The organism is Listeria aquatica FSL S10-1188, assembly GCF_000525795.1.
Classification (GTDB): Bacteria; Bacillota; Bacilli; order Lactobacillales; family Listeriaceae; genus Listeria; species Listeria aquatica.
Genome location: NZ_AOCG01000002.1, coordinates 1 through 57,671 on the forward strand (window position 1 = coordinate 1; position 57,671 = coordinate 57,671).

At 39.7% G+C, this 57,671-nt stretch carries 52 protein-coding genes, 1 rRNA gene, 10 pseudogenes and 1 other annotated feature (1 of these 64 running past the window's edge); of the genes and pseudogenes, 8 read left to right on the forward strand and 55 right to left on the reverse strand.

Annotated elements, in window-relative coordinates; genetic code table 11:
* The 3 genes from MAQA_RS00755 to pepT form a co-directional block, all read right to left on the reverse strand.
* A 16S ribosomal RNA gene (locus MAQA_RS00755) occupies nt 1–474 on the reverse strand; the annotation flags it as partial.
* A 321-nt stretch (nt 475–795) separates the two neighbouring features.
* Entirely contained in the window at nt 796–1,404 is a 609-nt protein-coding gene (locus MAQA_RS00760; RefSeq protein ID WP_036070402.1) for an HD domain-containing protein, read from the reverse strand.
* Nucleotides 1,405–1,475: 71 nt separating this feature from the next.
* Entirely contained in the window at nt 1,476–2,708 is a 1,233-nt protein-coding gene (gene pepT / locus MAQA_RS00765; protein ID WP_036070404.1) for a peptidase T, read from the reverse strand.
* A 153-nt stretch (nt 2,709–2,861) separates the two neighbouring features.
* On the opposite strand from pepT, the pseudogene MAQA_RS00770 reads away from it, so the two are divergent.
* Nucleotides 2,862–3,618: pseudogene (locus tag MAQA_RS00770) on the forward strand (exodeoxyribonuclease III).
* Nucleotides 3,619–4,246: 628 nt separating this feature from the next.
* Here the strand turns inward: MAQA_RS00770 and MAQA_RS00775 are convergent.
* The 6 genes and pseudogenes from MAQA_RS00775 to MAQA_RS00800 all read right to left on the reverse strand — a co-directional run bounded on the left by MAQA_RS00775 (nt 4,247) and on the right by MAQA_RS00800 (nt 8,703).
* Entirely contained in the window at nt 4,247–5,626 is a 1,380-nt protein-coding gene (locus MAQA_RS00775) for an MATE family efflux transporter (protein ID WP_036070405.1), read from the reverse strand.
* Nucleotides 5,627–5,706: 80 nt separating this feature from the next.
* Nucleotides 5,707–6,117 (reverse strand): MarR family winged helix-turn-helix transcriptional regulator, encoded by a 411-nt coding sequence (locus tag MAQA_RS00780; RefSeq protein WP_036070954.1) that lies wholly within the window; start codon nt 6,115–6,117, stop codon nt 5,707–5,709.
* Nucleotides 6,118–6,789: 672 nt separating this feature from the next.
* Nucleotides 6,790–7,149: a 50S ribosomal protein L20 gene (gene rplT, locus MAQA_RS00785; RefSeq protein ID WP_036070406.1), complete on the reverse strand. Its 360-nt coding sequence runs from the start codon at nt 7,147–7,149 to the stop codon at nt 6,790–6,792.
* Nucleotides 7,150–7,193: 44 nt separating this feature from the next.
* A pseudogene (gene rpmI / locus MAQA_RS00790) lies at nt 7,194–7,396 on the reverse strand (50S ribosomal protein L35).
* Nucleotides 7,397–7,418: 22 nt separating this feature from the next.
* Entirely contained in the window at nt 7,419–7,934 is a 516-nt protein-coding gene (gene infC, locus MAQA_RS00795; protein ID WP_077913533.1) for a translation initiation factor IF-3, read from the reverse strand.
* A gap of 71 nt (nt 7,935–8,005) precedes the next feature.
* Nucleotides 8,006–8,150, reverse strand: a sequence feature (ribosomal protein L20 leader region).
* A 265-nt stretch (nt 8,151–8,415) separates the two neighbouring features.
* A complete protein-coding gene (locus MAQA_RS00800; RefSeq protein WP_052008381.1) occupies nt 8,416–8,703 on the reverse strand; it encodes a DUF5960 family protein in 288 nt (95 codons plus the stop codon).
* Between the two features lie 419 nt (nt 8,704–9,122).
* Between MAQA_RS00800 and MAQA_RS00805 the strand changes: the two genes are divergently transcribed.
* The 3 genes from MAQA_RS00805 (at nt 9,123) to MAQA_RS00815 (ending at nt 14,069) form a co-directional block, all read left to right on the forward strand.
* The gene (locus MAQA_RS00805; protein ID WP_036070407.1) at nt 9,123–9,434 is read left to right on the forward strand and encodes a hypothetical protein; all 312 of its coding nucleotides are present in this window, start codon (nt 9,123–9,125) and stop codon (nt 9,432–9,434) included.
* A gap of 473 nt (nt 9,435–9,907) precedes the next feature.
* Nucleotides 9,908–11,515: a bacterial Ig-like domain-containing protein gene (locus MAQA_RS00810; RefSeq protein WP_036070409.1), complete on the forward strand. Its 1,608-nt coding sequence runs from the start codon at nt 9,908–9,910 to the stop codon at nt 11,513–11,515.
* 331 nt (nt 11,516–11,846) lie between these two features.
* Entirely contained in the window at nt 11,847–14,069 is a 2,223-nt protein-coding gene (locus MAQA_RS00815; protein ID WP_159099942.1) for a bacterial Ig-like domain-containing protein, read from the forward strand.
* A gap of 328 nt (nt 14,070–14,397) precedes the next feature.
* Here MAQA_RS00815 and MAQA_RS00820 read toward each other — a convergent pair whose 3' ends face one another.
* From MAQA_RS00820 to MAQA_RS00895, 19 genes and pseudogenes are all read right to left on the reverse strand, one after another.
* Nucleotides 14,398–15,369 carry a transketolase family protein gene (locus MAQA_RS00820; protein WP_036070412.1) on the reverse strand — a complete coding sequence of 324 codons (972 nt, stop codon included), beginning with the start codon at nt 15,367–15,369 and terminating at the stop codon, nt 14,398–14,400.
* Between the two features lie 18 nt (nt 15,370–15,387).
* A complete protein-coding gene (locus MAQA_RS15020; RefSeq protein ID WP_241463002.1) occupies nt 15,388–15,570 on the reverse strand; it encodes a hypothetical protein in 183 nt (60 codons plus the stop codon).
* A complete protein-coding gene (locus MAQA_RS00825; protein WP_241463003.1) occupies nt 15,521–16,246 on the reverse strand; it encodes a transketolase in 726 nt (241 codons plus the stop codon). Before MAQA_RS00825 ends, MAQA_RS15020 begins: the two co-directional genes overlap by 50 nt.
* 14 nt (nt 16,247–16,260) lie before the next feature.
* Nucleotides 16,261–17,628: a PTS ascorbate transporter subunit IIC gene (locus MAQA_RS00830; RefSeq protein WP_036070415.1), complete on the reverse strand. Its 1,368-nt coding sequence runs from the start codon at nt 17,626–17,628 to the stop codon at nt 16,261–16,263.
* A 12-nt stretch (nt 17,629–17,640) separates the two neighbouring features.
* On the reverse strand, nt 17,641–17,922 hold the full coding sequence (locus tag MAQA_RS00835; RefSeq protein ID WP_036070418.1) for a PTS sugar transporter subunit IIB: 282 nt from the start codon (nt 17,920–17,922) through the stop codon (nt 17,641–17,643).
* Nucleotides 17,919–18,155: a PTS sugar transporter subunit IIA gene (locus tag MAQA_RS14785; protein ID WP_206537500.1), complete on the reverse strand. Its 237-nt coding sequence runs from the start codon at nt 18,153–18,155 to the stop codon at nt 17,919–17,921. The genes MAQA_RS00835 and MAQA_RS14785 overlap by 4 nt, the downstream gene beginning before the upstream one ends.
* Entirely contained in the window at nt 18,136–19,944 is a 1,809-nt protein-coding gene (locus MAQA_RS14790; protein ID WP_206537501.1) for a BglG family transcription antiterminator, read from the reverse strand. The genes MAQA_RS14785 and MAQA_RS14790 overlap by 20 nt, the downstream gene beginning before the upstream one ends.
* Before the next feature lie 1,170 nt (nt 19,945–21,114).
* Nucleotides 21,115–21,486, reverse strand: a complete 372-nt coding sequence (gene cdiI / locus MAQA_RS00845; RefSeq protein WP_036070421.1) for a ribonuclease toxin immunity protein CdiI — start codon at nt 21,484–21,486, stop codon at nt 21,115–21,117.
* Nucleotides 21,487–21,679: 193 nt separating this feature from the next.
* On the reverse strand, nt 21,680–23,011 hold the full coding sequence (locus MAQA_RS13380) for a T7SS effector LXG polymorphic toxin (RefSeq protein WP_052008384.1): 1,332 nt from the start codon (nt 23,009–23,011) through the stop codon (nt 21,680–21,682).
* Nucleotides 22,995–23,180 carry a hypothetical protein gene (locus tag MAQA_RS14320; RefSeq protein WP_149023265.1) on the reverse strand — a complete coding sequence of 62 codons (186 nt, stop codon included), beginning with the start codon at nt 23,178–23,180 and terminating at the stop codon, nt 22,995–22,997. The genes MAQA_RS13380 and MAQA_RS14320 overlap by 17 nt, the downstream gene beginning before the upstream one ends.
* A gap of 261 nt (nt 23,181–23,441) precedes the next feature.
* Nucleotides 23,442–23,639 (reverse strand): hypothetical protein, encoded by a 198-nt coding sequence (locus MAQA_RS00855; RefSeq protein WP_036070424.1) that lies wholly within the window; start codon nt 23,637–23,639, stop codon nt 23,442–23,444.
* Nucleotides 23,640–23,698: 59 nt separating this feature from the next.
* Complete coding sequence (locus MAQA_RS00860; RefSeq protein WP_036070427.1) at nt 23,699–23,992, reverse strand: WXG100 family type VII secretion target; 294 nt, start codon at nt 23,990–23,992, stop codon at nt 23,699–23,701.
* A gap of 1,120 nt (nt 23,993–25,112) precedes the next feature.
* On the reverse strand, nt 25,113–25,454 hold the full coding sequence (locus MAQA_RS00865; protein ID WP_036070429.1) for a hypothetical protein: 342 nt from the start codon (nt 25,452–25,454) through the stop codon (nt 25,113–25,115).
* A gap of 721 nt (nt 25,455–26,175) precedes the next feature.
* Nucleotides 26,176–26,520, reverse strand: a complete 345-nt coding sequence (gene rplS / locus MAQA_RS00870; protein ID WP_036070431.1) for a 50S ribosomal protein L19 — start codon at nt 26,518–26,520, stop codon at nt 26,176–26,178.
* Nucleotides 26,521–26,693: 173 nt separating this feature from the next.
* A pseudogene (trmD, locus tag MAQA_RS00875) lies at nt 26,694–27,407 on the reverse strand (tRNA (guanosine(37)-N1)-methyltransferase TrmD); the annotation flags it as partial.
* Complete coding sequence (gene rimM, locus MAQA_RS00880; RefSeq protein WP_036070433.1) at nt 27,407–27,925, reverse strand: ribosome maturation factor RimM; 519 nt, start codon at nt 27,923–27,925, stop codon at nt 27,407–27,409. The gene rimM and the pseudogene trmD, both read right to left, overlap by 1 nt.
* A gap of 9 nt (nt 27,926–27,934) precedes the next feature.
* Nucleotides 27,935–28,322, reverse strand: a pseudogene (locus tag MAQA_RS00885) (YlqD family protein).
* 72 nt (nt 28,323–28,394) lie between these two features.
* Nucleotides 28,395–28,922, reverse strand: coding sequence for a YdcF family protein (locus MAQA_RS00890; RefSeq protein ID WP_052008385.1), 528 nt, complete (start codon nt 28,920–28,922; stop codon nt 28,395–28,397).
* 83 nt (nt 28,923–29,005) lie between these two features.
* Nucleotides 29,006–29,747 (reverse strand): annotated as a pseudogene (locus MAQA_RS00895) (gamma-glutamyl-gamma-aminobutyrate hydrolase family protein).
* A gap of 219 nt (nt 29,748–29,966) precedes the next feature.
* On the opposite strand from MAQA_RS00895, the gene MAQA_RS00900 reads away from it, so the two are divergent.
* The 3 genes from MAQA_RS00900 to MAQA_RS00910 all read left to right on the forward strand — a co-directional run bounded on the left by MAQA_RS00900 (nt 29,967) and on the right by MAQA_RS00910 (nt 32,789).
* A complete protein-coding gene (locus MAQA_RS00900) occupies nt 29,967–30,332 on the forward strand; it encodes a hypothetical protein (RefSeq protein ID WP_036070435.1) in 366 nt (121 codons plus the stop codon).
* Nucleotides 30,333–30,445: 113 nt separating this feature from the next.
* On the forward strand, nt 30,446–30,853 hold the full coding sequence (locus MAQA_RS00905; protein WP_036070437.1) for a hypothetical protein: 408 nt from the start codon (nt 30,446–30,448) through the stop codon (nt 30,851–30,853).
* Nucleotides 30,798–32,789: a bacterial Ig-like domain-containing protein gene (locus MAQA_RS00910; RefSeq protein WP_036070440.1), complete on the forward strand. Its 1,992-nt coding sequence runs from the start codon at nt 30,798–30,800 to the stop codon at nt 32,787–32,789. Before MAQA_RS00905 ends, MAQA_RS00910 begins: the two co-directional genes overlap by 56 nt.
* A gap of 56 nt (nt 32,790–32,845) precedes the next feature.
* On the opposite strand, the pseudogene MAQA_RS00915 reads toward MAQA_RS00910, so the two are convergent.
* From MAQA_RS00915 to MAQA_RS00995, 19 genes and pseudogenes are all read right to left on the reverse strand, one after another.
* Nucleotides 32,846–33,077, reverse strand: a pseudogene (locus MAQA_RS00915) (KH domain-containing protein).
* Between the two features lie 16 nt (nt 33,078–33,093).
* Nucleotides 33,094–33,366: a 30S ribosomal protein S16 gene (rpsP, locus tag MAQA_RS00920; protein WP_036070445.1), complete on the reverse strand. Its 273-nt coding sequence runs from the start codon at nt 33,364–33,366 to the stop codon at nt 33,094–33,096.
* A 142-nt stretch (nt 33,367–33,508) separates the two neighbouring features.
* The gene (ffh, locus tag MAQA_RS00925) at nt 33,509–34,864 is read right to left on the reverse strand and encodes a signal recognition particle protein (protein ID WP_036070448.1); all 1,356 of its coding nucleotides are present in this window, start codon (nt 34,862–34,864) and stop codon (nt 33,509–33,511) included.
* A 12-nt stretch (nt 34,865–34,876) separates the two neighbouring features.
* Complete coding sequence (locus MAQA_RS00930) at nt 34,877–35,188, reverse strand: putative DNA-binding protein (protein ID WP_420911917.1); 312 nt, start codon at nt 35,186–35,188, stop codon at nt 34,877–34,879.
* Nucleotides 35,189–35,320: 132 nt separating this feature from the next.
* The gene (ftsY, locus tag MAQA_RS00935; protein ID WP_036070452.1) at nt 35,321–36,316 is read right to left on the reverse strand and encodes a signal recognition particle-docking protein FtsY; all 996 of its coding nucleotides are present in this window, start codon (nt 36,314–36,316) and stop codon (nt 35,321–35,323) included.
* Nucleotides 36,317–36,331: 15 nt separating this feature from the next.
* On the reverse strand, nt 36,332–37,639 hold the full coding sequence (locus MAQA_RS16500; protein ID WP_149023266.1) for a coiled-coil domain-containing protein: 1,308 nt from the start codon (nt 37,637–37,639) through the stop codon (nt 36,332–36,334).
* Nucleotides 37,530–37,910 carry a hypothetical protein gene (locus MAQA_RS16505; protein WP_149023267.1) on the reverse strand — a complete coding sequence of 127 codons (381 nt, stop codon included), beginning with the start codon at nt 37,908–37,910 and terminating at the stop codon, nt 37,530–37,532. The genes MAQA_RS16500 and MAQA_RS16505 overlap by 110 nt, the downstream gene beginning before the upstream one ends.
* Nucleotides 37,852–39,896 (reverse strand): annotated as a pseudogene (gene smc / locus MAQA_RS16735) (chromosome segregation protein SMC). The gene MAQA_RS16505 and the pseudogene smc overlap by 59 nt, the downstream one beginning before the upstream one ends.
* A 21-nt stretch (nt 39,897–39,917) precedes the next feature.
* Nucleotides 39,918–40,607 carry a ribonuclease III gene (gene rnc, locus MAQA_RS00945; RefSeq protein ID WP_036070966.1) on the reverse strand — a complete coding sequence of 230 codons (690 nt, stop codon included), beginning with the start codon at nt 40,605–40,607 and terminating at the stop codon, nt 39,918–39,920.
* Nucleotides 40,608–40,779: 172 nt separating this feature from the next.
* On the reverse strand, nt 40,780–41,019 hold the full coding sequence (locus tag MAQA_RS00950) for an acyl carrier protein (RefSeq protein WP_036070454.1): 240 nt from the start codon (nt 41,017–41,019) through the stop codon (nt 40,780–40,782).
* Nucleotides 41,020–41,080: 61 nt separating this feature from the next.
* Nucleotides 41,081–41,827: a 3-oxoacyl-[acyl-carrier-protein] reductase gene (gene fabG / locus MAQA_RS00955; RefSeq protein WP_036070455.1), complete on the reverse strand. Its 747-nt coding sequence runs from the start codon at nt 41,825–41,827 to the stop codon at nt 41,081–41,083.
* Nucleotides 41,828–42,764 (reverse strand): annotated as a pseudogene (gene fabD, locus MAQA_RS00960) (ACP S-malonyltransferase).
* Nucleotides 42,761–43,770: pseudogene (gene plsX / locus MAQA_RS00965) on the reverse strand (phosphate acyltransferase PlsX). Before plsX ends, fabD begins: the two co-directional pseudogenes overlap by 4 nt.
* Entirely contained in the window at nt 43,754–44,356 is a 603-nt protein-coding gene (gene fapR / locus MAQA_RS00970; protein WP_036070456.1) for a transcription factor FapR, read from the reverse strand. Before fapR ends, plsX begins: the two are co-directional and overlap by 17 nt.
* A 169-nt stretch (nt 44,357–44,525) precedes the next feature.
* Nucleotides 44,526–46,577, reverse strand: a complete 2,052-nt coding sequence (gene recG, locus MAQA_RS00975; RefSeq protein WP_036070458.1) for an ATP-dependent DNA helicase RecG — start codon at nt 46,575–46,577, stop codon at nt 44,526–44,528.
* Nucleotides 46,567–47,457, reverse strand: coding sequence for an L-serine ammonia-lyase, iron-sulfur-dependent, subunit alpha (gene sdaAA, locus MAQA_RS00980; protein WP_036070460.1), 891 nt, complete (start codon nt 47,455–47,457; stop codon nt 46,567–46,569). The genes recG and sdaAA overlap by 11 nt, the downstream gene beginning before the upstream one ends.
* An 18-nt stretch (nt 47,458–47,475) precedes the next feature.
* Nucleotides 47,476–48,138: an L-serine ammonia-lyase, iron-sulfur-dependent subunit beta gene (sdaAB, locus tag MAQA_RS00985; RefSeq protein ID WP_036070462.1), complete on the reverse strand. Its 663-nt coding sequence runs from the start codon at nt 48,136–48,138 to the stop codon at nt 47,476–47,478.
* 36 nt (nt 48,139–48,174) lie between these two features.
* Nucleotides 48,175–49,791 carry a DAK2 domain-containing protein gene (locus MAQA_RS00990; protein WP_052008415.1) on the reverse strand — a complete coding sequence of 539 codons (1,617 nt, stop codon included), beginning with the start codon at nt 49,789–49,791 and terminating at the stop codon, nt 48,175–48,177.
* A gap of 58 nt (nt 49,792–49,849) precedes the next feature.
* Nucleotides 49,850–50,215, reverse strand: coding sequence for an Asp23/Gls24 family envelope stress response protein (locus MAQA_RS00995; protein WP_036070467.1), 366 nt, complete (start codon nt 50,213–50,215; stop codon nt 49,850–49,852).
* A gap of 297 nt (nt 50,216–50,512) precedes the next feature.
* Between MAQA_RS00995 and rpmB the strand changes: the two genes are divergently transcribed.
* Nucleotides 50,513–50,701 (forward strand): 50S ribosomal protein L28, encoded by a 189-nt coding sequence (gene rpmB, locus MAQA_RS01000; RefSeq protein ID WP_036070470.1) that lies wholly within the window; start codon nt 50,513–50,515, stop codon nt 50,699–50,701.
* Between the two features lie 132 nt (nt 50,702–50,833).
* Here rpmB and MAQA_RS01005 read toward each other — a convergent pair whose 3' ends face one another.
* The 8 genes and pseudogenes from MAQA_RS01005 to fmt all read right to left on the reverse strand — a co-directional run.
* A complete protein-coding gene (locus MAQA_RS01005) occupies nt 50,834–51,169 on the reverse strand; it encodes a hypothetical protein (protein WP_036070472.1) in 336 nt (111 codons plus the stop codon).
* A gap of 21 nt (nt 51,170–51,190) precedes the next feature.
* Nucleotides 51,191–51,832, reverse strand: coding sequence for a thiamine diphosphokinase (locus MAQA_RS01010; protein WP_052008416.1), 642 nt, complete (start codon nt 51,830–51,832; stop codon nt 51,191–51,193).
* Between the two features lie 53 nt (nt 51,833–51,885).
* Complete coding sequence (gene rpe / locus MAQA_RS01015; protein ID WP_036070972.1) at nt 51,886–52,542, reverse strand: ribulose-phosphate 3-epimerase; 657 nt, start codon at nt 52,540–52,542, stop codon at nt 51,886–51,888.
* Between the two features lie 2 nt (nt 52,543–52,544).
* Nucleotides 52,545–53,417 (reverse strand): ribosome small subunit-dependent GTPase A, encoded by an 873-nt coding sequence (gene rsgA / locus MAQA_RS01020; RefSeq protein ID WP_036070475.1) that lies wholly within the window; start codon nt 53,415–53,417, stop codon nt 52,545–52,547.
* 26 nt (nt 53,418–53,443) lie between these two features.
* Nucleotides 53,444–55,467 (reverse strand): annotated as a pseudogene (pknB, locus tag MAQA_RS13390) (Stk1 family PASTA domain-containing Ser/Thr kinase).
* Nucleotides 55,464–56,222 carry a Stp1/IreP family PP2C-type Ser/Thr phosphatase gene (locus MAQA_RS01040; protein ID WP_036070485.1) on the reverse strand — a complete coding sequence of 253 codons (759 nt, stop codon included), beginning with the start codon at nt 56,220–56,222 and terminating at the stop codon, nt 55,464–55,466. Before MAQA_RS01040 ends, pknB begins: the two are co-directional and overlap by 4 nt.
* Nucleotides 56,223–56,243: 21 nt before the next feature.
* Nucleotides 56,244–57,569 carry a 16S rRNA (cytosine(967)-C(5))-methyltransferase RsmB gene (rsmB, locus tag MAQA_RS01045; RefSeq protein WP_036070488.1) on the reverse strand — a complete coding sequence of 442 codons (1,326 nt, stop codon included), beginning with the start codon at nt 57,567–57,569 and terminating at the stop codon, nt 56,244–56,246.
* Nucleotides 57,570–57,671, reverse strand: partial view of a methionyl-tRNA formyltransferase gene (fmt, locus tag MAQA_RS01050; protein WP_036070490.1) — the 3' end only. The gene runs 840 nt beyond the window's last position; 102 of the gene's 942 nt are visible here — the last part of the coding sequence; its start codon lies beyond the right edge, outside the window; it ends in the stop codon at nt 57,570–57,572.

The following is a 57,671-nucleotide window of genomic DNA, read 5'->3' on the forward strand; positions in this document are numbered from 1 at the left end:
TAACTCATCCTTGTTCTTCTCTAACAACAGTGCTTTACGATCCGAAAACCTTCTTCACACACGCGGCGTTGCTCCGTCAGACTTTCGTCCATTGCGGAAGATTCCCTACTGCTGCCTCCCGTAGGAGTCTGGGCCGTGTCTCAGTCCCAGTGTGGCCGATCACCCTCTCAGGTCGGCTATGCATCGTGGCCTTGGTAGGCCTTTACCCCACCAACTAGCTAATGCACCGCGGGCCCATCTATCAGTGACAGCCGAAACCGTCTTTCAAAAAAGGTTCATGCGAACCTCTCTGTTATGCGGTATTAGCACCTGTTTCCAAGTGTTATCCCCCGCTGATAGGCAGGTTGCCCACGTGTTACTCACCCGTCCGCCACTCACCGACAGAGAAGCAAGCTTCTCTTTGGTTCGTTCGACTTGCATGTATTAGGCACGCCGCCAGCGTTCGTCCTGAGCCAGGATCAAACTCTCTTTAAAATAAATGGAATTTGAATACTTATCCAACACCGTGAATAAGTCTCCTTAGCGTCAAAATTGACTTTGCTAGCTTTCTTGCTTGTTTTTTTGGAAATCGCTCTCGATTTCCTGTCCTGCGAATTGATTGGTGAAACATATTGTCTCATCGCTTTTTCGTCTTCTTTTTGTTCAGTTTTCAAAGGTCATTTGCTGAAGTGACAGCTCTAATAGCATAACATTTTATCAAAGTTTGGTCAACAGTTTTTTTTAAAACTATTTTAGCTCTCTTTAAGAAAGCTTTTTAATTATAGCTTATTTTTTAGTCAATTACAAGAAGTTTGTTTATGATTTTATTGCTTGTTCATTTTTTAATTCTTCAATGAACAAAAGCATAAAATCATGTCTCTTTTCTGCTAGCTTTCTGCCAGTCTCAGTTTGCATAAGCTTTTTCAAGTGAAGTAATTTATCATCAAAATGTTGCAGAGTAGTATCAGAATTTACTTTTAGATAGTCAAGCGGCTGTCTTTTTTGAGAAGCCCCATACGTAAATGCTCGGACAATTCCAATCGCTCCCATCGCATCAAGCCTATCAGCATCTTGGATAATTTTCTCTTCAATACTCTGGGCCTGTATCTTATTTTTTCCGTTTTTATAAGATACGGCATCCACCGCACGTAAAATTTTTTGAATGAAGGGCTCTTCAAGTTTTTCGTCTTTCATCCACTTTCTTAATTCACCTTTAGCTTGGTTCGTATCATGTGTCAATTTTTCATCTGGATAGTCATGAAAAAGAGCCGCTAGCTGAATAAAAAATAAGTCTCCACCTTCTGTAGCTTGAATTCTTGTTGCCGTTTCTACCACTCGCTTTAGATGTTCAAAATCATGACCTGTGTTTTCCGAACTGAAAACATCTTCCATCCACGCCTCTGCTTTTGCAATAATCGAATTCATATTTTCCTCCCATCAATCAAAATGCCCCTTCACTTTATCAGTCAAGGGGCACTCGTTATGATATTTTGTCATCAATCGCGTTGTTCGAAGAGCTGCACCATTTCGATGATTACTTTAGTAGCAAGTTCCATATTTTCAACGGATACGTATTCAAACTTCCCATGCATGTTTTCTCCACCAGCAAAGATGTTTGGCGTTGGCAGTCCTTTAAAGGATAATTGAGAACCGTCTGTTCCACCTCGGATAGGTTCAACGAGTGGCTCAATATCCAATTTCTTCATTGCTTCATAAGCGATATCGACAATTTCTTTCACGGGTTCAATTTTTTCGCGCATATTGTAATACTGATCGTTTAGTTCTAAGACAATGTTTTCTTTGCCATATTTTTCTTGCATTTTTGAAACGATATCTGCAACTTTAGCTTTACGCTCAGCAAATTTCAAAGAATCAAAATCGCGGATGATGTAATAGGATTTAGCTTGCTCAACGTCGCCATTTAACGAAATCAAGTGATAGAACCCTTCATAGCCTTCTGTATACTCTGGCGCTTCTTCTGCCGGTAGCGCATCATTAAATTCCATCGCAAGCTTAGTTGCATTAACCATTTTATTTTTAGCAGTTCCTGGATGGACACTATTTCCTTTAAAGGTAATCTTGGCCGCTGCTGCGTTAAAACTTTCATATTCCAACTGTCCGCGTGGTCCCCCGTCCATTGTGTAAGCATAGTCTGCTCCAAATGCCGTAACATCAAAGCGTGCTGGACCGCGACCAATTTCTTCATCTGGTGTGAAAGCTACACGGATTTTACCATGCTTAATTTCTGGATGGTTAATGAGATGGTGCATTGCAACCATGATTTCTGTGATGCCCGATTTATCATCCGCACCAAGAAGCGTTGTACCGTCTGTCGTAATTAAAGTTTGGCCTTTATACCCAGCTAATTCTGGAAATTGTTTAGGCGATAAAACTACATTAAGTGTTTCATTTAAAACAATGTCGCCACCATCATAATTTTCGCGGATTTGCGGACTCACGTTTTCCCCCGTGAAATCTGTTGCTGTATCAAGGTGAGCTAAAAATCCAATAACTGGGATTTTTTTGTCGGTATTTGCTGGAAGTGTCGCCATCACGTAACCATTCTCGTCTACCGTTACGTCACTCATACCAATTTCTTTTAATTCATTTACAAGAATTTTGCCGAGCTCAAGCTGTCCTTCTGTTGTCGGGCAAGTGGTACTCTCTTCGTTTGATTGGGTATTCACTTTTACATATGTAGTAAAGCGTTTGATCAGTTCTTCTTTCATCACTTACACTTCCTTCAGTTTATTTTCCTCTTCTATTATATGCCGCTCATCTTAAAATTTCTAATATTATGTGCGATTCGTTGCGTATCCTCAAATTCTCAATTAAGGTATAATAGAAAAAGAACGAACTTACTGCAAAAAGGAGTGCTTCAAATGAAACTAATTTCTTGGAATGTAAACGGGCTTCGAGCCGCCGTTAAAAAGGGTTTTTTAGAGTATTTTCACGAGGTGGATGCAGATATTTTTTGCTTGCAAGAGACAAAGCTCCAAGAAGGTCAGATTGAGCTCGATACTCCTGGTTATTTCTCTTACTGGAACTATGCTCTCAAAAAAGGATATTCAGGAACGGCTATTTTCACAAAAAAAAGAACCACTTCGGGTCCAGTATGGTTTGGGGATGGATGAGCATGACAATGAAGGCAGATTGATCACGCTTGAATACCCAGAATTTTACTTATTAACGGTCTATACGCCGAATTCTCAAAGCGAGCTGAAGCGGCTCCCTTATCGGATGACTTGGGAAGAAGCCTTTTTACGTTATATTAAAAGTCTGGATCATGAAAAACCTGTTATTTTCTGTGGTGATTTGAATGTTGCTCATGAAGAAATAGACCTGAAAAACCCAAAAACGAACCGGAAAAATGCTGGTTTTTCTGATGAAGAGCGCGCTAAGTTTTCAGATGTTCTCGCCGCTGGATTTACGGACAGTTTCCGCTATTTTTACCCAGATAAAACAGACGCCTATTCTTGGTGGTCTTACCGAATGAATGCTAGGAGCAGGAACGTTGGGTGGCGGATTGATTACTTTGTTGTTTCTAACCGTTTAGAAGCTTCTCTTGTTGACGCCAAAATCCATTCAGATATGCTTGGATCCGATCATTGCCCGGTCGAACTCGATATCAAACTCTAACAAAAAAGCTGACGCTTCAGGAAGCGTCAGCTTTTTGATTTCTTATTTCGCTGATTCTTTTTTAGCTGCATCTGCGACTTAAAGAGTTTCATAGAGTCTCATAGGGACGAAAAAAAAAGGCTTTATAAATATCAAGATTTCATTCGAATTCACTTGATCTCATAAAATTTCAAACGGATTGGGGTCAATTTTCGGTCGAAATAAGAAATGTGGGGTACTGAAAAATGTTGATATCCAAACACTAATAGTTGATTATACATAATTGATGGTCAACTAAATAAATAAACCACAAATAAATTAGCGTTTGCTGATGACATCCATGACGAATTACATCACATAAGCCTTGCCTGATTTTTGATCTACGTATACGTACACTTGTTCATTTACTCCTCTCGTGATGTAGCGATTTTCTTGTGTATGAACATTTGCTACTTCCCCATTAAGACAAAAAACAACTCAATCACCGATATAGATGATTGAGTTCTAAAATATTAACACAGTATATTTATTCTTCAGTTAGTTCGTTGTTTGAACGATACTTTTTTTTGTTCTGTATGCTATTTTACTGAATTCTAAACTAGTTAACTTTGAAAACACTAGCTGTGAATCTACACTAATTTTGGATTTTTTATTGCTTTTGCATTGCTGGTAATTCATTTTTATTTAGCTTATTCAAGTAAGGGATTATCATAATAATACCAGCGACAAAGGCAATTCCCTCTGTAATAGTCATTGACCAGATCAAACCGTTTAATCTGTAGAAATGATGTAATAGCAAAACGACAGGAATAAACAATGTTCCTTGGATAGTGGACATCACACCTGTTTGAGCACCTAAACCAGATGCTTGGAAGATTCCAGTGAATAAACCGGAAAAACCATTAAAGACAGAAGAAACCAATTGTGCAGCTAAAATGGTAAGACCGACTTGAATTACACGAGGATCATTGGTAAATAAGCTTAATACTGGCACACGGAATATATAAGCAACCAAAGCAAAGATAATTGAGATTCCTCCGATCCATAAAGAAACTTCCTTCAACGCTTCTTTTAATCGTTTTGTGTCATGAGCAGAGAAACTATAGGCAAATAATGGCATTGCCCCTAAAAATAGTCCCATTGTTAAAAATTCGGGCAATTGAGTGATTCGAACTGCGATACCAAAACTAGCAACCACATTGTCACCATATTCAGCAGAGAAATTATTCAATAATAAAGTTGTAACAATCATAAAAGCTGATTTAAACAGTTCTGAAACACCGATTTTATAAACTTCTAGTTGATCTTTAACTGAAATTTTAAAGTGTTTCAAAAACCCCTTCAAGGACTCACTCTTGTTTTCTAAGAACCAGACGTAATAAATAGTTGAAGCAATATTGGCAATCACAATCGAAATCCCTGCGCCGATCACATGCAAGTTAAACACCAAAATCAATAAAGCATCCAATACGATACTAACAGCAACACTGATAAACATGCCGTACATCGATTCTTTTGACGCACCTTCTGAACGAACTAATTGTTCCAAGGCAAAGTTTAAAATGAAGGCTGCGCCACCAGCAAACAGAATGGTTGAGTACTGTGTTGTATAAAGAATTGTTTGACTGTCTGCTGCTCCCAGTAAATGAACAAATGGATTCATAAAGATAATGGCAATGATTCCAATAATTATCCCCAAAATGATACTTGCATAGAAAGAATAACCAGCAACTTTTCGGCCTTTTTTTGTATCCCCACTGCCTAATAGACGTGTAATAAACGTTCCGCCACCCACGCCAAACATATTTCCAACAGCCATTAAAATGAGCATGATTGGCATCGCTAAAGTGATCGCCGACATCATATTCGTATCATGGATTAGTCCAATAAAATAAGCATTGATCAAATTGTAGATTGTGGTTGCTGAGATACCAATCATCATCGGAATCGATAAATGAGCGATCGATTTTCGAATTGGACTTTCTTTTAAGTAGTAAATATTTGATTCATTAATTTCAAAATTTTCCATGACAATTCCTTCTTCTCTTAGATTTATAAATATTAGATATCTAACTATTTAGCTGCAAGCAGTTAGTTTCTGCTTGTTGATTAAAGACTACGATCGATTTTTCTTAACAACTTCGTTAATTGTTGAACTTCTGCTTCGCTTAATGCGTGTATTAGTTCTTTTTCTGCTGCATAAAAAGCTTCATTCGTTTCATCAACCAAAGCCTTACCCTTAGGTAGTACGTAAATATTCTTTTGCCGCTCATTGTTTTCCGGGATTCGGCGTTCAATATAACCTTTTTTCTCTAATCCCTGAAGCATACTAGTGATGCTCGCACCACGACGTTGAAATACTTCCGCTAAATCTTTTTGAATCAATCCTTTGTCTTCATTTTGTGCGATATAAGAAATCATTCGCCCCTGTTGAGGACTAATATCCATGTCTTTGGTACGGTGCTCCATTGATTCACGAGATTTGTTCATGATGGAACGCATCAAATTTGAAACAATCATTTTATCCAAAAAAATCCTCCCTTTGCTGAAAAATTAGATATCTAACTATTCGAAAAGAGTATACACACTCATAAAAGAAATGTCAAACAAAAACATCGACTTATAATAATTAGAAATATAATAGTTAGATATTAACCCTTTATTGTAAAAGAAGAAAATGGAGTTGGTTACATTACCAATATATGAACTAAGAGGCTTTAATAATGGAATTACTAACTATTTCAACACCAACTACTTGGATAAGTTCAGTTGATACGTTTCTTTGACAAAGGCTGCCAATCCTAAAGAGATACGGTCATATCACTTCTACCGAACAACTAGTTTTTAATCAAAATGAAGATAATTCCTTGTGCACTCAAAAGACATCACTCATTTGGCTTCAAGTTTTTTACCATCATCCCAACATGAAGAAAATTACGGTTCATGGATTTCGATATACTCATGCCTTGTTACTTTTTAAGACAGGTGCGAATATGAAGTAAGCTCAAGACTGCCCGCGACATACCAATATTAAGACAACAATGAATACCAATATCCATGTTACACAAAAAGGAAAAGATGAAACGGCCTCCATCTTTGAGAGATTTTATGGCAAATGGTAAGCGTGTGGATCAAACAAAAGACCCGCTCATCCGAGCGGGTCTTAACGTTGTTAAATCAACGTTTACAGGCTTATTTCGCTAATTCTTTTTTAGCTGCATCTGCTAGAGATGTGAAAGCAGCTTCATCATTCACAGCTAATTCAGCAAGCATTTTACGGTTTACATCAATACCTGCTAATTTAAGTCCGTGCATCAATTTGCTGTAAGAAAGATCATTCAAACGAGCAGCTGCATTGATACGTGTAATCCAAAGTTTACGGAAATCACGTTTCTTTTGACGACGATCTCTGTAAGCATATTGGTAAGATTTCATTACCGCTTGGTTAGCGACTTTGAATAGTGTATGTTTCGAGCCATAATATCCCTTGGCTAATTTAATGACTTTTTTACGACGTTTGCGAGTTACTGTTCCGCCTTTTACGCGTGGCATAATTGTCTACCTCCTAGATTTTACAAAAATTAATTCGAAATTGCTTATTTCATTTTAGCGACCATTTGGCGAATACGTTTGAAATCGCCAGCTGATACCATTGCCGCTTTACGTAGTTTACGTTTTTTGTTTTTTTCGATTTGTTAGCAAACATATGGCTTACAAAAGCGTGTCTGCGTTTTAATTTTCCAGATCCTGTTCTCTTGAAACGTTTAGCGGAACCGCGGTGAGTTTTCATTTTTGGCATGAATATTTCCTCCTCAAAACTATTACTTTTCTTGAAGTGGTGCTAGGACTAAGAACATTGAACGTCCGTCCATTTTCGCTTTTTGCTCAACTGTGCTTAAGTCTTTACACTCGTCAGCAAAACGGTCAAGCACCTTTTGACCGATTTCTTTGTGGGTGATTGCACGCCCTTTAAAGCGAATGGAACATTTCACTTTATCGCCTTTAGAAAGGAATTTGCGCGCATTACGTAGCTTCGTATTGAAATCATGTTCATCGATCGTCGGACTAAGACGAACTTCTTTCATCACGATGACTTTTTGGTTTTTACGGGCTTCTTTATCTTTCTTTTGCTGTTCGAAACGATATTTCCCGTAGTCCATAATACGTGCCACTGGGGGTTTCGCGTTTGGAGCAACAAGCACAAGATCAAGGTTCGCTTTTTCAGCAATTCCAAGCGCCTCAACTTTCGTTTTAACGCCGAGCTGTTCGCCATTTTGATCAATCAATCTGAGTTCACGTGCACGAATCCCATCATTTACCATCATGTCTTTGCTAATTTTGAGCCACCTCCGTGTTTTATTGGTCGAACAAGTCAGAAAAGAGCAAGTCAGGTGTCCACCTTTACTGGCAGACAATAAAAAAACGGATTTGCTAAACGATCGCAAACCCGCACATTCAAAGTCACAACCAGTTCGGATGTGACGAATCATTGAACTTTTTGCCTGAAAACATTCGTTAACGAGGCGAGAAGCGGGTTGCTTCTTCTTTCTTGTTAATTAACCTTAATCACTATATCATGGTCTTCTTGCACTGTCAAGTTCGTAAAACAAGACTTCCCTTTTACTTCTCTATTTTCAGATACTCCTTTTCCTCTTTTATTTATCACACTTTTTTATTCTTCAGATTCAAAGTTCTTTTCAACTACCAGTAAATCTAAACTTACAAGCAATTGAACAAGAGGCAATTGTCTAGAAATTGCAACTTACACCAATTAGCAAATGGCTAATCCTACACAATTAGTCCGTTCTAGCAACCAATTTAGCTATATCCTTTGTAGCGATACACTTTAACGCTTCTACTTTCTGTTATGGGCAATACATCAAAATAAAAGATATGTTCTTCGCCATCTCGTGTTGTAAATTTTGGTATTTTAAATTGTGGACGTCCATTCACTTCCATCAAATGAAGTAATTTATTTTTGACTGCAAAAAGTGGAAGTGTTGTATCCACAAGCTCTACAAAGTCTTTTTCAAAATTATCTAAACCCTGACTTTGAAATTCAAACTGAGCCCCCTTTGGGTCCACCACCGTCATCACCTTCTTCATCCAATTCCTTCTCATTCATTATACGAACAAACGTTCTTTTTTGCAATAGTAACTATTCCACTCTAGGAATATGTGAACTTTTTTTTGAACGGTTCTGTTTAGTCTTTCTCAAGTTTTGTAAAGAAATAGTACATCAGCTCTTCTTCCTACTCATTTATTTAAAAATAAACAAGGAAATATTTGCGCACTCCCTTTCTTGATTTTATATTTTTTAAGTGATTTATTTCTCACCTAATAACATTTCTTTCATTTTTTATAATCATTTACGTTTTATCTTTCTTGAGAATTTACCATTTTTATCTAAAATTTGATACGTTGTACCACGAAATATTCTTGTTAATTTACTAGTATAAAAATATATTCATTCTTTGAACTTATTTCTACTATTGGGACAACAACATGAGAAAGGATGTAGCACCATGAACTTCAAGAAATGGCTGATTTTATTTATCAGCTTATTAGGAATTTGTTTTTTGTTTACAATTCCCACACTGTTTGCAGATGATAACACTGTAAAAGACCTCACTTTAACAACTAGTAAAGCCTCTTATTCTACAAGCGAAATAGTGAATCTTCGTATCCAAGATTTAAATCATCAAGATACTAAAATCATCATTCCCCTTCCAAAAGCCGTTACCTTTGAAGGAGGAGAAGATGGGGATGCTTCGATCACTAACGATAAAACTAATCAACAAATCGTTTTAGATTTTAAAAAAAGGCTCCACCCATGACAACGTCGTTCGTCTTCATTTCCGAGTTGCCGGGACCTATACACTTAAAGCTTATACCATTCGTGGTGACCAAACGGCAAATTCCAAACCGCTTATTATTCATGTAACAAACTCCTCTTCTGGTACTTCTGACCATCCAAGTGAGTCTGATCAAACAACTAACCAACAAGCTACACCTGATAGTCTTATGCCTCGAAGTACAAGTGGACCAAACGAGGAAGAAGCGAATAAAATCAAGCAGGCACTGGCAAATCCAGAGACATCTTTTGATTTTAAAATTGTCAGATCTTCAACAAATCACTCCATTTTCAAGCTTAATCAAATTGTACTGTCACAAAACTATAAAGGTTATAAAAGTATTAATATCACTTTACCATCAGGGCTATCGCTGTTAAAAAAGCTCCGTTAAATTACCAAGTGGCGCTATATATACACAGGCTGGAAATTCGATTTCCATAACAAACACGACGGGTATGCAGGCAGATATCATCACGACTTTTCTTGCTGGCCTTGAATTTCAATACAAAGCAAATAGCGTAACAGGTGGCAATCTAAAAATCGCCGTGGAACAAGAATCCATTTCAAACTGGATAGACGATCAAGGGATTCCGCATTATTATGTGTTTGTTCCAAACGCGATACCTTGGCAAGATGCTTACAACGAAGCTAAAAAATTGCATTATCGTGGACTTACTGGTTACCTTGCGACCATTAACTCGTTAAGTGAGCACGACTTTATTTTCAACTCTATTGCGAAAGAACCTGGACTACTTGGCGGAACAAGGCTTGTCCATATGAACGGAAGAAAGATATTAGATGAAGCAAGCATTCCGAGCACTCATTTTTCAAAAGAAGTCACAATGTTAAATCCTGCTCAAAAGGATTGGAAAGATATAAATCAATGGTACTGGGCAACAGGACCTGAAGCTGGCACGATTTTTTATAACACCAAAACATATGATCCAGTTAAAGGGCCCGTCAAAGGAAGTTACAGTAACTTCACTACCGGAGAACCAAATAATGGGCATGGTGTAGAAAATATCCTTCAATTTGCTCAAAACGGGACAAAATTTTGGAATGATTTGCCCGATTCACTTGGATATTGGGCTTCTAATCATGGCTACTATGTGGAATTTAGCCAGTATGGGAATCAAAAAGAAGTCGACAACTCAAAGTCAGATCATGTAGAACCCCTTCCAGCTAATGTAAAAGTTCAGTATGTGGATGATAAAGGAAAATTACTGAACTTTAGTAACGGAAGCGCAAATCCAAAACTTATCACTGGAGATGTGAATGCAGTTTATGATGCTACTACTCCTGCTTTTAAATTAATGAATATACAAGCAAAGACAGGACCATTTTATTTGAACGCAGCAAACTTACCTAAAAATGGGAAAGGAACCATCACAAATCAAGAACAAACTGTCACCTATAAATATTTGCCTGATTTATCAAATATTGTAGCAAAAGATTCTACAATTTATGTCGGCGAAACCTGGAATCCAAAAGATAATTTTATATCAGCCAAGGATCGAACAGGTAAAAATATGAGCTATAACCAATCGATGGTAAAAGGAACTGTCAACACAGCTAAAGCTGGAACCTATAAGGTCACCTATCAAAACGGACCGGCTTCAAAATCGATTACAGTGACCGTATTAACAGGGACTCTAAAATTTGTTAATGTTCCAGAAATTATGGGATTCACGAATCAAAAAATTTCTAATAAGATGACGGAAAGTAATCGAACCGAAGTGGGATGGAAAATGCAAGTTGAAGATACCCGTCCCAATAAAACAAAATGGCGAGTAACCGCTCAGCTCGTTGCTCCTTTCACTAACACGTCTGGTGATAAACTGCCAAATAGTTTAGTTTTTCGAAAACCTGGACAAGCAGATCAGTTGATAGGTGCCACCAAGCAAGTGGATGTTTATGACGGAACGAGCTCACAAAATCAGCGGAATTACGAAGTTGGCTGGAGTAGCAAATCGGGTCCCCTTCTCAAAATCACCCCCGGTAAAGCGAAGGCGGATTCTTATACTGGAGAAATTCGTTGGACACTTGTGAATGCACCCGTTTAACTAAAAGGCAAGTTTTTATTAGCTTGTCTTTTAGTTAAAAAAACTACATGGTTTAGTTTGAATTTAATAGCGCCTTTTAATTTGCTCATGTAAATTTATCCCTCAACGACTGAATGACAACTTAAGAAAGGGTGAAGCAGCATGTCTTTAAAAAAAATGGATTATTTTATCTGTCAGTTTAATAAGTGGGATTCTTCTTTTTTCTATTCTGCCTCTGTTTGCAACTAATGACACTGTCAGTGACTTAACTCTGAAAGCAAATAAAACTTCATGGAAAACAAATGAAAACATAGAACTACAGGTTCAAGATACAAATAACGCTGACACTAAAGTGGTCATTCCTCTTCCAAAAGGGGTGACATTCCTGACTGTTAGCGATGGAAATGTATCCGCTACAATGGACAAGGCTAACCAGCAAGTCGTCTTAGACTGGAAAGAAAATCAAAAATGTAACGCTACTATTCAACTTCAAGTGCGCGAAGCGGGAGAATATACTTTTAAAGCCTACACGATTCGTAATGACCAAACAGCTTCTTCAAAACCTCTGTTATTACATCTTTTAAACGCTCAAAATAAGTCATCTGACACAAACCATTCAAATGCTCAACTAGAGCCAAGAAATTTAACGCCTGATGCAGATGATCTTGCCACCGAAACAGGTTCGAATGGTTCGAATCCCGAAGAAGTTAATCGAATAAAAGAATCACTCGCAAGTTCTGGCACTCAATTTCTTTTTAAAGTTGCTCGTGACCCATCCAATGAGCAAGTCTTTAAAATTAGTAACGTTTCATTATCACAAAGCTATAAGGGATATAAAAGTATAAATATTACTTTACCTCCTGGACTAGATTTGATAAAGAGTTCGTTACATTTGCCTGCTGGTGCTGAGCTCACGCAAGGAGGTCAATCTATTTCCATTATAAATCGTGACAGCATGTCCACGGACACTGTTAGTTCGATGATTGCCGCTCTTCAGTTTCAGTATAAACAAGGGGCACTCACAGGTGGCACCTTGAAAATAGCCGTAGAGGAACAAGCCATCTCAAATTGGGTAGATGAAAAAGGTATTCATCACTACTATGTATTTGTTCCAAATGCCCTTCCTTGGGAAAATGCCTACAATGAAGCTAAGAGTTTTCATTATCGTGGCTTAACGGGATATCTCGCAACGATTAGTTCTTTAGATGAACATGATTTCATTTTTAATTCCATTGCCAAAGAGCCGGGTTTTTTAGGTGGAACAAGGCTTGTTCATATGAACGGACAAAAAATATCAGATGATTCTTCTATTCCTAATACGCATTATAGTCAAGATGGCGATCGAGGTTTTCTTAAGAAAAATCCAAATCAACAAGATTGGAAAGAAGGTAAACAATGGTACTGGGCTGATGGACCAGAATCAGGTACGATTTTTTATAATACAGTAACCTATGACCCTAAAAATGGACCCGTTAAGGGCGTTTATAGTAATTTTACTGTAGGAGAGCCTAATTATAGTTATGGAACTGAAACCGTTTTACAATTTGCCCAAAGTGAAACAAAATTTTGGAACGATTTGCCCGATTCAATAGGTTACTGGTTTTCAAATCATGGCTATTATGTAGAATTTAGTCAATATGGGAACCAAAAAGAAATAAATAATAGCACTTCAGAACATGCAGAATCTCTCCCAGGTAATGTAAATGTGCGCTACATAGATACACATGGAAATTTGCTTCAGTTCACAGATGGAACTGCTAATCCAAAATCAATTGGCGGGGATTTAAATGCTCCCTACACAATTCCAGATGACAAGTACAAGCGCATGACCATAAATGCCAAAACCGGGCCTTATTACTTGGATGAAACGAAACTACCACAAAACACTAAAGGGAATTTCACAAATAAGGAACAAAATGTAGATTATGTCTATCAAGCCGATTTATCAACCATTGAGGCAAAGAATTCTACCTTGTATGTTGGTGAAAGTTGGCAACCTAAAGATAACTTTGTATCAGCTAAGGATCGAACTGGTAAAGTCATTCCTTTTAAAAGTGATATGACAAGTGATAAAGTCAATATGAATAAAGCTGGAACCTATAAGGTCATCTATCAAAACGGACCGGCTTCAAAATCGATTACGGTAACCGTATTAACGGGAACGTTAAAATTTGTTAACGTGCCAGAAATTATGGAGTTTGCTAATCAAAAAATTTCTAATAAGATGACAGAAAGTAATCGAACCGAAGTGGGATGGAAAATGCAAGTTGAAGATACCCGCCCCAATAAAACAAAATGGCGGGTAACCGCTCAGCTCGTTTCTCCTTTCACTAACACGTCTGGTGATAAACTGCCGAATAGTTTAGTTTTTCGAAAACCTGGGCAAGCTGATCAGTTGATAGGTGCCACCAAGCAAGTGGATGTTTATGATGGAACAAGTTCACAAAATCAGCGGAATTATGAAGTTGGCTGGGGCAAACAGTCTGGACCATTACTTCAGATCTCTCCTGGCGCGGCTAAAACCGATTCTTATACAGGGAAGATTCAATGGGTACTTGTTAATGCTCCCGTCTAATCCGGGGTACGGGTGTAGGAATCTTAAATTTTCAAAAAGGTTTAGCAAAAGAAATTTTGTTCTACCTAGAATGACGATTCCTCTGAGATAGAAAATCCCCCAGCTACCAGCCGCTAGAAGAATAAAGGATAGAGCTCCTAAACAATCTGTTCGTTATCTTTTTAGTGAGGATTGTTATTTGAAGCTTTGTTAAGTGGATGGGCAATGTGCTCTACTTGGTTACTTCATGATTTTAAATAATCCCTACCAAAAAAAAGAACAGAACCGTAAAGAATTGAACTGTCATTTGTGACTAGTCAATCTATTCTTCGGTTCTGTTCTTTTCAATTTAATGATTTATTTCATTTAAAAAGTCTTGGATGCGTTCTTCGATTTTTTCTGTCGTTAAGCCAAATGTTTCTTGTAGATAGTCTGGGGTTCCGACTTCGCCAAATCGCTCCTCAATGCCAACTCGTTTTAGCGGGATGGCCAGTGCACTTTCTGCACAGGCTTCTGACACGGCACTGCCTAGCCCACCAATGATGGAATGATTTTCGAGTGTTACGATGAATTTTTTATCTTGGCTTTCTTTCAACAGCAACTCCTTGTCTAGCGGTTTGATCGTAAACATATCAATTACTGTGAGCGAAACTCCTTTTCTTGCCAAATGCTCTGCGACTTTGAGGGCTTCGTACACAAGTTGTCCAGAAACAACAAGTAAACCGTCTGTCCCTGTACGCAAGACGTTTCCTCGGCCAAGTTCAAATGTTGTCCCTGGCTGATAAATTTCATGCACGCTTTTGCGATTTCCGCGTACGTAATGAATTCCTTCGTGCTTAGAAAATTCATTAATGATCCAGTCCATTTGTACGGCACAACAGGCATCGCAAACTATTGCATGGGGAATGCTACGCATCAAAGCAACATCTTCAAGTGTCGTATGAGTCCCTCCGTTTGGTCCAACTGCAAAACCTGGGTCGGAACCGTATATATTGATGGTCGTTTTGGCGTAACCGCCTGAAAGATACAATTGGTCAAATACTCGCCTTGTCACGAATGGGCCAAAGGAATGGATAAAAGGAATGAAACCTGCAATACTCAGTCCGGATGCCATGCCGACCATATTGGCTTCTGAAACGCCTACGTTGATAAATTGATTGGGATGTGTTTCTTGAAGCTTGTTCCAATTGCTAGCTGCGCTTAAATCTGCGTCAAGGGCGATAATTCGGTCATCTTGTTCCATCAATTTTTCTAATCGATCGGCGACAACATTTCGTAATTCTATTCCATATGCTTCTTTTTCGGATAATTCTATAGTCATTTTAATTGCCCTCCTCTTTTAATCTTTTACTTGTTCTTCTAATTCGCGGATAGCTGATTCGGTCGCTTCAATGATTTCTTGCGAATTGAATTTGACTGAATGCACGCCCGCATAATTTTCGAAAAATGGAACGCCTTGACCTTTGATGGTATCAAGTACAATACAGTTCGCTTGCGTTTTTTTGGTTTTTAGCGATTTCAATGGCGGCATCTATCATTTCTATATTTTGGCCATCTACTTTTTGTGTGTAGAAACCGAAGGCTCGCATTTTTTCTGCAAGATCAAAATGACGAATGATTGATTCGCTTTTCCCATCATTTTGGCCTTTATTTTCGTCAATGAAAACAATGCAATTACTAAGCGGAGCATGAGCTATATACTGAAAGGCTTCCCAGCACTGACCTTCATTTAACTCCCCGTCGCCAGTGATGAGATAAACATATTGATCGTTTGCTCCTTTTCGTACAAGCCCTGCTGCAATTCCCGTTGCAATGGAAGTTCCTTGTCCAAGTGAACCGGTCGTTGCGTCGACGCCGGGCGTTTTATTCCGGTCTAGATGGGAAGGTAAGTTTGTTCCCCCTTCATTTAAAGTCTCAAGCCAGCTTTTTGGAAAGAAGCCGCTATTAGCAAGTGCGCTGTATACGCCAGGGCCAGAATGCCCTTTGGAAAGAACTAAATAATCACGTTTTTCCCAGTGCGGCTCATCAGATCGATAATTCATTTGTTTCCCGTAAAGGACGGCAAGTAGTTCAACAATTGATAAGGATCCCCCAACATGTCCGTAGCCTCTTTTTAGTAGCATTGCTAGCACATCTTTTCGGATTCTTGCCGCAAATTTATTTAAATCTTGTGTGGGTTTCAGGTTTGTACTGATCATTTTTATCCGCTCCTTTATTTTTCACTCGCTACTTTTGATTTTTTACCTCTCCAAGTGAGTAGTAGCATGATGGCAAGGATAAGAATTAATGTGGCGATGAAGCCCCATGATCCTGCCACTTTCGAAACGTTTCCAAGCAAGATGCCGGTTACGCCGTAGTCTGTATCGGAGAAGGTTGAGCCTGAGAATCCGATACCGCTCATAATTGGCAATAAGAAAATTGGCATGAAGCTAATGATGATCCCTTGGGTGAAAGAACCTAATACGGCTCCTCTTACCCCGCCACTCGCATTTCCATAAACGCCGGCTGTTGCTCCGCAGAAAAAGTGTGGAACGACGCCTGGAATGACAACGGTTGTTCCCATGAGAATCATTAAGCCAAGGCTCACAATGCCTCCAACAAAACTAGAAAGGAAACCAATAAGCACGGCATTTGGTGCGTAAGGAAAGACAATGGGACAGTCAAGTGCAGGTTTCGAGTTTGGCACAAGACGTTCCGAAATTCCTTTAAAGGCAGGAACAATTTCAGCCAAAATCAAGCGAACACCAGCTAAGATGACAAAGACTCCTGCGGCAAAGCTACCAGCTTGTTGAAGCGCATAGACGATGTAGTTTGTTCCGCCTCCAAGTTTCGTTACATAAGCTTGACCTGCAAAAAGTGCAACTAAAATATAGAAAACTCCCATTGTGATAGTGATACTTACTGTTGAATCACGTAAAAAAGCGAGTCCTTTTGGAAAGTTGATTTCTTCCGTCGATCTAACCTTTTTACTGCGACGACTGGTAAGTTGCCCAACGAGTCCACTAACAGCGTAGCCAAAATCACCTGTATGTCCTAGGGCAATATTGTCATTTTGAGTGATTTTTCGGGTGAAAGGCTGGGCAATTGCAGGAAAGATGGTGTTTGCAAGTCCAAGTGCTAACCCTCCAAACAGGATGGCGAGTACATTGTTCATATCAATAGAAGTCACAATAACAGCAAGCATACAAGCCATATAAAGTGTAGCGTGACCGGTTAAGTAGATATACTTGTAACGTGTTATGCGGGCAATAAGTATATTGAAAGCCATTCCAAGAAGCATAATCAGTGCAGTTTTTGTTCCAAAGGTCGTTAAGGCGACTGCTACGATGGCTTCATTATTTGGTACAACTCCTGTTACGTGAAAGGCATGTTGAAACATTTTCCCAAAGGGTTCAAGTGAAGTTTGGATGACTCCTGCTCCAGCTGTTACAACAAGAAAACCTACGAAGGTTTTAATCCCTCCGCGAATGATGTCCGAAAAATGCTTTTTTTGCAAAGCAAGTCCCAAAACAGCAATTAAGGCAACTAAAATGGCAGGTGTGCTAGCAACGTCGATGATTACTTTTAAAAATCCTGACATGATTTTCCCTCCCTATAGCAATTCTTTTTCCTGACAAACTTGTTTTACTTTTTCACGCAATTCATCGAGATCAATAATACTGTCTAGTACGACTACTTCTCCTAAATGGGCGGCACTGTCTTCCAAATCCTTGGCGACAAAAAATACATCGGCAAGTTCTGGGGATGCACTTCCCATATCATAATGCGCAACTTCAACTCCTGTAACACCTAAATCATTTAGAACGGAATTGATATTCATCTCTACCATAAAACTTGATCCCAATCCGGATCCGCACACAGCTGCAAATTTCATTCTTCTTCCTCTCCTTCTTTTTCTTTCATAATTTGGATAATTTCAGTATTTGTTTTTGCTTGAAGTAACTTATCTAAGCTTTCTTTATCAGACAAAATTTTAGTTAAACTTGCTAGCGCACGTAAATGAGCTTCATTATCGATGGCTGCTAGGCAAATAAAAATCGAAATCGGGTGATCTGTGTCATCCAAAAGCAAAACAGGTTCCTCTGTTTTAAGAAGTGACATCCCCATTTTTTTTCACACCATCTTCAGGTCTTGCGTGCGGTAGAGCAACCCCCTTTCCAATATGAATAAATGCCCCGTAGTCTTCCACTTTTTGAATCATCGCTTGCATATAACGCTCTTCGATATATTCGGGATGAAGGGGCTGAGCGGCTTTTCTGATTGCCTCCTTCCAGTTCAATTTTTCATTTGTTACTTGGATATGGTCTTGCGTCAATAATTCAGTTAACATCGGCCTTTGATCCTCCTTACTGCTTGCAACTTTCATCATTTTACGACTTAGTATTTTCGCTACTTTCTCCTGTGTTACACCTTCCTTCAGTTCAAAATAGGGTAACAGTGTCTGAATGATTTCTTCGGGGGTCACAAGCGCAATTCCCGGAATGAGAAACGTTTCCTGAACTTCTTTTACCAACCGATTCTTCTCTGCCTGTTCCATGATTGGACGGATTATAAATACAGGTTTAGAAGCCACAACCTTTACGCTAGAAAAAATCAATTGGTAGGAGTTTGTAGGAATTTGTTCAAGCTTCTCCGGCGTATACTGCGTATGAAATGTGATGGTCGGGAAGAGACGCTTTAGTTCAGCTTCCATGATCATGGATGTGCTCACACCGTTTGGGCAAATAATTAAAGCGTGTAAATGCTCGGATCGCTCCTTTTCTTCTTGGTTTTGAATCGCCGCCCCAAAAAGCAATGCGAAGTAAGCTTTTTCTCCTTTTGGAATAGGTCTCTTCACCAGCGTTTCGAGTGGGGCAAGTGCCAACCCTGTCAGTGCATAAATTTCTGGATAATCATTCTCCACTTTATACAAAAAAGGTTCTTCCATTTCTAAGCCATAGTAAATCCGGTAGTATGCCGGGACGAGATGGCTAAAAGTATCTAGCAAAAGTTTGCGATATTCTTCAAAGTGAACAGCGGCACGTCTTTCTAGTTCTTGGAGCATAGCGTTCGCACACTCGAGCAAAAAATCAAAAACGGATTCTTCAAGCCGACCTTGCGTAAGCGTAAGGAGAAGCACGGTTAGAAAGAGTGTTTCGTCTTCGTTTTTCGCCTCCTCTAACTGAGAAGCCATCTGATAGACAGCGGTTTGTTTGATTCGTTTGACATGATTTTCTGGCAACTCGATCTTTTCTTTACCGCTTCGTTCTTTTAAAAGGCAGATCAGCATGTAAAGTCCTTCTAGGCGGCTTGGTATCATACTAATTGTACGAAGCTCCGTCTCCTGTTCTAGCCTTTCTCGCACTTTTGAATAAGCTAAAAAGTCATGTTGGTGAATCCAATCAAATAATAGCCACTTCAATTCTGGGCGTTCGATTAGAGCATTCACCCAGCGAAACGCCTGCTTTCGAATGGCCCATTCCTCTCCCGCCAAGAAAAAGCCTTGTTTGCGGTCATACAAAAGTTTGATTTCTGTCTTAGTGAGAAGTTCCCGCAATTTTTTGATATCAGATAAAATCGTGTTCTTACTAACTTTCAGAACGCTTTGATAATAAAACACCGACAACTCGTGATAGCGAGAAAAGGTCATCAAATAAATCAGCCTGATGCGCTCTTTTTCGTCAAAATAAAGCGGTCGTTCATTTAATTGCACCAAGAAGTCGGGAAAATAAGCTTTTGCTTCTTCCGAAATGCTGATCGTACCTTCACTTTGACTGAACAAAGATTTGGGAAGATAGTGATTAAATTCCTTCAAAAAGAAAACTAATTTTTCTTCAGATAATCCGGTTAACGCGATAGCCTCCTCCATGTGCATATGATTCGCTGGAATAAGTTTGCTTAACTTGTAGCGCGACATCTTCGATTACCTCCTACTTTCATTATATTAAGAAAACGTTTTCACATCACGATGTCTTTGGTACAAATCCATAAGCAAAAGTTTTTATTGTTGTACCGAAACTTGTAGCATAGTTCCTATCATAACAAGTAAAAATGAACTAGTCGCGAATTGAAACGGAAGTAGTAGCCCTATTTAAAGCCATTCAGTCATCACCCACCGTTTCATTTCTCCCTCTTTTTATATAAAAAAAGCCCTGACATTTGTCAGAGCTCTAGCCGATTCTTTTTTTTGTTAACTGTTCGCAATAAATATGACAGAGAATCTCCTTGATTATTTCTATCTACTGCGCATCGTAAACAACTAGAGGTCAATAGATTTTATGTTTTTCGGATTTTAGCAAGAATATTAAATTTCTATCTGTGGTAATTTTAGACAGGAAAAAACCCTACCCGAAAGGATAAGGTTTTGGAACCATTCAAAATAACATACCTCTAAAACTTAACAGAGGAACGTTTTGATGTAGAAAAAGTTTTGGAACCATTCAAAATAACATACCTCTAAAACGCGCTGTTCAAGTCTCCGTCGTGTTGTAGTGTTTTGGAACCATTCAAAATAACATACCTCTAAAACTGATAGCTTGAATAGTGTTGTTCATTTTTTGTTTTGGAACCATTCAAAATAACATACCTCTAAAACCTCGGAGGACTTTTCAAGGTTTCGTAATCGCGGCACTCGTTCCTAGCAGAACTTCCATTTTGATGGTTCTTTTTTGATTAAATTCCGATTTTCTCTTATCTTTATCATAAAGCTTAGCTGTATAAAAAACAAGTTTATTCTTTATTGATTCGACATAAAAATGGAAGCTAAACCCTTGTTTAAATATCCTTGTCTTTCTTCCACACTATTAGTTCCATTTCTTTTTTTAGTTGTTTTCTATTTCGCAAAAATATAATAGTACCACAAAAAAAAGACCTGACAAAGAAAAGCAGGTCTTTATCTTGTTATGCTTATACTTTTTATTATTCAATCACAATAGGGACAGTTAAGGGATTTTGATATTTCTTAGTTTATCAAAACTTCTACAGTTTTTTTTTATTAGTTATTGACAACTTGATTAGTGAGATTAAGATTACTCCTTACTATAAAGGCCCTATCACTTGATTACCAGTCTTGTGATAAAGTGCCTTTTTATTTTATACTATATAGTTCTCTATAGTCCTCTAATTTTTCTTTAATAATTTCTTTTTCCTCTGGAAAATCAATTAAATATGACTTGCAAATAATCTCTAAATAGAAATAAAATTCATTATATGTGATTACTACCTCTTCTCCACTGTACAATCCAAATTCAACACCAACAAATCCATTTCCCTGTGCAATATCATAGGCATCTAAATCATTTGGAAACAAGCAAGTACCTGCCTCTACTCCAAAACCCTCTCCTTTACACACAACCTTAATAATATCAAGAAATCGTTCGTTTTCTATTTCATTAAATATAATTTTCACAGGAAAGTGACTTTCACTTATTAGTTGATTCTCTTTAATTCTTTCTTTCAACTGTTATCCACTCCTTAATTAATCTGGGAAAAAGGTATCGATTTTACCATCTTTAAAAAATCCTCTCCATGATTTACCAGAACTATCTTTTCCTACCCATTCTCTAGGCATACTACCATTATTATTTTTTATAGCATCGTTGGCTGCCTCTAAACCTCGTTTTATATATTCATCATCTGGAATAATTGAGGGATCATATATTGATTTTTTTAAAAATAGTTTTCTTGTAATTACCAGTGGGCAATCCTTTTGCATCTAGCTCTGGAATTTGATATTCTACAACACTCACTCCTGGAACATCTGTTGATGTTTGCTTTATAACTTTAACATCATTTTTAAAGAACTCTTCACTGTTATGTGCTCCACCAATTCCTCGTTTTCTAGGAACACTAGAGTCTGTATATTTTAAGTGTTTTTCAATTTCAGGAGTTTTCTTAAATATGTCATCAGCCCCACTAACTTTCTTACCAACTTTTCCTTCAACCATTTTATCAGGCGTTTTAAGCTGGCTTAGCTCGACATCTTTCAAGATTTTTTTCCCGTTTTTCATATTCTTCAAGATTTTCAAAGCTGTCGCTTCCGAAACAACCGTTAGAAGGAACATCAATGATGAAACGGCTTGTTCATTATGGGTGATCTTTTTGCCTGTTAAAGGGTCTATCCCGTCTACCATTCGGATATAATCATTGATCCCTACGACCTCTTTAAAGAAATCTTTCGCTTGGTCCATTTCTGCTTTTTTCTGCAATTGATTAAACTTATCAGTAGCTTCAGGGTCATAAAGCCCATTTTTATACAGACGATACTCATAGGTATAGCCGTGATCCGTTTTGACGGCGATGCGTTGCACTTCATAATGATCCTTTTGACTCGCATTATAACTACTTAGTTCTTTATAAAACTTTTCTTGACTAAAGTCAACCGATTGATATGTGTGAGAAGAAGCATCGTATCCCCCATCTTTTTTCAAGCGATCAAGGTAGGTATCAATATTGTCCCATGTTTCACTGACTGCTGAGAAATCAGAAGCATGACTCGATTCAAAACGCCGATAATCTTCTAAAACTTGAATATCTTTATTAATATCTTCCATGGCATTGTCAAAACTCTGCCCAACGGAACCAGAATAACCACTTGCCACATACGATTGCGTAATTTTACTTTTCATCAACTCAAGCACTTGCGCTTTCGAAGCTTTAACGGTTTTTAACCGATCATTCAAATCCTCTAAATCGGCTGTATCTAATTTGTTTTTAGGAGACCCTACTTCGCTCTCAAAAGCAGCGAGGTACTGTTCAAAATGTTCTCCAAAATCGGCGAGGGCATTAAAAATACCGTCTGAAATCGGAAGGTATTCACCGAAATGTTGTTTGGCTGAGTCCCAACTCTTTCCTTTTAACTTGTGGGTTCCTTCAAACTCTTTCACTTCCGTTTCAAATTTCCCAAATTTATGTAAAATCTCGAGTCTAGCATTTTGTGTCATCTCTTTTGTAGAGGACAGTTCACTTTTACTTATCCTTGGCATAATCATCACTCATTTCATTCTTTTGAGCTATTTGGTACTCGTTTTCAAGCATGGAAACTTCTTGTTTTAATTTTTGAATATATGCCTCGTAACTCTCTTTCATATCCTGAAAAAGATACCGATGCCCTAATTCTTCGTGGTATAACTGCTCCATGCGTTGTTCTTCCATTTTTCTCGCTCGCGTTCCCTCACTAAAGAAAAGAACTTCCTCTCTTAACTGCCGTTCTTTTCTTGTCCAATCTGTAAGTTCTTCCGAGAGTTGATCGATTTCACGCGCTTCCTTTTCGATATCTGATAATTCCTCGTTTTTTTTGCGTCAGCTCTTTCTTGAGTCGAAGTACGTGGTCCGCTATCCCGTTATCCCCCATATTTTTTTGCCTCACTTGCATCCGTCTTTTCGAGTGCATCACTGATGTTTTGGATGGTTTGACTATCTTTTTGAACGTGTGTCGAAAACTTTTTCACAATCGCTTCTGAATGCTTTAAAATTTTTTTTGATATCTTTCACAGCCGGACTATTTGAATAATCAATTTGAACGACGGGTTTGAATTCCATATCCGTTTGTTCCTGAAAATGATCGGCAAAAGCCTTGGCGATATCTGAGTTATTTTTAATTTCTTGGCTCATCTTCCTAACTCCTCTTAAAAAAAGATGATATGCACCGCATACCACCTTCCTTATCATTCTTAAAATCCAAAGTTTTGAGAAAGTTGTTGGTCTTGTTCTTCCACAGCGCTGGCTGTTTTTTGAAGTTGTTGTTCAATTTGGTCCATCAAGTTCGCAAATTCCGTTACTTTTGGTTTTAACTGATTGAACTGGTCATCAAAGCGTGCGAAGGCTTGTCCTTCCCATTCGCTCCGAAGTTGTTCTTGTAATTGAGATAAGCGTTGTAGCATTTGCTCGATATCTCGTGCGCTTGTTCCGTAGGTTTTCGCACGGTCACGCAATTCTGCTGGGGTCATTCTGATTTGTCCAGACATAACATTCATCTCCTCTTTCTGTGTTATTTTCTAATAAATATAATATAGCATATTTCCAAAAAGAAATTGTGTCGAATTTATGAACTTTTTAGTGAAACCTATACAAAAAAGCCTCACCCTTTTGGTGAGACCCACCTGACTCCTCTTTTGGAACCAGTCAGAATAACATACCTCTAAAACTACTAGTTATTATTAGCTAATAAACCGTATGTTTTGGAACCAGTCAGAATAACATACCTCTAAAACCTCGGAGAACTTCTCAAGGCTTCGTAATCGCAGCACTCGTTCCTAGCAGAACTTCCATTCTGATGGTTCATTTTTTGATTAAATTCCAATTTCTCTTATCCTTATCATAAATCTTAGCTGTGTAAAAAACAAGTTTATTCCTTAATATATTTCATAAAAAGACTACGTAATACAAAATCGATTGGGTACGAAAACAGTAAAATAATTGAGCAAATTAACTATATGTTCCAAAACGGACAGCGAAAAAAATATTAACTATTGATAAAAGCTTTATTCCCTTATCTTTCCAATAGATTTAAATTCAATAATGTAGAACAAACAAAAAGCCTTAATTTCTCAAGGCTTTTTAGCTCAAAGGATTAGCCGTTTAATCACACAAATATTCCTAGACATATCAGGTGTTTCAATCATTTATCAAAATACTGTCATATCAAATTTTTATACCTAAGATAATTCATCCATAAGCAACTGTTCTTTTATTTTTTGCTCTTCGAAAAAATAATATTGGGAGAGCCAGTCCACTTTATCAATACTTTGTCTCCTTCTTCTTTTTTTTGACACTTGGAATGATTGCAATAGAATATATGAATGTAGAAATAATCAGATTGCTAACTTCAAAGTTTTTAAGTAGCTTTGTTCCTAATGTAAAAATGACTATAAAGAAAAGTATATATCCTATCCACTTTTTATAATTCAATGTCAACAACTCCTAATTAGTCATTACTTCCTAACTTTTTGATAACTAATTTTAACGGGACCCTTCCAAGACTTCTTATTGTTTGTAAATTCATCAATGACTTTATAATAATGATAGTTTTTATCTGATCTCTTATAAATTGATTGTCTCATATACTTATAAGTCTTAACCAATCCACTAAAAAAAAGTCGTTCCTATTGCTCTAGCAACAGCATTTCCCATCGGAACAGACGCTAGACCACCAGCTACAAGTGCTCTATATCCTAAGTTCGTTCCACTATGATTTAAATTAACAACGTTCCTAGACACAAGACTGTACTTAGACCCTCCAGCCATTGTCTGATTTGAAAACAGTACAATTTCTCCTGCTGGTTGTATAACCTTCAAATCACTGCCTATTGATTGACTTTCATCTGCTGATGTTATAACAGCTTCCCCACTTGATGCAAATGATGTAGCTGGGACTATACTTCCAAAAATCAAAAAAACAGTTAATACTACAACAAAATATTTTTTCATGTTCATTCCTCTTTTCGTTGTTTGATATTTGTTGCAAAAAAAGTATAGCACAAAAATATTCTGAAAAGGGAGAAAAGTAATGAAATGTCTGATTATCATCGCGAATGACTAAAAATCATTAGATTTTATATTTTTTAGGATGTTAATTTGAATATTAGATTTTTATTGATCTTAACTTTCATCTTTTAAACATTAAAAAACCTTGCCCGAAAGGACAAGGTTTTGGAACCATTCAAAATAACATACCTCTAAAACCGGGGGAAGGTTGACAACAGCAATCAAGACGTTTTGGAACCATTCAAAATAACATACCTCTAAAACACATTTCCGAGTTCAGCAGAGGCTCAAAAAGTTTTGGAACCATTCAAAATAACATACCTCTAAAACCTCGGAAGTTTTTCCATTGTTTCGTAATCGCAGTACTCGTTCCTAGCAGAACTTCCATTCTGATGGTTCCTTTTTGATTTAATTCCGACTCTCTCTTGCCTCTATCATAAAGCTTAGCTGTGTAAAAAACAAGTTTATTCCTTAGTGTTCCATTAAAAAACGGCGTCGTACAAACTCGAGTTGAATACAAAAGCAGTGAAACGGCTGAATAAATTTACTTACACGTTACTAAAAGGGGAAAACATTGAACGTTTATAAAAATTTTCCCTTTTTTTAGAAATCTAATCAAATTTTAGAGCAAGCAAAAACCCTTGATTTCTCAAGGGTTTTAAGCTTAACGAATTTCTTTAATACGAGCCGCTTTACCGCGTAGGTTACGCAAGTAGTAAAGTTTCGCACGGCGAACTTTACCGCGACGAGTCACTTCAAGTTTAGCAATACGCGGAGTATGTACAGGATATGTACGTTCCACGCCTACACCGTAAGAAATTTTGCGAACTGTAAATGTTTCGCTGATTCCAGATCCGCGGCGTTTGATAACAACACCTTCGAAAATTTGGATACGTTCGCGCGTACCTTCGACAACTTTCGCATGAACACGAACTGTGTCACCGGGACGGAAAGCTGGGATATCAGTTTTTAACTGATCTTTAGTAATTTCTTCGATAAGTTTATTCATCTTATTCTCTCCTCCAACCAAATATTCTTACGTTTATAATGAACGAAGCGGAATATCGTTTTCATTCTGGATTACTCCAGACACTCATATAGGTTACCACAATCTCGTTTGTCTGTAAAGGGCTTTTTCTTGCAAGAAACTAGGATTCTGTCTTTTCTATTTCTTTTTTTTAACTCTTCAAGCCATGTTGCTTCTTCTTTACCAAGCGGGTAGTCCTCAAGCAAATCCGGACGTCGTATCAAAGTGCGCTTTAAAGATTCTTTTTGGCGCCACTTTTCAATTTCTGCATGATTGCCGCTAAGAAGTACATCCGGCACTTTCATCCCGCGAAATTCAGCTGGTCTTGTATAATGCGGATGTTCTAGTAAACCACTTGAAAAGGAATCATGAACTGCAGAGCTCGCATTACCAAGCGCTCCTGGAAGCAAACGAACAATGCTATCGGTCATCGCCATTGCTCCAATTTCACCGCCTGTTAAAATGTAATCTCCAAGGGAAACTTCATCCGTCACAAGATGCTCACGAATGCGTTCGTCATATCCTTCATAATGTCCACAAATAAAAATTAACTGCTCTTCTTTTGCCAGTTCTTCCGCCAATTTTTGATTGAATGGTTTTCCTGCTGGATCCATCAAAATTACGCGCGGTGCCTTCTCTTGTGATTTGACAGCTTCTACCGCATCAAAAAGTGGTTGCGCTTTTAAGAGCATCCCAGCTCCGCCGCCATAAGGATAATCATCAACAACTTGATGCTTTCCTTCTGCAAATTGCCTGAAATCCGTTACCTGAATATCAACAATTTGCTTTTCGATGGCTTTCTTTACAATCGATTCCGATAAAACTCCTCTAAACATCTCAGGGAAGATCGATAAAATATCAATTTTCATCAGTCAAGTAGCCCCTCCATCGGTTCAATCACAATTTCCTTTTTCTGAACGTCTACATCCTTCACAACATCTGCAATATATGGAATAAGGAGTTCCTTTCCTTTTTCTTGCTTCACGACCCATACATCATTCGCTCCAGGTGTGAGAATTTCTGTGATCTTCCCTAATTCTGTGCCGTCCGTTTTATAAACTGTACAACCGATAATCTCATGAAAATAAAAGGCGTTCTCCTCAAGCTCATCCAAATCTTTCTCCGAAACTTTTAGTAAACCTTCCTTCATGTTTTCCACTTGATTAATCCCGTTGTAGCCTTCAAAAGTCAACAAATCAAAGTTTTTATGCGTTCGATGTGATTTGACAATCAATGTAACCGGTTCTTTTTCATTTTTTCGGAATAAAAATAACTGGCTTCCCGGCTCGTAGCGTGCTTCTTTAAAGTCTGTTCGTGAGATAACACGGACTTCTCCCATCAAACCATGTGTATTAACAATTTTTCCTACATTATACATTTTTTCCATAGTCCACCTCTATCGTATCTCTGTCACGATGCCGTCTGTTACAACAATCGTCTTATCAAAAAAAGATTCATCCCATCTGTCACCAACTGAAATTTCAAGGATCGCTTCCATTTCACGTTCGCGAATTTCACTTCCAAGCGGAAGAATTTCAAGTTGTTCCATCTGGAAATCAACCAGTTTTATTTTTTCCTTTGCGCACCTGCATTTCCTGCTCAAAGTAATCGCTCACTTGCTCTTTTTGATACCTATTTTTATGCTCTACTTTCTTTTGCTCAAACAAAAGCTGTTCGCGTTCCTTTTCAAGCAATTTACGCTGTTCGCTATAATAAGTGAGTAACTCAGCACGACTTTTTTCAGTTAACACTTGCTTCACCGTGATTTTCTGAACGATTTGCATAGTTTCCCTCCCACGAACATGAGTTTATATCTATATTCTATCAGTTCCATACGGGATTACAAAGCTTTTTTATTAGTCACATAAAAAAGCATGACTGATGGCTAGCAATTCTTTCAAATAGTTTTTATAGCGTTTGCGTGACTTCGATTTTGCCGCACTACCAGAAGCACGAATATGCAATCGTTTTGCAAGAAACAACGCTCGAAACATATGATAATCACTCGTAATAATCACAAGATCGTTAAATCCAAATCTTTTTTGTGAAAACAACAGGTTTTCTTTTGTTCGACTTGATTTTACTTCCGTGCGGATGCACGTACTTGGAATGCCTTGTGCTATGAGGTATCGCTTCATGACGACTGCTTCTGGCTCGCTTTCATCTGGTCCTTGTCCACCACTCACGATAATCTGGCTTTCCGGATAGCGTTTATGCACGTGGACTGCATGATCTAGACGTTCTTTTAGCATTTGACTTGGATAAGCAGGCTTGCCTTTTACTTTTGCGCCAAGAACAAGCAGTGTATCTGGATGACTGCTTGGTTTTTTTCGTGAACCGAGATACATCAATCCGGCAAGGACGAACAAATAGACAGCAGGCATTAGGAGAAAGGCTAGTAAAAAATTTTTTTCATTTTTAAGTCTACCTCCTCGTTTTCATGGAAAAAGACAAGCTATTTTTACGCTCATCTTTTTACTTGGTTCTTCTTCGTTTCTTCGACAAAAAGGGCAAACAAGGCTTCACTTTCTGGATCTTTGCTATACATCAATTCCGGGTGCCACTGCACACCAAGAAGCCAGTTCCCTGTATTTTTTCCTTCAACGGATTCAATCATACCATCTTTGCTTCGACTTGTGACTTCAAGTTTTTCGGCTACTCGCTTGATATATTGGTGATGCAAGCTATTCACACGTTTTTCAACCGAATGCACACTAGCAAGCATACTTTCAGGATGAATATCAATCGTGTGTGAACCAAGCTGTTCATCCACATTTTGCAAATGTTGCAACAGATCGGGCGCTTTAACATGTGACCCGTCTTGATAAAGGGAGCCACCGAGGGCAACATTAACAAGTTGCATACCGCGACAAATGGCTAAAATAGGCTTTCCAAGATGCATCGCTTCATCCACTAAAGCGATTTCTGACTGATCTCGCGGTGGGAAATAATTACCAATTTCTGGGAGAGGTTCTTCTCCGTAAAGCTGTGGCGTAATGTCTTGTCCACCTGTCATCAAAAGTCCGTCAACCATTCCCATTGCTTGCTTTGCACTTTCAGGATCGCTGATTGGGATAACAAGTGGTAAGCCTCCTACTTTTTGAATGGCTTCCACATATCTTTGCTGTGTATAGGTTACGCGATGGCCATAAAAAATATCGGCTCCTTTAAAAAAGTGCATTTCCAGTGATTCCTATAACAGGTTTCATTTTATTACCCCCTATTCAATTCATTCATTATTGTAACTTATTTCCACCAAAAAGGCTCCCGACTTGCCTAAGCTCATGAAGCCGTTAAGTAGCAAGTATCATTTTCATCTTTTATTTTTCGTCAACAATTCATCCATTTTGTGTAACTTAGTTACATTTCTATTCGTTTTGAAATGATTATACTAAACTTGTAAATTAACAAAAACGGAGGAGATAATTTTGACAGCAAAGACTTGGCTAAAACTACTTCCAATCTTGTTGATCTTCAGCATAGGTTTATTTTTTATTCCCCATCTATTCGCGGAAAATGGACAGGTTGATGACTTAAAACTAGTATTGCCAGAATCCAGTGTTTCTCAAGGAGAGGCCTTTCCTCTTCAAATTACTGATACAAATCCTAATGAACAAAAAATTTATCTACCTTTGCCTGAATCATTTGAATACATAACAGTTGATAATAATCAAGCTGCGATTACCTATGATAAATCAAATCATCAATTAGTTATTGACTGGAAGCAACAGAATGCTAAAAAAAACAGCTACTCTCTATCTGAAATCAAAAAAAAGCAGGTCAATTTCCAGTAAAACTCTTTGCTACACGGGTAGATAAAAAGGTAGAATCTAGTCCTATAACAATTAAAGTTCAACCCGAACAAACTAATGACGACACTAAAGAAGTAGACTCCACATTTAATGCTATGAGTACGAAGCCACTTGATTTATCTCTACCAGATATTTATTCTATTAGCAATGGCTATCTTCAAGCTTTTGACAATCAAGCACTCATTCAAAATAGAATTGTGCTAAACGGCGAGGTTCCTATCAAAGGATTGAACAATCAATTAGGTTGGTATAATAATAAACTCTATGCATTAGGGCATGCTGGGTCTAAATTCACTTTATATGAAATTAAAGGAGACGGCTCCTATATACAAACAAGTGTTGGTAATACTCCTTGTAAATTATTTGTTGGTGGTGGAACGTCTAAAAATGGTATTTATGTAGCAATTATTACTAACTCGGACAACATTCCCCAACTAGTTTCAGTCGATGTCAAAACAAAAAAAATTAATTCAAGTAAAAAATATTTCTTTTCTTGCACCTGAAGACAAAAATAAACTCACAATGACTGGAGATATGGCATTTGATGGGGATGGCACTCTCTGGAAAGTTTCTTACAAAAAAGTAAATGGAGTTTTAACAGATCAGTATCTGCAAAAAATAGATATTCAAAATGCGAAGGTTTTAAAAACACTTCAGTTAAAAATTCCTTTCGTTGTGGATGCAAATTATGGCTATAGTGGTATTGCTTTCTTATCAAATGGAGATATGTTGCTAGGCAGTGGAGTTTACGGGAGAGGAACCTTTTCAAAGGTTAATATGGCTACTGGTGAAGTGAGCCTCGTAGGTGCTAAACTCGGCAACTATGGGACTTATGATCTTGCCTCTCCATTTTATCCTTACTTTAATACCCGTCTTACTCTTTCAATGCAATCTATTCCTACATCAGGAACAGACGTTTATCAAAGAAAAGAAATTGAATATGTCATGACTATTAATAATTTAGGGAACCTTGCTTCGAGTCATTCCAGGTTAACTGCATCACTTCCCACTGGTACAGAATACGTGCCCAATAGTACTCTTTTAAACGGAAAGAGTATAAAAGATAGTGACGGGATGAGCCCATTGTTTTCTGGCATGGAAGTTGCTTCTAAAGATTCTCTTCCTGGAATTATTAGCAAAAACCACCAAGGGCTTATTAGTTTTAAAGTGAAAGTGAAAGGCGATACTCCTCCAAGCTCTATTGTAACCAATCAAGCAACCCTTTCAGCCGAAAATACGGATAGCGTTCAATCTAATGTGGTAAAAAACACAGTTTTACTCAATCAAACTGATTTAGTAGTTAAGGATTCTAACATAAAAATTGGACAATCTTGGACTCCCGCAGATAACTTCATTTCCGCAAAAAATCCAGATGGCTCTATAGTTCCATTTGATTCTCAAAAAATTCAGAGTACTGGAAAGGTTAATACACACCAATTGGGAAAATATACTATTACTTATCAAAATCAAGATGTATCCAAAAAAGCTACTGTTACAGTTTCTGCCCTTCCAGCCCCAACCGCAAAATTTTCGCTTACAGTAAATAATCAGTCTGCTACACCGGAAGATCAAAGAATTTTACTTGGAGACACATTGATGCTTCAATATCAATTGCAGAACCCGACTAGTAATTCTGGATTCCGACCGGGAGAAGCTAAGTGGCTCATTCCGCTTCCCACTGGAGTGGAACCCATGAAATTAAGCGATTCCGTTACTTTGACGGGGCCAAAAGGAGCGAGTAAGCAAGTATCTTGGCCTTCACTTTATGATGCTAAATCGCGAACAATAACCATCGATAGTCGAAATTTTGACCAAAATTGGTTGAAGCTCACGCCAGATAATCCTCTTACTTTAAAATTTAACGTAAAAGTAGACCCGACGGATGCCGCGCATATTGTGGGCACGAAATTAAGTAGTACACCTAGTATGACAGGAATAGATTATAATGGAGATCAACTTACTCTAAAAAGTCCAACTCCACTTGCTTTTGGGCCTATTTATTCGGGCTCTTTGCAGTTCCATCAGGTGCCTAGTACACTCGCTTTTAAAAATGGTTGGATCAAAAATTTCACAACTGAGCTCCCTCGTGAAGATCCAGACTGGAAAATCGTAGTAGAAGACACTAGGCGACGCAGCAACGTTTGGAATAACAATTGGCAAGTTACAGCGAAACAACTTTCACCTTTTGTAACTAAACAAAATGACCTTTTATCCAATATCTTAGTCTTCAAAGGTGCTACTGCGACCGCAAAGGAACAAATCATTGGTGAGAAGGCTTCTACGCTTGTCTTTAAAGGGAAGAGCAGTTCTGCAGATTTCTATGACGTCTTTTGGGATAAAAATCAAGGCCTCTTTCTCAAGATTCCACCTGGCAAAGCAAAAGCCAATCAAGTTTATCAAAATGTAATTGAATGGAATTTGAGCGATGCCCCGCTATAAAATAAAAAGCTACTTTTCTTCTAAATGTTTAGAAGAAAAGTAGCTTTTTTGTGAATTTAGTCGATGATTTCAAGACGAACTTTTTTTGTCAGCTTTCTGACCAGCTGCATAAACTAGTGTTCGAATAGCTTTGGCAATACGCCCTTGCTTCCCGATCACTCGTCCCATATCTTCTTTATTCACGGACAATTGATAAAAGTAAGTGGAGTCTGTTTCCTCAGCGTGGAGCGAAACGTCATCCGGATGGTCAACAAGCGGCTTAACGATGGCGAGAATTAAATCTTCCATTCGCAACTAGCCTCCCTTATTTCCCAAGTTTTTGATTATGGAATTTTTCCATGATTCCTTTGTCAGACAACAAGTGACGAACTGTGTCTGAAGGTTTTGCACCATTATGCATCCATTTCAAAACAGATTCTTCATCAATTTTAACTTCTGCTGGATCTACAAGCGGATTGTAAGTTCCAAGTGTTTCGATCGAACGGCCGTCACGTGGAAAACGTGAATCAGCAACTACGATACGGTAAAAAGGTTTCTTATTTGAACCCATGCGTTTTAAACGAATTTTAACTGCCATTTTTAATTACACCTCCATAAAGTCTTACACAAGTATATATATTACCAGTAAAGGATTTGTTTGTAAAGTGTTTTTTTCTTTACAGACTGAATTTTTTCTTCAAAAGAAAAACGAAGCTTGGGTAGCTTCGTCTTTCTAGTTGTTAAAATGGCAATTTGAAATTGCCGAATGGATTTTTCTTCTTTCCTTTTCCGCCCGTACCACCTGACATTTGTTTCATCATTTTCTTCATTTCATTGAATTGCTTGAGCAAACGATTGACTTCTTGAATAGGTCGACCACTTCCTCGTGCAATACGCTTCCGACGATTAGCATTGATGATATCCGGATTATCCTTTTCCATTTTTGTCATAGATTTAATAATCGCCTCAATGTGTCCAAGCTGCTTATCGTCCATTTGAAGGTTATCCATGCCCTTCATTTTATTTGCACCAGGAATCATCTTGAGAAGCTCATCAAGCGGCCCCATTTGCTTCACTTGCTGCAACTGATCGAGAAAATCATCGAACGTCATCGAATTTTCACGAATTTTTTGCTCCATTTCGCGCATCTTTTCTTGGTCAACGTCTGTTTGCGCCTTTTCAATGAGAGACAAGACATCCCCCATTCCAAGAATTCGCGAAGCCATCCGGTCTGGATGGAAACTTTCGAGGGCTTCCATTTTTTCGCCTGTACCAACAAATTTGATGGGTTTTCCAGTCACAGAACGAATAGATAGAGCGGCCCCACCACGTGTATCACCATCAAGTTTTGTTAAGACAACGCCAGTTAAGCCCAACTGTTCATTGAAGCTTTCTGCCACATTGACCGCATCTTGCCCTGTCATGGAATCCACGACTAGCAAAATTTCGGAAGGGGAAGCCACTTCCTTTACCTTCTTGAGCTCATCCATTAGTTCTTCATCCACATGGAGTCGCCCAGCCGTATCGATTAGTACGTAGTCAAGGTGCTCTTCTTTTGCTTTTTCAATGGCTTGTTTAGCAATCTCAACTGGACTTACTTGATCGCCAAGAGAGAAAACGGGCATATTTAACTGCTTACCTAGTGTTTCTAACTGCTTGATCGCTGCAGGACGATAGACGTCGGCTGCAACAAGTAAGGGTTTACGATTATATTTTTTCCGTAACAAATTCGCAAGTTTCCCAGTTGTTGTGGTTTTACCTGCCCCTTGCAAACCAACCATCATCACGACAGTCGGTGGCTTATCGGCTACTTCAATTTTACTTTCTTCACCGCCCATCAAATTCGTAAGTTCTTCCTGTACGATTTTAATGACTTGCTGTCCAGGCGTTAAACTCTTCATTACATCAGAACCCACTGCCCGTTCACTAACCGTTTTGATGAAGCTTTTTACTACTTTAAAGTTTACATCGGCTTCAAGAAGAGCAAGTCGGACTTCGCGCATCATTTCTTTTACGTCAGCTTCCGTCACTTTTCCTTTGCCGCGAATTTTATTCATTGTTTCCTGAAGTCTTCCAGCTAATCCTTCAAATGCCATAAAATCGGCCCCCTAATCAATCAATTTCAACTCGTTAAACAAGGCTTCTACTTCTGCATCTTGTAAACCTGCTTTCAAGTATGCTTCTTCGAGTTTATGAAGCACTTGTTCACGTTCGATATATTTTTTTAACATTCCTAGCTTTTCTTCATAGTTTTCAAGGCTTTCTTCTGTCCGTTTGATGTTATCATACACGGCTTGCCTGCTAACTTCAAATTCTTCAGCGATTTCTCCAAGTGAAAAATCATCCAAATAATAAAGAGAAAGATAAGCTTTTTGCTTTTCCGTTAACAAACCTTCGTAAAAATCAAATAGCATGTTCATTCGGGTAGTCTTATCAAACAAACGAAACACCTCTTCCTTGTTCTAGATTACGTGTTTAGTCAAAGAATGTCAACCAGAAAAGGACTAGAACATCTTGAGAAACGCTGCTTCCCTTTTGTTCTAGTCCTTTTATTATTTTTCTGCTTTTTGATCAATCAAATCAGCGAACAATCCATAAACATAATCGGTTGCATCAAATGGTTCGAGATCATCTATTTTTTCACCGAGACCGACAAATTTTACTGGAATTTCTAATTCATTCCGAATCGCGATCACGATCCCACCTTTAGCAGTTCCATCAAGTTTTGTAAGTACAATCCCTGAAACGTCTGTCGCTTCTTTAAATTGTTTGGCTTGGACAAAAGCATTTTGCCCCGTTGTCGCATCTAAAACAAGCAGCACTTCATGCGGAGCATCTGGAATCTCGCGTGCGATTACACGTTTCACTTTTTCAAGCTCATTCATCAAATTCACTTTGTTTTGCAAGCGTCCAGCTGTATCACAAAGCAGAATATCGGCGCCTTTTGCTTTAGCTGATTGAACGGCATCAAAAACAACCGCAGCCGGATCGCCACCTTCTGCATGTTTGATGATGTCCACGCCAGCTCTTTCACTCCACACTTCTAGTTGATCAATTGCCCCCGCTCGGAAAGTATCGCCAGCCGCTAAAACGACTTTTTTTCCTTCAGATTTAAACTGGTGCGCGAGTTTGCCAATTGTCGTTGTCTTCCCAACACCATTTACACCAACAAATAAGATAACCGTAAGCCCATTTTCTTGAATATTTAATGCAGGTTCAGCATCGCCTGCACCTTCGTAAATGGCCACAAGCTTCTCTACAATGACGCCCTCTACTTCTTTTGGATCGCTAATATTTCGCAATTTGACTTCTTGCTTGAGTTCGTCAATTAAGTCCATCACCGTTTCAAAGCCGACATCAGCACCGATAAGGGCTTCTTCAACGTCTTCAAAGAAGTCTTCATCCACTTTACGATAACGAGCCATAATTTCATTTAGCTTCCCGGAAAAACTACTTCTTGTTTTCGTTAAACCTTCTTTATATTTCTCAGATTTTTCTTCGTTTTGTTGCCCTGTCATTTTATCTTTTAGTTTCTTGAAAAAAGTCATAGCGTTTGTTCTCCTTTATTTGATCAGTTCGGCTGTTTCTTCTAGTCTTACAGAAACTAATTTTGAAACACCGGATTCTTGCATCGTTACGCCATACAGCACATCCGCTTCTTCCATCGTACCTTTTCTATGTGTGATGACGATAAATTGTGTTGACTGTTCAAATTGCTTCAAATAACGGCTGAAGCGGACCACATTGGCTTCATCAAGCGCGGCTTCTACTTCATCCAGAATACAAAACGGTACTGGACGCACGCGAATAATCGCGAATAAGAGGGCGATCGCCGTTAGAGCACGCTCCCCGCCTGAACGAAGCGAGAGATTTTGTAATTTTTTCCCTGGCGGTTGGGCCACAATGTCAATTCCTGTTGTTAACAAGTCTTCTGGATTAAGAAGAACGAGTTCAGCTTTTCCGCCTCCGAATAATTCAGGGAATACTGCAGAAAATTCGTGTTTGATCGCTTCGAAGCTTTCACCGAAACGTTTTTTCACTTCTTCGTCCATTTCACCCATTACTTGGAATAGCGTTTCTTTAGCATTTAACAAGTCCTCTTGTTGACCTTTTAAGAAATCAAACCGTTCTGAAATTCGGTCAAATTCCTCAATGGCTCCTAAATTGACGGTGCCAAGTTCATCAATCGAACGCTTCAAAAGACGTACTTTGCCTCGAAGTTCTTCTTCTGGCATTTCAGGAACTTTACGCGCTTTCGCCTCTTCTTTTGAAACCGCGTATGTTTCAAGCAAGCGATCCTCGCGATTTTTAGCATCAACTTCTGCACGACCAATTTCAATTTCCGCTTGGTTTTTCTGTTCAAGGTAAAAACTTGCTTTATTGTTTTCTTCTGTGAGTTTTTCTTCTAGTTGCTTCACTTCGCTTTGCAAAGCGGAGCGTTCTTCATTTAACGTTTGAATTTTAAGCGCTGTTTCTTCTTTTTGAACGCGTAATTTTTCAATTTCACGAGAAGTTTCTTCAACCGAAGTAGACACATTCGTTAAATTATCTTGTAAAGCCTTAATTTTTGATTCTGCAGCTTCCTTTTCTTGATACTGCTCGAAAAGTGTAGCTTCTAAGCGTTCCACATCGTTTGTTGCCGTCTGTAACTGTTCTTTTTGAGCTGCCATCTTCACATTGAGGGCGGAAAGAACTTCTTCATCCGCTTTCTTCCTGCTACTTGCGGCTTTGCTTTCATCCGTCATTTGCTGGATCTTGCGGTCAAGGCTTTCGATTTTTTCTCCAAGTTGCAATTGATTTTCTGCGAGCTCTTCCTTGCGTTTCCAAAGTGTGTTCATTTCTTCTTCGCCAGATTTTTTTTTCAGCATCATACAGTGATAATTGTTTATTGATCCGCTCAAAAGCTTCTAACTCACGCTCGTGTTTGCTTTTCACTTCGTGTTCGCGCATTCGCAAGTTCTCACCGATTTGGCGGGTTTCTTCAAGTTCACTTCGTTTATTGGCAAGCACTTCTTTGGCTTTTTTCACAGTTTCTTCGTATTGAGTCGTTTCTGTTTCAAGTGAAGCAAGTACTTTAGCCAGTTCATCCAGTTCGTTTTTTTCGACTGATGATGGAAGATTTCCCCTGCTTCGTTGCGCCACCAGTCATTGAGCCTCCCGCGTTCACAACATCACCATCTAGCGTCACTACACGGAAGCGATAGTTCACAAGTTTTGCAAGCCTTGAAGCCCCGCGCAAATCCTTCGCTAGAATCGTTGTTCCGAGGGCATTTAAAATGACCGGTGCAAATTTTTCATCATACGAAACGACTTCGCTTGCAAGACTCACAAAAGCTGGTTCATTTCGAAGCGCATTACGTGTCGCTTCTGGTATATGACGTGGCTGAATCGTTGAAAGCGGCAAAAACGTCGCTCGACCAGCATGTGTTTTCTTCAAATATTGAATGGCTTCCCGTGCAGCTTGGTCGCTTTCAACAACCACATGTTGCGCACTTGCCGATAGAGCAATTTCCATCGCTTTCTGGTAATCGGCTGGAATTTGAATCAGTTCAACAAGGGCTCCGTGAATACCACCAAGTGTTTCTTTTGCCTTTAATACTTCACGAACGCCTTGGAAAAATCCTGCATAGTCATCTGCCAACTCACCAAGCGTCTCTTTACGCGACTTTGTTTGCTGTACTTTTTCATAATGACGATAAAGGTCTCGCTCCGCTCGTTCAAATTCGCTTGTTTTCTGTTCAACAACTTGCTTAACATCCTGATAAATTACAAGCTGTTCCTCAATTTCCACATGAATCTCGTCAAGTTCCGCGCGCATCTTTTCAGTTCGCTTAGCTTGATCCTCACGTGTTTTCAAATGTTCCCGGTTTTCATGCTCAAGGCGAGCCGTTTTCGCTTCCTGTTGCGTGATTTCTCGTTCAACGTAGCCAATATCATTCCGAATGGTCGTTTCTTGGTATTTCAACTCAAACAAATCACTTTTCTGATTTTCAATGGCTTCCTCAGACAGCGCATCATAATGCTTAAGCTTTTCAAGAAGCTCATTTTTTTCACGCACCGAAACTTCATAAGCCGCTTCTTTTTCACGTTTTTCGTTAAGCAATTTCTCTTTTTCCGTTTCAAGCGTTGTAATTTTCTCAAGCGCTTGCGTGAGGGTATCCTGTTGTATGCTCGCATTTTCACTCCCGTGTTTTTTCCGTTCAAGAACGAGGTTTCGTTCCCCTTCCAGTTGCTCGAGTCGCTCCGTTTCATGCAACAAATCATTCCGCATTTTTTCGAGCGTTTCATCTGTTTCAGCAATTTTTTTCTTTTTTTCGAGAAAGCGTCCCCTTCAAGGCTAGCGACATCTTTTCTAATTTCAACGAGAGCCGTTTGATTCTCCATAAATTTAGTTCGGCTTACTTCCAGTTTTTCAGCAATCGTCTCAAGTTCAAACGCAATCAAACCCACTTCATACTTTTCAAGCTCTTCTTGCTGGTAAAGATAATCTCTCGCAATCGAAGCTTGAATCTCAAGCGGTTCAAGCTGACCTTCTAGTTCGTGTAAAATGTCTTCTACACGATTCAAGTTTTCTTCCGTCTCAAGCAGCTTGTTTTCAGCTTGCTTCTTACGATTTTTGTATTTTAAAACGCCGGCTGCTTCTTCAAAAATAGAGCGCCGTTCCTCGGGTTTACTATTTAAAATTTCATCGATTTTCCCTTGTGAAATAATGGACATCGACTCTCTTCCAAGTCCAGAATCCATGAATAAATCCACAATATCTTTTAAACGGCAGGTTTGTTTATTGATCAAAAATTCGCTATCGCCATTTCGGTAAATTCGTCTTGTCACCACTACTTCACTATAATCAAGCGGCAAGTAGCGATCATCATTCGCAAGCACGAGCGATACTTCTGCAAAATTAATTGGTTTTCTTGAATCGCTTCCAGCAAAAATGACATCGCCCATTCGCCCACCACGAAGGCTCTTTGCAGATTGCTCGCCCAAAACCCAGCGGATTGCTTCAGTGATATTGCTTTTTCCGCTTCCGTTCGGTCCGACAACCGCTGTCATGCCAGGAACAAAATCAATTGCTACTTTATCTGCAAATGATTTAAATCCATTCATTTCCAGTCGTTTTAATAGCAAACTGCTTCTCTCCTTCCGTTCCTACTTATGCATCATCTGCCGAACTGCAAACTCCGCTGCATTTTGTTCGGCTTGTTTTTTCGTTCGCCCTGTTCCTTTTCCAAGAACTTGTCCATTCACTACTACCTGTGCTTCAAATGCGCGACTATGTGCTGGACCACTTTCACCCAAAATGTCATATTGGATTAATACATCGCGATCGCGTTGAACAATTTCTTGAAGTTGTGTTTTGTAGTCTACCGTTTCCATAAAAACCCCTGTATCGATTTTTGGAAAAACGATACGTTCTAAAAATTGGATGACTTTTGCAAGCCCATTATCGAGATAAAGCGCTCCGATAAAAGCTTCAAAAACATCGGCAAGCAGAGCTGGCCGATTTCTACCACCCGCTTTTTCTTCTCCTTTTCCAAGTCGAACATATTTGGAAAAATGAACGCTGTCTGCAAATTCAACAAGGGATGGTTCACAGACGATCGCAGCACGCATTTTCGTCATTTGACCTTCCGCCATATCCGGATACTTTTTAAATAAATAATCAGATACGGTTAACTCTAATACCGCATCTCCTAGAAATTCTAATCTTTCATTGTCTTTTAAATGTTCTTTACGATGTTCATTGACATAGGAAGAATGGGTAAACGCTGTTTGAAGCAACGTAATATCTTTAAAGGTAAAACCCACACTTTCTTGCAATTCATCCCAGTTATTCATGAACTTGTCCTCTCCCATTCCTATCAAGTTCATTTTCTAAACAGCTCCTTTTTAAAAGCTGCTTAGAAAATAAACCCTTTTCTTTGTAGAAAAAGAGGCTGCCAAATTGCTTCTCCTTCGCTTAAATGCTGGGGGGAGCAATCTAACACCCTCATTTATCTTTTCGCTGAAATTATTGGTGTGCCTCTATGTACTTCACTGCGTCACCAACTGTAGAAAGTTTTTCAGCGTCGTCATCAGAGATTTCCATATCAAATTGGTCCTCAAGTTCCATTACAAGTTCAACAACGTCTAGAGAATCAGCTCCTAGATCGTCTTTGAAGGAAGCTTCCAAAGTTACTTTAGACGCTTCAACTCCTAAACGGTCGACAACGATATCAGTAACTTTTTCCAATACTTCTTGTTCTGTCATGGTTAACTTCACCTCCCTTCAAGTATTATATAAGAAAACATTCCGCGCGTAAACAGTTAATTTACATGTTCATGCCGCCATCAACAGAAAGTACTTGTCCTGTAATATAACTAGCTTCATCACTAACAAGGAATAATACTGCATTTGCAATGTCTTCTGTCTTTCCGTAAGCATGAAGCGGAATTTGATCTAACATCATTTCTTTTGTTTTTTCATCCAGCTCATCTGTCATATCGGTTTGAATAAATCCTGGTGCAACGGCATTCACATTAATGCCACGCGGGGCCATTTCCCGAGCTGTTGTTTTCGTTAGTCCGATAACACCCGACTTGCTCGCCACATAGTTAGCTTGTCCAGCATTCCCGACAATCCCAACCACTGAAGCCATATTCAAGATTTTTCCAGCACGTTGTTTCATCATCGTGCGGCTCACTGCTTTTGTGCAAAGGAAAGTACCTTTTAAATTGATGTTAATCACATCATCCCACTCGTCTTCTTTCATGCGCATCAAAAGATTATCACGAGTAATTCCAGCGTTATTGACCAAGATGTCAATTTGTCCAAAACGACTTACCACTTCTTTAAAAAAGGCATCAACATCTTCTGGACTTGAAACATCTGCTTTCATAGCTTCAGCTTCTACGCCAAATTCACTTACAAGATCAAGCGTTTCTTTTGCAGCGTCGGCACGCCCGCCGTAGTTAAAAAAGATGTTTGCTCCTTCTTCAGCCAGTTTTAACACTATCTCGCGGCCAATGCCGCGCGATCCGCCCGTTACGACCGCAACTTTTCCACTAAGTTTGCCCATTTAGTTTCCTCCTTTAAGTTCCGTAATAACTTCTTCTAAGCTTGAAACATCTGATGCATTTAAAAACTTTCACATCGCGATCAATTTTTTTGATTAAACCTGCTGTTACTTTACCAGCTCCAATTTCAACGAAAGTATCCACGCCTTGCTGAATTAGTTCGCGAATCGACTGCTCAAAACGAACTGGAGAATAAATTTGACGCACTAGCTTGCTTTCAAGTTCATTCTTATCGGTTAAAAGAGCCGCATCGACGTTATTAATAACAGGAATCGAGCCATCAAGAATCGTCACGGTTTTTAGCACATCAGCAAACTTTTCAGCTGCTGGCTTCATTAACTCGGAGTGAAACGGTCCACTAACAGCGAGTGGCATCACACGTTTTGCTCCTTTTTCTTTGAGTGCTTCTGTTGCCTTTTCAATGCCTTCTTTTGATCCCGAAATAACAATTTGCCCTGGGCAATTATAATTTGCACTTTGAACAGGTAGATCAATCGAAGCCGTCACATTTTCAATCGTTTCTGCGTCCAATCCAAGTACAGCAGCCATTGCACCAGCCCCGTCAGGAACCGCCGCTTCCATCAATTTCCCGCGCTCATGTACAAGATAAACCGCATCTGCTGCTGTTAAAAAGTTCGCAGCAACTAATGCGCTGTATTCACCAAGACTATGTCCGATCGCAAAATCAGCTTTAATCCCAGCTCCTTCAAGCACGTTCAAAATTGCAGTGCTAGTTGCGACAAGCGCAGGTTGTGCATTTTCAGATTTTGTTAGCAATTCTTGCGGACCATCTGTGATTAATTCTGTAAGCGAAAACCCAAGTCTCTCGTCTGCTTGGTCAAAAACAGCTTTTGCTTCAGGATATTTCTCGCTCACATCCTGTCCCATTCCCACTTTTTGAGAACCTTGGCCAGGAAATACGAAAGCTAGCTTGTTCATACTGTTTCTCCTCCTAATTTCCCTTGGTCAATTTCTGATTTTATCGTTTCGACCATTTGTTTTTGAATCATATCGCGTGCTTGACGGATAGTTGTAAAAATCCCGTGGGCGTTTGATGAGCCGTGTGCTTTGATCACAGGAGCTTGTACGCCGAAAAGACAAGCGCCGCCATATTCGCTGTAATCCATTTTAGCTCGGAGTGCAAGTAAATCTTTTTTTCAGCACACCCGCCGCGAGTTTATTCTTAAAGCTATTCATCAAGCTCATTTTAAGCATCGAGAAAAAGGCAGCTCCCGTTCCTTCTAAGCTTTTTAAAACCATGTTTCCAGTGAAGCCGTCAGTAACAACCACGTCCGCTACATCCATCAGTAAATCTCTTGATTCAATATTTCCAACAAAATGGTAAGCCGTTTGTTCTTTCATCAGTTCAAACGCTTTTTTTTGTCAAATCATTTCCCTTGGTTTCTTCTGTACCAATATTCAAGAGTCCAATGCGTGGGCGATCAATTTTCCGCACTTTTTCCGCATAGATCGAACCCATCAAGCCAAATTGCAATAAATGTTCAGCTTTAGCATCTGAATTTGCCCCGAGATCGAGCATCACAAAACCTTTTCCGCTAATCGTTGGAAGCGTCGGTGCAAGCGCTGGACGTTCAATTCCTTTGATTCTCCCAATAACAAATAAACCGGTCGACATGAGCGCTCCTGTATTTCCAGCAGAAATACAAGCATCTGCTTCCCCGTCTTTAACCGCCGTTGCCGCAAGAACCATAGATGCATTTTTCTTGCGTTTTACAGCACGAACCGGTTCATCGTCACTTTCTATTTTTTCATCTGTATGTACAATTGTGACACGCGTTTTATCCGTTAAATGCTCTAAAATCGCTTCTTCTTTCCCAAATAGAATAAACTCGACATCTTTAAATTGCTTAGCGGCTTCCATAACTCCCAGAACGATTTCTTTTGGTGCATTGTCACCGCCCATGGCATCAATTGCTATTTTCATTTTCGTCAGTCCTTTTTACTTTTTCTGTGGCATGATACATTTCAAACTTGCCTTTTAAAACGACTTCATCGCCAACGTAACTTCGCACATCTACAATCGTAATTGCCCGTTCGCCAGTTTGCTTCCGAACAAGTGCTTTTGAAACCACTCGTTCATTAAGTTTGACTTGACGAACAAAACGGACCGTCGCTTGGGTAGTCAGTGCAAGCTCGTTTGGAATAACCGCTGTTGCAAGCGAATTCGCCTGTGCAAACAAATGGTGACCCCGCGCGATATGATTTCGTTTGAAAACATGTTCTTCTTTTACATCAAAAATCGAAATGGCACTTTCATTCAGCTTGATGTCAATAATTTCACCAATCACTTCTTCAAGTGGTAGACTTTTAACCGAATCAGTGAAATTTTCGCTTGCAACGTGTTTGATTCGTTCTCGCAGCTCGGGAATCGAAAGAGCAACGCGATCAAGCCGCACAGTTTGTACGCTGACGTTAAATGTCTTCGCTAGTTCGTCATCTGTAATAAATGGATTGGCATCGATGACTTCCTGTAATTTGGCTTGTCGCTCCTTCTTCGGATACTTTTTCATTCGGATTCCTCATCTCTTTTGATTGATGCTCCTAATACCTACTACTAAATTTAAGCTAAAAAAACGGGATTGGAAAAACCAATCGATTTCCTCACCCAATCTGGTTGCTTTTTAAGTTTACGCTAATATGTTATATAAAAAGTGAGCAGCTTGCAAGTTTTTTCCGTTTTTAGTCCAATTTTTCCTCGCTAAAAACGCCTAATGATTCAAGTAGATTTCGCAGTTGCTTGTACCTTGGTTCATTCATAAAATCTTCTTCAAAAATCAGTTTAGCCGCATCTTGACGTGCTAGTTCAAGCACCCGGTAATCGTGCACCATATCCGCCACTTTAAATTCAGGAATGCCGCTTTGCTTTTTCCCGAAAAAGTCGCCAGGTCCGCGAAGCTCCAAATCGCGCTCACTTAATGCAAAGCCATCGTTTGTCTCCGTCATAATTGTCATGCGTTCTTTGCCGACTTCTGTTTTGGGATCTGCAATCAAAATACAGTAAGATTGATGACTGCCACGACCCACACGTCCACGAAGCTGATGAAGTTGTGACAAACCAAACCGGTCCGCATCATAAATCACCATCATCGTTGCATTCGGCACATTGACCCCAACCTCAACAACTGTTGTCGAAACTAAACAGTCAATCTTGCCGTCATTAAACTCGCGCATGAGTTCCTCTTTTTCTGTTGGAAGTAATCTGCCATGCATGAGTCCAGGTGTGTATTTTCCTTTCCATTTACCAAGCAAAATATTGTAAAAATCAACCGCATTTTGCACATCTAGCTTCTCCGATTCTTCAATGAGTGGACAAATCACGTAAACTTGACGACCTTGTTCAATTTCTTTTTCCATAAACGAAATCACTCGGTCGAGCATTTCGTGCTTCACCCAGAAAGTCTCAATTTCCTTTCGTCCTGCTGGAAGTTCATCGATAATGGACACATCCATTTCTCCAAAAGCCGTAATAGCAAGTGTTCTTGGAATTGGAGTTGCCGTCATGAAAAGCACATCGGGATATTCACCTTTTTCACGCAAAAAGCGGCGCTGGTTGACGCCAAACCGGTGTTGTTCATCGGTTATCACAAGGCCAAGACGTTTGAAAACAACATCGTCTTGAATAAGCGCATGGGTTCCAATCAACACATCAAGCTCCCCTGCCTCAAGCATAGCTAGGAGTTCTCGTCTTTTCTTACCTTTTACACTGCTTGTTAAAAGTCCAACTGTAATACCAAAAGGTTCAAGTAGTTCAAAAAGCGAGTCCGCATGTTGCTCCGCCAAAATTTCAGTTGGCACCATTAAAGCACTTTGAAACCCACTTGTTGCCGCCGCAAACATGGCAATGCTTGCCACAACCGTTTTTCCAGAACCCACATCTCCTTGAAGCAAACGATTCATGTGGAAATGCGATTTCATATCTCCACTGATTTCATTCACCACTCGTTTTTGCGCATTTGTAAGCGGAAAAGGGAGCGAATCAATGTAGCCTCGTAATTCCTTCACATCATAGTCGATCGAAACCCCGCCCGATCGCTCTCGTTCAATTTTGCGGAAAAACTGCATCTTCATTTGGAACAGTAAAAATTCTTCATAGACCATACGCCTACGCGCTTGTTTTAATTCCATCTCACTTTTTGGAAAATGCAACCTTTTAACAGCATCTACCCGAGAAATCAATTTATACTTTTGCAAGAACTCTTCAGGAATGACTTCTTCAATTTGATTCCCGTAAAGCTCGAAAGCTTGCTTTGTATATTTCAAAATCGTCTTATTACGCAAATTTCCTTTTAGGCGATAAACACCTTCAAAATTTTCCTCCTGCGCTTTTAGTCCCGCATGAAATTTACTGGCTGTGATTTGAGCACGGTTTCGATCCCATTTTCCGGAAATAGTCACCTCACTATTTAATTCCACTTTATTCTTCAAATAAGGCTGATTGAAAAAATCAATCTTTAAAACTTGTCCATTTGCTGACAAGCGAAAAGATAGTTTCGATTTTTTTCGACCGTAGTAAGAAACCGTCGGCTCCGTTAAAACTTCACCAAATACCGTAATTCGTTCTCCATTTTCCACTTCCGTTAAATCACGCATCCGGTAATCTTCATAGCGATAAGGAAAATTCCAAAGCAAGTCATAAATCGTTTCAATGCCGAGCTCCTTGAATGCTTTAGCCATTTCCTCGCCAATCCCTTTAAGCGTCGTAAGTGGAAGGCTATTTAAATTATTCGCCAATGCCGTCTGGCGACAATCCAAAGATCTTCGCTTGAATCATACGTCCCGTTGGCGTTGCCGCAAGTCCTCCTTCAGCTGTTTCTCTTAAACTACTCGGCATTTGGAGTCCAACACGGTGCATCGCTTCAATAACTTCATCGCAAGGAATTCGGCTTTTAATGCCAGCAAGTGCCATGTCTGCCGAAATAATTGCTTGTGAAGAACCTAGAGCATTTCGTTTCACACAAGGCACTTCAACAAGACCTGCAACAGGGTCACATACAAGCCCCAACATGTTTTTCATCGTCATCGCCATCGCGTGTGCCGATTGTTCAGGCGTTCCATGAGCCGCTTCAACAACTGCCGCTGAAGCCATTGCACTCGCTGACCCTACTTCTGCTTGACACCCGCCCGCAGCGCCACTGATAAAAGCATTATTAGCCACAACATAGCCAAACGCTCCTGCTGTAAATAAGAAGTTAACCATTTCTTCCCGCGAAAGACCAAGCTTATCCTTAACGGCAAACAAAACGCCGGGAACGACACCCGCGCTTCCTGCTGTAGGAGTTGCACAAATAACACCCATTGCAGCGTTCACTTCATTCGTCGCAATCGCCTTTTGAACAGACCGGAGCAAAACTTCCCCCGACAAAAATTGACCATTTTCAATATAGTCATTCATTAAAACAGCGTCTCCGCCAGTTAATCCAGTTGTTGACTCAACGCCTGCTTCGCCTTGTTTGATCGCCTCTTCCATGACATCAAGATTTCGCTCCATCGCCTCAAAAACTTCTTCACGTGACTTACCGGAAACATCCATTTCACGTTCAATCATGATTTCCGAAACAGCTTTATTCTCACGTTCTGCGATATCGACTAGTTCTGCGACTGTACGAAACATAACTTTCATCCTCCTAAATTAAATAATAATACTCGCTACCTGGAAAACGCCGTCTAATTTTGCAATTTCATCGAGCAGATCTTGTTCAACAAGTTGGTCGACTTCGATGACCATGAGCGCATCGTCACCTTTCACTTTCCGAGAAACCTTCATCGCGCCAATGTTAATTTCATGATTCGCGATAATTTTTGTCGTACTCGCGATTAAACCAAATTTATCTTCATGCAAGACAAGAAGTGCTGGAGCCGTCCCTGTGAATTCAAGTTCAAATTCATTCAATCGAATGATTTCCACTTTCCCCCCGCCAATAGACGCTCCGACAAGTGTCATTTGTTTCATTCCATTTTTAAGAACCAGTTTGACAGTATTGGGATGAGGGGCTTCTTCTGTTTCTTCGATGAATTGAATGTGCATTCCCGCTTCACTTGCTAATTCCGCAGCATTTTTAATTCTAGGATCATCTGGCTCAAAGCCAAGCAAACCGCCAATTAATGCCACATCAGTTCCGTGTCCCTTATAAGTTTTCGCAAACGAGCCATATAAATGAATATCGACTTGAGCTGGCCTCTCGCCAAAGACACTTCTTGCAATCGAACCAATTCGACTGGCCCCCGCCGTGTGCGAACTGGACGGTCCGATCATAACCGGACCAATGACGTCGAAAACACTATTAAATTTCATCTCTTACCACCCTTTCCTCATCCTCATTTTCTCCTTTTATTCCACTGAAAAGATATACGGATAGACAGGCTGACCACCGTCATGAAGTTCAAACTGAGCATCAGGGAATGCCTCTACAAGCGCGTCACAAAGTTGCTCTGCATCCTTTTTAGAAGTGCCTTCTCCGTAAAGCACGGTTACAATCTCACTCTCTTCATCAAGCATCGCTTCTAGCGTTTTTTGCGCTGCATCTTGAAGGGCTTTTTCACTGAATTTAATTTTACCAGCCACCATGCCGATAAATTCATCTTTATGAATTTCAACCCCATCAATCGTTGTATCACGAACAGCCGTTGTCACAGATCCACTTGTCACATCTTGAATCGCCTCTGTCATCGCTCCTGTATTTTCAACAAATGACGTTTGCGGTTGATAAATTAGCATAGCAGCAAGTCCTTCTGGAATCGTCTTCGTTGGAATGACTTGCACCGTTTCTTCACCAAGTACCGCCCCCGCTTGATTTGCTGCCATCAAGATATTTTTATTGTTTGGCAAAACAAAAACTTGCTCTGCGTTGACTTCCTCAATAGCCTTTACGATATCTTCCGTGCTTGGATTCATTGTTTGCCCGCCTGAAAGAACTTTCGCACCCATACTTTCAAATAGTTGCTTTGTTCCTTCACCAGCAGCTACTGCGACAACTCCAACAGCTACCCGTTCAGTTTTTACTTCTTCAGGCTTCGCGATAATCGCATCGTGCTGTTCGCGCATATTTTCAACCTTCATTTTAATCAAGCTACCAAATTCTTGCCCATAATTGAAAACATCGCCTGGGTGCTCTGTATGAACATGGACTTTAGCGACTTCATCATCCGCAACAACAAGAAGTGAATCTCCCATTGTGCTTAAATGCTCGCGAAATTCCGACTCGTTAAATGTCTTTTGACCCGCTTTATTTTCATTAATACGCACCATAATCTCTGTGCAATAACCATATTTTATATCATCTGTTGACATGAAATCTTGGACATGTTTGTGATGCTCGGCGGTTACAAGTTCACTCATAGATAGCATATAATCTGGAATTTCCATATTTCCTGTAAGTGCACCATAAAAGCCTTCATAGATAATAATCAAACCTTGCCCACCACTATCAACTACTCCAACCTCTTTTAAAACCGGAAGCTGCTCGGGTGTTTTTTGTAAGGCTTCTCTACCTTTTTCAAGAATTCCATGCATCACCATTTCAATCGTTGCATTTTCCTTTTTTGCAGCTTCAATACCTGCTTTTGCAGCTTCACGAGCAACGGTAAGGATCGTCCCTTCAACAGGCTTCATAACAGCCTTATAAGCTGTCTCTACGCCCTTTACAAATCCGCCAGCAAAATCAACTGCAGAAAGCGTTTCTTTGCCTTCTACAGCTTTTGAAAAACCGCGAAACAGTTGAGACAAAATCACGCCTGAGTTTCCTCGTGCACCCATCAAAAGTCCTTTTGCAAGATTCGCACTAACAGCTCCTGCATGTGTTCTTTCGTTTGTTTTGACTTCTTCTGCGCCACTTGTCATCGATAAATTCATATTCGTTCCCGTATCTCCATCTGGAACTGGAAACACATTTAATGAATCCACAAAATCTGCATTTTTCGTTAAATTTTCAGCACCAAGTGCAATCATTGTCGCCCATTTTTCACCGTTTAACTGATAAGTAGTATCCAAATTTCATAAACCTCCCTTAATCCTCGTCCAAAACTTTAACGCCTTGAACAAAGATATTTACAGAGTCAACTGTAAGTCCAAGTGTTTTTTCAAGCGTATATTTTACGCGTTCCTGAACATTATGTGCTACTTCAGAGATTTTCGTTCCAAACCGGACGATAATATACATATCAATGTGAAGTCCATTTTCTTCTTTGCGAACAATGACACCTTTTGTATAGTTTTCACGTCGTAAAATTTCCGTTAAGCCATCACGAATTTGATGGCGACTTGCCATACCGACAATTCCAAAGTTTTCTTCCGCTGCCCCGCCAGCAATGGTCGCAATCACATCATCCGTAATCGCTACTTTGCCGTGCTTCGTTTCTATTTCAAGTGACATTAAATTTCCTCCTTGAAATCAGTTCCATTAACTGATTTAGTCTGCTTCGAAAGCGTTTAGTTTCCTTATCAGCCTCTATTTTACTATAATCCCCAAACGATTGAAAGCCTCTCTTCCCGAGGTTCATTCTTTCTTTTAGTGTCAAGTAAAAAATCTTTGCAGCAATTTCGCATAAGTCCTTGCAAGAAATGAATTTCTATGATAAATTATTCTAGTGTATGAAAATAACCGTAAAGATGCTCTTTAGATTTTCTTTCTGAAGCATCTTTGAGAAGTTTGGTATAAGGAGGGGTTATAATGGCTAAAGAATGTGTGATTACAGGTCGTAAATCTCGTTCTGGTAACCGTCGTTCCCACGCGATGAATTCAAGCAAACGTACATGGAAAGCGAACTTGCAAAAAGTCCGTATCCTCGTAGATGGAAAACCTAAAAAAGTTTGGGTTTCAACTCGTGCGCTTAAATCTGGTAAAGTAGAACGTGTTTAAAAGATAGGAATGCAGCGGAGCCTCGTTGCATTTTTTCTTTGCTTAAAAATGACAAAAGAAAAAAATCGGGTAGCTTGCCAAAATCGCCTTCATCGCTTTCGTTTGAAGGTGGTTTAGCTTTACCCGATTTTTTTATGGTTTAGATTCTGGTTCAGAAGCCTTTCCGAGAAGCCCACAGATGACCATAAACATTCCCGCAAAAATATGAACAAAAATAAAGGACGGAATTCCACTTACAAAAATGATTGGAATCGCGATCTTGAATTTTTTTTGCACGAGAAATGAGTAGCCTACGACAAATCCAATAATAAAAACGAGGCTTGCAATTGTCATAATCATCACCGGAACTTTCAAATTTTCCGAGTAATTGGCAGAAAAGGCATTTCTCACAGTAAAAATTTGGACAACCAAACTAAAAATAATGCCCAGTCCACCAGAAATGAGTGACCAGGTATACTTACTTTTCAAATGAGCCTCGCCCCTTTCCTGTTAGTCTTTACTTTGAATCATCAAAATAAGCCCAGAATCAAACGAAAACGTTCCAGAATCTTGGAGAAATTCATTACTCGAAAGCGCCCTTGCAAATGAGAACGTCGCATTTTGAAGCGGATATTTAAATCCCGTAAGCGTGAGCCCTGTTACATTTTCCATCGTAATAAACGCAGCATAGCGCATTTCTTGTAGTTTCTGGATTTCATAATGACCTGGTAAATACATCTTCATCCAATTATAGCAATCAATAATTTCAACAAGCGGAACCGCCTGCCTAAATTCCGGTTTCGTAAGCATCATCAAATTGGCTAATAAATGATCCATCCGACCACCTGTTGCTCCAAAAATCCGAATTACATCCGGTTTCTCTTCCATGGCAGCCATTAAGCCAATTTCCGTATCCGTCAAATCCTTTTCAGCAGGAAACTCCGTCACATCTCGCACTCGTTGCTTTAGTTGCGTAAGCTCCTCCGCTGATAGCGAATCAAAGTCGCCCAGTGCTTTTTTCATTGGAATATCGAATTCAAGAAGACGCTTTGCACCGCCATCAATACCAATCCATTCAGCATCCGCCAAGTAGGAATCAAGCGGCGGAACGAGTTCCACCGGTCCCCCTACCATAATGTGTATTGCTTTCAAATTCCCAACCCCTTTTACGGCCAAAAAGTCTTATCTAGCCTTTTTTCCTGCTACTATTCTCCAACGACTTGGCGCAGTTTATCGACTGGAATCGAGCGATCGGGATTTCCGTAAATATAACTTCCTGCAACAAAAATATTAGCACCCGCTTCAAGGCACAATTTAGCCGTTTCTTCATTGACGCCACCATCGACTTCAATGTCAATTTCGTATCCACGTTCAGCGATGTAGGCTTTAAAAGCAGCAATTTTATTCAGAACTTCCGGTATAAAGCTTTGACCTCCAAATCCGGGGTTTACTGTCATAAACAGTACCATATCAAGCTCATCTAACACATGGAAAAGTGTATCAATCGGTGTAGCCGGATTTAAAACAGCAGAAGCTTTCACATCAAAAGAGCGAATGTGTTGTAAGGTGCGGTGCAGGTGCGGACAAGTTTCCACGTGAACGGAAATTACGTCTGCACCAGCTTTTGCAAATTGCGGAATATAGGCATCCGGATCTTCAATCATCAAATGCACATCCAGAGGCAGCTTTGTTCGTGGACGAATCGCTTTTACCACATCTGGTCCAAAAGTTAGATTTGGAACAAAATGTCCATCCATCACATCCACATGCAAATAGTCAGCCCCAAGATCCTCAACTTCTTTAATATCTCGTTCCAAATTCGCAAAGTCAGCGCTCAAAATTGAAGGTGCAATTTTTCCCATTTTCAATACCTCGGCTTTCTGTTTTTTAGTTCCGTCAAAATTTGTAAATAATCTTCATAACGAAAACGCGCAATTTCATTTTCAGCAACCGCTGTTTTCACAGCACAAGCAGGTTCATTTTCATGTAGACAACCACGAAACTTGCAGCCCGCTCGCCTGTCTTCAATTTCTGGAAAACAAAACTGCAAATTTTCAGGGGAAAGATCGTCGTAGTCAATCGAACTAAACCCAGGCGTATCCGCAATGAAACCATCGCCAATTGGAAGGAGCTCAACATGTCGCGTCGTATGCCTCCCGCGTCCAAGTGCATTCGAGATTTCCGCCGTACTGAGCGTCAATTCAGGATTGAGTCGATTGAGCAAAGTTGATTTTCCAACACCAGACTGTCCAGCGATCACAGCAACCCGGCCGTTTACAAGCTCAAGTAACGCTTCTTTGCTAACTTGTTCATTAGTCAAAAAGATTTCATAGCCGGCCGCCTCATAAACTTCTTTTACTTCTTTCACTACTTCTTGTTCGCTCTTTGAAGCGATATCCATCTTACTGATACAAATAACCGGTGTGATATCTTCTTTTTCAATCGCAACAAGAAAGCGATCCGCTAAATTCGTCGAAAAGGACGGTTCCGTAGCTGAAAAAACCAAAATGGCAATGTCGATATTCGCAATTGGCGGGCGAACCAATTCGTTTTCACGTGGCAAGATTTCTAAAATATAGCCGTCGGTTGTGTTATCAGCTTGAAACTCCACATCATCACCGACAAGTGGCGTTAGCTTTCGCTTTCTAAAATTTCCCCGTGCTCTTGTTTGATACGTCTTCCCGTCGCTGTAAACGTAATAAAATCCACTCAGTGCCTTAATAATTTGACCTTTCAGTACGAAAACCTCCTTTTTTCAACTTATTAACCCGGATAAGCAACCGTTTCTTCGCTGACTACAGAGCCATTATTTAACACTTTATAACTCGCATTTGAACCTTCTTCAATTTCAAAAGAAATGGTGACATTCGTATTTTGCGTAATGTCCATTTCCCGGTAAGGTGAGGACATGCTATGATTCTTATCTTCGATGTAGATCACAATATGCTGTGGTTCAGGGGAGGACTCTTCCTCATCTGAATCACTATCTGAATTCTCTTCATCCGCTTGATAAGGAATTTGCAAAGTTTTAGTCACCTTTTTAACTTGCTTTTCTTTAGGTCCTTTCGACAAAACAACATTAATCGTCGCTCCACTACTTACACTAGAACCCGCGGAAGGACTTTGAGAAATCACTTGTCCTTTTTCGACAGAATCCGAATATTCCTCAGTCGATTTAATGGTAATCCCATTGGACGATGCGTAATCATCAAGCGCCCTTTGATTGTAGCCACGCAGATCTTTCAGCGTGATCGGCGGAGCTCCTTTACTAACAGTGAAGTTTATGCTCGTCTCTTTTGCTATCACTTCTGTTCCAGCAGAAGGATCTTGCGAGATGATCTTCCCAGCTTCAACCGAACTACTGTATTCTTCATCCTTAGTAACGGATTTAAACCCTTGTTCTTCAAGCGTTTTCTTCGTTTCCTCGTAACTCTCGCCACTATAGTCTTCAAGCGAGATTTTTTTTCGATCCGATACTGATATAAAGCATGACTTTCGTGCCCTTCGCTTTTTCTTCGCCCGCTTTTGGATCAGAACTAATCACGCGCCCTTCCTTGACTGAGTCGCTGTTGCGCTCCACCGTTCGGCCAATTGAAAACCCGTCTTTTTGTAAAATTGATAGGGCTTCCGCTTCCGTTTTCCCGAGAACATCCGGCATCGTTAAATCATCCGGTCCGCGACCAATAGCCCAGAGCGTCGTAATTAGACCCGCAAAAAGAAGAATAATCACCAAAATGATCCAAAAAGCTTTTTTCTTCTTACTTTTTTTTCTTTTTACTTTTCTTTGGCTCCTCTGTGTTCACCAAGTTTTCCTCATCAGACACAACTTGTTCAGCTTGGTTATCCGCGTTTTCCGGGACAAGCGTTTCATCCAAATTCTGAGCAGCCACCTTTGAGGGAATGATCGGAACCGTCTTCGTATCTCCCTCATCTGTCTTCAAAATATACTTGGGTTCATTCAGCCGATCAGGATCCAAACAAGTTCGCAAATCTGCTTCCATCTCTTCAGCTGATTGATAGCGAGCAAATGGATCTTTCGCTGTCGCCTTGATAATGATATTTTCAAGGCTTTGCGGGATATCCGGATTCGTTTTTCGTACAGAAGGAATCTGGGCTTGCAAATGTTTGATGGCAATTGAAACAGCCGATTCCCCGTCGTAAGGAACTTCGCCACTTAAAAGCTCATACATGACGATTCCAAGTGAGTAGACATCTGATTTTTGTGTTGCCATTCCACCGCGCGCTTGCTCAGGTGACAAATAGTGCACAGAGCCAAGGAGCGAATTAGTTTGCGTAATTGATGTTTCAGAAAGTGCCATCGCGATACCAAAATCGGTAATTTTCACAATGCCTTTTTGGTCGATCAAAATATTCTGTGGTTTAATATCTCGGTGAATAATATGACGCTCATGCGCTGCAGAAACAGCCGATACAATTTGCCGCATAATATCAACCGCTTTTTCAAACGAAATCGGATGATTTTCTTGAATATAGCGTTTTAAATCCATACCATCCACATATTCCATCACAATATAATGCAAGTCATTTTCATCCCCGACATCATAGATGCTCACAATATTAGGATGATCTAAACTCGTCGCTGATTGCGCTTCGCGTTGGAATCTTCGAATCAAGTTGCTTTCATCGGTTAAGTCAATTCTTAAAATCTTAACCGCCACATCGCGATTCAAAATCATGTCATGCGCCAGAAAAACATTTGCCATTCCGCCGCCGCCAATCGGACTTAAAATCTTATAGCGTCCATTCAAACGTTTACCGATCATCATCTTTTCGTCTCTCCCCCTTCTTTAAGATTTCTAGTTAGGAGAAGAACCGTGATATTATCTTTGCCCCCATTAGCGTTTGCTTTTGCAATAAAAGCATCTGCCTTTTCGCTTAGCGTGCGCTCACTTAAAAGCACCTGCTCCATTTCCGTTTCGGGAATCATATTGCTGAGGCCATCCGAACAAAGCAGAAGAATATCGCTCGCTTCAAATGGAACAGCAAACGTATCCGTTTCAACACTGCCTTCAACACCAAGCGCACGTAGTAAAATATTTTTACGCGGATGATTTTCCGCATCTTCTTTTGAAATCTCACCTTTTCTTAGCAGCTCGTTTACAAGCGAATGATCTTCTGTAATTTGCTGCAACCGTTCACGATTCAAAAGATAAGCACGACTGTCGCCAACGTTTGCAATCACAACTTGACTGCGCGTAAAAACAGCAGCAACAAGGGTCGTTCCCATTCCCTTTAAGTCAGATTCTTCACGAGCGTAAGCCACAATTTTCTGATTGATCTTTTGAATGGTTTCACGGAACCAGTCTTCCACATCAGGTGCATATAGAAATTCCTCCGTTTTTTTCCAAGCCTCACTGAGCAAGCGCACAGCCATTTCAGAGGCCACATCACCTGCACGGTGTCCGCCCATTCCATCCGCTACAATCACAATAGGATTGCCCGTTTGATTATGGAAAACTCCGCCATTATCTTCATTATGATGTCTGATTTTTCCTTTGTCGGTTCTAAATTCTACGTGCATAATCTGCTTTTCTCTCCATTCTTAAGGACGTCTTTTGAAACTAGAAACATAAAAACCGTCGCTTCCAAAATCAGTTGGTAAAACTTGCAAGTCATCGCCCGTTTTCAAGTGCCTCAATGTTTCCGGGACCGTAACAGAAAGTTGTTCAAATTCCGGATGCTTCTCCAAAAAGGCCGTCACCACCCCACGATTTTCTTCTTGATCAATCGTGCAGGTACTATAAACTAATATACCATTTTCTTTAACAAGTTGGCTAACTTCATCTAAAATATCCAGCTGAATTTTGGATAGCCTCAAGATGTCTTCTTCTCGCTTAGTATATTTAATATCAGGCTTTCGTCGCAAAACACCAAATCCCGAGCACGGTGCATCCACAAGTACACGATCAAAACTCGCAGCATCAAACTCTTCGCCTGCTTTTCTAGCATCAAGCTCATGCGCACGAATATTTAAAAGACTAAGCCTACTTGCGGCTTGCTCAATTAATTTAGTTTTATGACGATGGATATCAAGCGCCGTTACTGTGCCTGTACCGTGCATTCTTTCAGCAATATGCGTCGTTTTCCCGCCTGGTGCTGCACAAGCGTCAAGCACATATAAGTCATCTGTCAACTCAAGCGCATAAGCCACAAGCATCGAACTTTCATCTTGGATCGAGCATTTTCCATTTCGAAATGCAGCTGTGTCTGCCACGCTACCATGTTTGATTCGAATCGCTTCTGCAATCTCAGGAGACGGTTCCGCCTCTATCCCTTCTTTTTGAAGCTCAGAAAGAAGAGCCTTACGCGTTGTCTCCGTTTCATTTGCCCGAACCGTTTGATGTGGCGGGATAAGGAAAGCGGCCGCGATTTCTTCCGCTTGCGCGACACCAAATTGGTCAATCCAACGACGCGCTAAAAAGTCAGGCAAGCTCCCCCTAACGGCTAGTTTTTTCACGGGGTCTTGTATCTCATCTGGATTTTTCACGCCTTCTCGGAGCAAATTTCGCAAAACACCATTCACAAAATTAGTTATCCCCGCATGCCCTTTGCGCTTCGCAATCTCACCAGCTTCATGCAAAACGGCATGTTCTGGGATCTTATCCAGAAACTCTAATTGATAAACCGAAAGTCTTAAAAGCATCTGCACCCAGTCCTCCGGCTTTTTCTTCAAAAAAGGGTCTAAAAAATAATCCAAAGTAATAGTTCGCTGTAACGTTCCGTAAACAAGCTCCGTAAGTAACGCCTTATCTTCACGCTTCAGTGGATATTTTTTCAAAGTTTCATTAATCAAAAGATGACTATAAGAACCTTGTTTTTCAATTTTCAAAAGCAATTCCAGTGCGAGCTCACGTGTCGTTTTTTTCATTTATTCACCAAACCTCGTTTCTTCGCTCATCTGTCTTCCAGCCCCTTGCATAAATGCCGCCGTTTCCATTTTGGGTTTTCCTGCCGGCTGAATGACATCCGG

Coding starts and splice junctions, on each gene's coding strand:
- MAQA_RS00760 (WP_036070402.1), bottom strand. CDS start 1,404: ATGAATTCGATTATTGCAAAAGCAGAGGCGTGGATGGAAGATGTTTTC.
- MAQA_RS00780 (WP_036070954.1), bottom strand. CDS start 6,117: ATGATTGTTTCAAATTTGATGCGTTCCATCATGAACAAATCTCGTGAA.
- MAQA_RS00820 (WP_036070412.1), bottom strand. CDS start 15,369: ATGACTATAGAATTATCCGAAAAAGAAGCATATGGAATAGAATTACGA.
- MAQA_RS00800 (WP_052008381.1), bottom strand. CDS start 8,703: ATGAAGAAGGTGATGACGGTGGTGGACCCAAAGGGGGCTCAGTTTGAA.
- fabG (WP_036070455.1), bottom strand. CDS start 41,827: ATGGGCAAACTTAGTGGAAAAGTTGCGGTCGTAACGGGCGGATCGCGC.
- MAQA_RS01040 (WP_036070485.1), bottom strand. CDS start 56,222: ATGCACGTAGAATTTAGAACCGACAAAGGAAAAATCAGACATCATAAT.
- MAQA_RS00805 (WP_036070407.1), top strand. CDS start 9,123: ATGAACTTCAAGAAATGGCTGATTTTATTTATCAGCTTATTAGGAATT.
- rimM (WP_036070433.1), bottom strand. CDS start 27,925: ATGGAAAAAATGTATAATGTAGGAAAAATTGTTAATACACATGGTTTG.
- rplT (WP_036070406.1), bottom strand. CDS start 7,149: ATGCCACGCGTAAAAGGCGGAACAGTAACTCGCAAACGTCGTAAAAAA.
- MAQA_RS00910 (WP_036070440.1), top strand. CDS start 30,798: ATGTCAAAACAAAAAAAATTAATTCAAGTAAAAAATATTTCTTTTCTT.
- MAQA_RS14785 (WP_206537500.1), bottom strand. CDS start 18,155: ATGGGGATGTCACTTCTTAAAACAGAGGAACCTGTTTTGCTTTTGGAT.
- rpmB (WP_036070470.1), top strand. CDS start 50,513: ATGGCTAAAGAATGTGTGATTACAGGTCGTAAATCTCGTTCTGGTAAC.
- sdaAA (WP_036070460.1), bottom strand. CDS start 47,457: ATGTTTCGTACAGTCGCAGAACTAGTCGATATCGCAGAACGTGAGAAT.
- MAQA_RS00810 (WP_036070409.1), top strand. CDS start 9,908: ATGCAGGCAGATATCATCACGACTTTTCTTGCTGGCCTTGAATTTCAA.
- pepT (WP_036070404.1), bottom strand. CDS start 2,708: ATGAAAGAAGAACTGATCAAACGCTTTACTACATATGTAAAAGTGAAT.
- MAQA_RS00830 (WP_036070415.1), bottom strand. CDS start 17,628: ATGTCAGGATTTTTAAAAGTAATCATCGACGTTGCTAGCACACCTGCC.
- MAQA_RS14320 (WP_149023265.1), bottom strand. CDS start 23,180: ATGGAAGAACAACGCATGGAGCAGTTATACCACGAAGAATTAGGGCAT.
- rsmB (WP_036070488.1), bottom strand. CDS start 57,569: ATGAAAAAAACGACACGTGAGCTCGCACTGGAATTGCTTTTGAAAATT.
- MAQA_RS00775 (WP_036070405.1), bottom strand. CDS start 5,626: ATGGAAAATTTTGAAATTAATGAATCAAATATTTACTACTTAAAAGAA.
- MAQA_RS00930 (WP_420911917.1), bottom strand. CDS start 35,188: ATGAACATGCTATTTGATTTTTACGAAGGTTTGTTAACGGAAAAGCAA.
- MAQA_RS00825 (WP_241463003.1), bottom strand. CDS start 16,246: ATGATCAGTACAAACCTGAAACCCACACAAGATTTAAATAAATTTGCG.
- MAQA_RS00995 (WP_036070467.1), bottom strand. CDS start 50,215: ATGTCACTTGAAATAGAAACGAAGCACGGCAAAGTAGCGATTACGGAT.
- MAQA_RS00855 (WP_036070424.1), bottom strand. CDS start 23,639: ATGAGCCAAGAAATTAAAAATAACTCAGATATCGCCAAGGCTTTTGCC.
- rnc (WP_036070966.1), bottom strand. CDS start 40,607: ATGAATAACTGGGATGAATTGCAAGAAAGTGTGGGTTTTACCTTTAAA.
- MAQA_RS00990 (WP_052008415.1), bottom strand. CDS start 49,791: ATGATTGCACTTGGTGCTGAAAATTTAACGAAAAATGCAGATTTTGTG.
- MAQA_RS00950 (WP_036070454.1), bottom strand. CDS start 41,019: ATGACAGAACAAGAAGTATTGGAAAAAGTTACTGATATCGTTGTCGAC.
- MAQA_RS00835 (WP_036070418.1), bottom strand. CDS start 17,922: ATGAAATTTGCAGCTGTGTGCGGATCCGGATTGGGATCAAGTTTTATG.
- MAQA_RS00860 (WP_036070427.1), bottom strand. CDS start 23,992: ATGTCTGGACAAATCAGAATGACCCCAGCAGAATTGCGTGACCGTGCG.
- rpe (WP_036070972.1), bottom strand. CDS start 52,542: ATGGGAAAAATTGCACCTTCAATTTTGAGCGCTGACTTTGCGAATTTG.
- ffh (WP_036070448.1), bottom strand. CDS start 34,864: ATGGCATTTGAAGGATTAGCTGGAAGACTTCAGGAAACAATGAATAAA.
- ftsY (WP_036070452.1), bottom strand. CDS start 36,316: ATGACTTTTTTCAAGAAACTAAAAGATAAAATGACAGGGCAACAAAAC.
- fapR (WP_036070456.1), bottom strand. CDS start 44,356: ATGAAAAAGTATCCGAAGAAGGAGCGACAAGCCAAATTACAGGAAGTC.
- rplS (WP_036070431.1), bottom strand. CDS start 26,520: ATGAATAAACTTATCGAAGAAATTACTAAAGATCAGTTAAAAACTGAT.
- MAQA_RS14790 (WP_206537501.1), bottom strand. CDS start 19,944: ATGTCGCGCTACAAGTTAAGCAAACTTATTCCAGCGAATCATATGCAC.
- MAQA_RS16500 (WP_149023266.1), bottom strand. CDS start 37,639: ATGATGCTGAAAAAAAAATCTGGCGAAGAAGAAATGAACACACTTTGG.
- MAQA_RS00865 (WP_036070429.1), bottom strand. CDS start 25,454: ATGAAAAAATATTTTGTTGTAGTATTAACTGTTTTTTTGATTTTTGGA.
- MAQA_RS00905 (WP_036070437.1), top strand. CDS start 30,446: ATGAGTACGAAGCCACTTGATTTATCTCTACCAGATATTTATTCTATT.
- MAQA_RS13380 (WP_052008384.1), bottom strand. CDS start 23,011: ATGCCAAGGATAAGTAAAAGTGAACTGTCCTCTACAAAAGAGATGACA.
- sdaAB (WP_036070462.1), bottom strand. CDS start 48,138: ATGAAATTTAATAGTGTTTTCGACGTCATTGGTCCGGTTATGATCGGA.
- MAQA_RS00890 (WP_052008385.1), bottom strand. CDS start 28,922: ATGCCTGCTGTCTATTTGTTCGTCCTTGCCGGATTGATGTATCTCGGT.
- rpsP (WP_036070445.1), bottom strand. CDS start 33,366: ATGGCAGTTAAAATTCGTTTAAAACGCATGGGTTCAAATAAGAAACCT.